Origin of the sequence: Enterobacter sp. BNK-16 (assembly GCF_048684955.1) — a bacterium.
GTDB lineage: Bacteria > Pseudomonadota > Gammaproteobacteria > Enterobacterales > Enterobacteriaceae > Enterobacter > Enterobacter bugandensis.
Map to the genome: position 1 here is coordinate 1,940,074 of NZ_JBLQTQ010000001.1, position 57,671 is coordinate 1,997,744.

The 57,671-nt window shown below is 54.7% G+C and carries 53 protein-coding genes (2 of these 53 only partly in view); 24 read left to right on the forward strand and 29 right to left on the reverse strand.

Going from position 1 to position 57,671, the window contains the following annotated elements; translation table 11 throughout:
• Both ACMGGH_RS09310 and yacL read left to right on the forward strand, forming a co-directional pair.
• A protein-coding gene (locus tag ACMGGH_RS09310; RefSeq protein WP_232948605.1) for a DUF4431 domain-containing protein crosses the window boundary here: on the forward strand, positions 1–901 show its 3' portion. The gene continues 188 nt to the left of window position 1, outside the view; the window shows 901 of its 1,089 coding nt (coding positions 189–1,089); its start codon lies beyond the left edge, outside the window; its stop codon occupies positions 899–901.
• A gap of 170 nt (positions 902–1,071) precedes the next feature.
• A complete protein-coding gene (gene yacL / locus ACMGGH_RS09315) occupies positions 1,072–1,434 on the forward strand; it encodes a protein YacL (RefSeq protein ID WP_041911228.1) in 363 nt (120 codons plus the stop codon).
• A 31-nt stretch (positions 1,435–1,465) separates the two neighbouring features.
• On the opposite strand, the gene speD is transcribed toward yacL, so the two are convergent.
• From speD to ACMGGH_RS09330, 3 genes are all read right to left on the reverse strand, one after another.
• Positions 1,466–2,260 carry an adenosylmethionine decarboxylase gene (gene speD, locus ACMGGH_RS09320; RefSeq protein ID WP_028015535.1) on the reverse strand — a complete coding sequence of 265 codons (795 nt, stop codon included), beginning with the start codon at positions 2,258–2,260 and terminating at the stop codon, positions 1,466–1,468.
• On the reverse strand, positions 2,261–3,130 hold the full coding sequence (speE, locus tag ACMGGH_RS09325; RefSeq protein ID WP_028015536.1) for a polyamine aminopropyltransferase: 870 nt from the start codon (positions 3,128–3,130) through the stop codon (positions 2,261–2,263). It lies immediately after the preceding gene.
• A gap of 115 nt (positions 3,131–3,245) precedes the next feature.
• Positions 3,246–3,593 carry a YacC family pilotin-like protein gene (locus tag ACMGGH_RS09330; protein ID WP_014882582.1) on the reverse strand — a complete coding sequence of 116 codons (348 nt, stop codon included), beginning with the start codon at positions 3,591–3,593 and terminating at the stop codon, positions 3,246–3,248.
• A gap of 145 nt (positions 3,594–3,738) precedes the next feature.
• Between ACMGGH_RS09330 and cueO the strand changes: the two genes are divergently transcribed.
• Complete coding sequence (cueO, locus tag ACMGGH_RS09335) at positions 3,739–5,298, forward strand: multicopper oxidase CueO (protein WP_232948604.1); 1,560 nt, start codon at positions 3,739–3,741, stop codon at positions 5,296–5,298.
• Between the two features lie 74 nt (positions 5,299–5,372).
• Here cueO and ACMGGH_RS09340 read toward each other — a convergent pair whose 3' ends face one another.
• Positions 5,373–7,763, reverse strand: a complete 2,391-nt coding sequence (locus ACMGGH_RS09340) for a glucose/quinate/shikimate family membrane-bound PQQ-dependent dehydrogenase (RefSeq protein WP_126817824.1) — start codon at positions 7,761–7,763, stop codon at positions 5,373–5,375.
• A 208-nt stretch (positions 7,764–7,971) separates the two neighbouring features.
• Here ACMGGH_RS09340 and hpt point away from each other — a divergent pair, with 208 nt between their 5' ends.
• Positions 7,972–8,508, forward strand: a complete 537-nt coding sequence (hpt, locus tag ACMGGH_RS09345; RefSeq protein WP_032644976.1) for a hypoxanthine phosphoribosyltransferase — start codon at positions 7,972–7,974, stop codon at positions 8,506–8,508.
• 61 nt (positions 8,509–8,569) lie between these two features.
• Here the strand turns inward: hpt and can are convergent, their stop codons facing one another.
• Positions 8,570–9,232: a carbonate dehydratase gene (can, locus tag ACMGGH_RS09350; protein ID WP_014882586.1), complete on the reverse strand. Its 663-nt coding sequence runs from the start codon at positions 9,230–9,232 to the stop codon at positions 8,570–8,572.
• 107 nt (positions 9,233–9,339) lie between these two features.
• Between can and ACMGGH_RS09355 the strand changes: the two genes are divergently transcribed.
• The 4 genes from ACMGGH_RS09355 to ACMGGH_RS09370 all read left to right on the forward strand — a co-directional run bounded on the left by ACMGGH_RS09355 (position 9,340) and on the right by ACMGGH_RS09370 (position 12,889).
• Positions 9,340–10,266 (forward strand): ABC transporter ATP-binding protein, encoded by a 927-nt coding sequence (locus ACMGGH_RS09355; RefSeq protein ID WP_028015540.1) that lies wholly within the window; start codon positions 9,340–9,342, stop codon positions 10,264–10,266.
• Positions 10,263–11,033, forward strand: coding sequence for an ABC transporter permease (locus ACMGGH_RS09360; RefSeq protein ID WP_023334536.1), 771 nt, complete (start codon positions 10,263–10,265; stop codon positions 11,031–11,033). Before ACMGGH_RS09355 ends, ACMGGH_RS09360 begins: the two co-directional genes overlap by 4 nt.
• Before the next feature lie 104 nt (positions 11,034–11,137).
• The gene (locus ACMGGH_RS09365; protein ID WP_420299113.1) at positions 11,138–11,578 is read left to right on the forward strand and encodes a PTS sugar transporter subunit IIA; all 441 of its coding nucleotides are present in this window, start codon (positions 11,138–11,140) and stop codon (positions 11,576–11,578) included.
• Positions 11,579–11,641: 63 nt separating this feature from the next.
• Positions 11,642–12,889, forward strand: a complete 1,248-nt coding sequence (locus tag ACMGGH_RS09370) for a polysaccharide deacetylase family protein (protein WP_219260117.1) — start codon at positions 11,642–11,644, stop codon at positions 12,887–12,889.
• Position 12,890: 1 nt separating this feature from the next.
• Here ACMGGH_RS09370 and ACMGGH_RS09375 read toward each other — a convergent pair whose 3' ends face one another.
• From ACMGGH_RS09375 to thpR, 16 genes are all read right to left on the reverse strand, one after another.
• Complete coding sequence (locus ACMGGH_RS09375; RefSeq protein ID WP_232948602.1) at positions 12,891–13,973, reverse strand: fimbrial protein StkG; 1,083 nt, start codon at positions 13,971–13,973, stop codon at positions 12,891–12,893.
• A gap of 34 nt (positions 13,974–14,007) precedes the next feature.
• Entirely contained in the window at positions 14,008–14,640 is a 633-nt protein-coding gene (locus ACMGGH_RS09380) for a fimbrial-like protein (protein ID WP_420299114.1), read from the reverse strand.
• On the reverse strand, positions 14,640–15,197 hold the full coding sequence (locus tag ACMGGH_RS09385) for a fimbrial protein (protein ID WP_028015545.1): 558 nt from the start codon (positions 15,195–15,197) through the stop codon (positions 14,640–14,642). Before ACMGGH_RS09385 ends, ACMGGH_RS09380 begins: the two co-directional genes overlap by 1 nt.
• A 23-nt stretch (positions 15,198–15,220) precedes the next feature.
• Positions 15,221–15,799: a fimbrial protein gene (locus ACMGGH_RS09390; RefSeq protein ID WP_047367345.1), complete on the reverse strand. Its 579-nt coding sequence runs from the start codon at positions 15,797–15,799 to the stop codon at positions 15,221–15,223.
• A 13-nt stretch (positions 15,800–15,812) separates the two neighbouring features.
• Positions 15,813–18,392 carry an outer membrane usher protein gene (locus ACMGGH_RS09395; RefSeq protein WP_028015547.1) on the reverse strand — a complete coding sequence of 860 codons (2,580 nt, stop codon included), beginning with the start codon at positions 18,390–18,392 and terminating at the stop codon, positions 15,813–15,815.
• Positions 18,393–18,457: 65 nt separating this feature from the next.
• Complete coding sequence (locus tag ACMGGH_RS09400) at positions 18,458–19,195, reverse strand: fimbrial chaperone (protein WP_232948600.1); 738 nt, start codon at positions 19,193–19,195, stop codon at positions 18,458–18,460.
• A 62-nt stretch (positions 19,196–19,257) separates the two neighbouring features.
• Complete coding sequence (locus ACMGGH_RS09405; protein ID WP_193066655.1) at positions 19,258–19,845, reverse strand: fimbrial protein; 588 nt, start codon at positions 19,843–19,845, stop codon at positions 19,258–19,260.
• Positions 19,846–20,244: 399 nt separating this feature from the next.
• Positions 20,245–20,625 (reverse strand): aspartate 1-decarboxylase, encoded by a 381-nt coding sequence (gene panD, locus ACMGGH_RS09410; protein WP_232948599.1) that lies wholly within the window; start codon positions 20,623–20,625, stop codon positions 20,245–20,247.
• A gap of 32 nt (positions 20,626–20,657) precedes the next feature.
• A complete protein-coding gene (panC, locus tag ACMGGH_RS09415) occupies positions 20,658–21,509 on the reverse strand; it encodes a pantoate--beta-alanine ligase (RefSeq protein WP_008501942.1) in 852 nt (283 codons plus the stop codon).
• 11 nt (positions 21,510–21,520) lie between these two features.
• On the reverse strand, positions 21,521–22,312 hold the full coding sequence (panB, locus tag ACMGGH_RS09420; protein ID WP_232948598.1) for a 3-methyl-2-oxobutanoate hydroxymethyltransferase: 792 nt from the start codon (positions 22,310–22,312) through the stop codon (positions 21,521–21,523).
• A gap of 123 nt (positions 22,313–22,435) precedes the next feature.
• Entirely contained in the window at positions 22,436–22,915 is a 480-nt protein-coding gene (folK, locus tag ACMGGH_RS09425; RefSeq protein WP_047367349.1) for a 2-amino-4-hydroxy-6-hydroxymethyldihydropteridine diphosphokinase, read from the reverse strand.
• Positions 22,912–24,309, reverse strand: coding sequence for a polynucleotide adenylyltransferase PcnB (gene pcnB / locus ACMGGH_RS09430; protein WP_028015552.1), 1,398 nt, complete (start codon positions 24,307–24,309; stop codon positions 22,912–22,914). The genes folK and pcnB overlap by 4 nt, the downstream gene beginning before the upstream one ends.
• 42 nt (positions 24,310–24,351) lie before the next feature.
• Positions 24,352–25,242, reverse strand: a complete 891-nt coding sequence (gluQRS, locus tag ACMGGH_RS09435; RefSeq protein WP_232948597.1) for a tRNA glutamyl-Q(34) synthetase GluQRS — start codon at positions 25,240–25,242, stop codon at positions 24,352–24,354.
• A gap of 59 nt (positions 25,243–25,301) precedes the next feature.
• Positions 25,302–25,757, reverse strand: a complete 456-nt coding sequence (dksA, locus tag ACMGGH_RS09440) for an RNA polymerase-binding protein DksA (protein ID WP_013095632.1) — start codon at positions 25,755–25,757, stop codon at positions 25,302–25,304.
• Positions 25,758–25,933: 176 nt separating this feature from the next.
• Positions 25,934–26,638 (reverse strand): DNA/RNA nuclease SfsA, encoded by a 705-nt coding sequence (gene sfsA / locus ACMGGH_RS09445; RefSeq protein WP_041911210.1) that lies wholly within the window; start codon positions 26,636–26,638, stop codon positions 25,934–25,936.
• Positions 26,628–27,182 (reverse strand): RNA 2',3'-cyclic phosphodiesterase, encoded by a 555-nt coding sequence (gene thpR / locus ACMGGH_RS09450; protein ID WP_232948596.1) that lies wholly within the window; start codon positions 27,180–27,182, stop codon positions 26,628–26,630. The genes sfsA and thpR overlap by 11 nt, the downstream gene beginning before the upstream one ends.
• Positions 27,183–27,255: 73 nt before the next feature.
• Here thpR and hrpB point away from each other — a divergent pair, with 73 nt between their 5' ends.
• The 10 genes from hrpB (at position 27,256) to fhuB (ending at position 43,707) form a co-directional block, all read left to right on the forward strand.
• Positions 27,256–29,685, forward strand: coding sequence for an ATP-dependent helicase HrpB (hrpB, locus tag ACMGGH_RS09455; RefSeq protein WP_232948595.1), 2,430 nt, complete (start codon positions 27,256–27,258; stop codon positions 29,683–29,685).
• A gap of 145 nt (positions 29,686–29,830) precedes the next feature.
• Positions 29,831–32,356 carry a bifunctional glycosyl transferase/transpeptidase gene (mrcB, locus tag ACMGGH_RS09460; RefSeq protein WP_045631651.1) on the forward strand — a complete coding sequence of 842 codons (2,526 nt, stop codon included), beginning with the start codon at positions 29,831–29,833 and terminating at the stop codon, positions 32,354–32,356.
• 334 nt (positions 32,357–32,690) lie between these two features.
• Positions 32,691–33,263 (forward strand): fimbrial protein, encoded by a 573-nt coding sequence (locus ACMGGH_RS09465; RefSeq protein ID WP_232948594.1) that lies wholly within the window; start codon positions 32,691–32,693, stop codon positions 33,261–33,263.
• A gap of 43 nt (positions 33,264–33,306) precedes the next feature.
• Positions 33,307–34,020, forward strand: a complete 714-nt coding sequence (locus tag ACMGGH_RS09470) for a molecular chaperone (protein WP_248178374.1) — start codon at positions 33,307–33,309, stop codon at positions 34,018–34,020.
• Positions 34,021–34,039: 19 nt separating this feature from the next.
• Positions 34,040–36,520, forward strand: a complete 2,481-nt coding sequence (locus ACMGGH_RS09475; protein ID WP_232948592.1) for a fimbria/pilus outer membrane usher protein — start codon at positions 34,040–34,042, stop codon at positions 36,518–36,520.
• Between the two features lie 8 nt (positions 36,521–36,528).
• On the forward strand, positions 36,529–37,533 hold the full coding sequence (locus tag ACMGGH_RS09480; RefSeq protein ID WP_080351079.1) for a fimbrial protein: 1,005 nt from the start codon (positions 36,529–36,531) through the stop codon (positions 37,531–37,533).
• Positions 37,534–37,734: 201 nt separating this feature from the next.
• Positions 37,735–39,990, forward strand: a complete 2,256-nt coding sequence (fhuA, locus tag ACMGGH_RS09485) for a ferrichrome porin FhuA (protein WP_126326323.1) — start codon at positions 37,735–37,737, stop codon at positions 39,988–39,990.
• Between the two features lie 50 nt (positions 39,991–40,040).
• The gene (gene fhuC / locus ACMGGH_RS09490; RefSeq protein ID WP_028015563.1) at positions 40,041–40,838 is read left to right on the forward strand and encodes a Fe3+-hydroxamate ABC transporter ATP-binding protein FhuC; all 798 of its coding nucleotides are present in this window, start codon (positions 40,041–40,043) and stop codon (positions 40,836–40,838) included.
• Positions 40,838–41,728: a Fe(3+)-hydroxamate ABC transporter substrate-binding protein FhuD gene (fhuD, locus tag ACMGGH_RS09495; RefSeq protein WP_232948591.1), complete on the forward strand. Its 891-nt coding sequence runs from the start codon at positions 40,838–40,840 to the stop codon at positions 41,726–41,728. The genes fhuC and fhuD overlap by 1 nt, the downstream gene beginning before the upstream one ends.
• A complete protein-coding gene (fhuB, locus tag ACMGGH_RS09500) occupies positions 41,725–43,707 on the forward strand; it encodes a Fe(3+)-hydroxamate ABC transporter permease FhuB (RefSeq protein WP_232948590.1) in 1,983 nt (660 codons plus the stop codon). The genes fhuD and fhuB overlap by 4 nt, the downstream gene beginning before the upstream one ends.
• Positions 43,708–43,791: 84 nt before the next feature.
• Here fhuB and hemL read toward each other — a convergent pair whose 3' ends face one another.
• Entirely contained in the window at positions 43,792–45,072 is a 1,281-nt protein-coding gene (gene hemL, locus ACMGGH_RS09505) for a glutamate-1-semialdehyde 2,1-aminomutase (RefSeq protein WP_041911201.1), read from the reverse strand.
• Between the two features lie 177 nt (positions 45,073–45,249).
• On the opposite strand from hemL, the gene clcA reads away from it, so the two are divergent.
• The gene (gene clcA, locus ACMGGH_RS09510) at positions 45,250–46,650 is read left to right on the forward strand and encodes a H(+)/Cl(-) exchange transporter ClcA (RefSeq protein ID WP_048961425.1); all 1,401 of its coding nucleotides are present in this window, start codon (positions 45,250–45,252) and stop codon (positions 46,648–46,650) included.
• 79 nt (positions 46,651–46,729) lie between these two features.
• On the forward strand, positions 46,730–47,074 hold the full coding sequence (erpA, locus tag ACMGGH_RS09515; protein ID WP_008501923.1) for an iron-sulfur cluster insertion protein ErpA: 345 nt from the start codon (positions 46,730–46,732) through the stop codon (positions 47,072–47,074).
• Positions 47,075–47,132: 58 nt separating this feature from the next.
• Here erpA and ACMGGH_RS09520 read toward each other — a convergent pair whose 3' ends face one another.
• From ACMGGH_RS09520 to mtnN, 3 genes are read right to left on the reverse strand one after another with little or no spacing between them, the layout of a single operon-like run.
• Entirely contained in the window at positions 47,133–47,756 is a 624-nt protein-coding gene (locus ACMGGH_RS09520; RefSeq protein WP_193052995.1) for a TRIC cation channel family protein, read from the reverse strand.
• A gap of 21 nt (positions 47,757–47,777) precedes the next feature.
• On the reverse strand, positions 47,778–48,578 hold the full coding sequence (gene btuF, locus ACMGGH_RS09525) for a vitamin B12 ABC transporter substrate-binding protein BtuF (RefSeq protein ID WP_232948589.1): 801 nt from the start codon (positions 48,576–48,578) through the stop codon (positions 47,778–47,780).
• Entirely contained in the window at positions 48,571–49,269 is a 699-nt protein-coding gene (mtnN, locus tag ACMGGH_RS09530) for a 5'-methylthioadenosine/S-adenosylhomocysteine nucleosidase (RefSeq protein ID WP_028015570.1), read from the reverse strand. The genes btuF and mtnN overlap by 8 nt, the downstream gene beginning before the upstream one ends.
• An 82-nt stretch (positions 49,270–49,351) precedes the next feature.
• Here mtnN and dgt point away from each other — a divergent pair, with 82 nt between their 5' ends.
• From dgt to cdaR, 3 genes are all read left to right on the forward strand, one after another.
• The gene (gene dgt, locus ACMGGH_RS09535) at positions 49,352–50,866 is read left to right on the forward strand and encodes a dGTPase (protein WP_028015571.1); all 1,515 of its coding nucleotides are present in this window, start codon (positions 49,352–49,354) and stop codon (positions 50,864–50,866) included.
• 131 nt (positions 50,867–50,997) lie between these two features.
• Positions 50,998–52,434, forward strand: a complete 1,437-nt coding sequence (gene degP / locus ACMGGH_RS09540) for a serine endoprotease DegP (protein ID WP_028015572.1) — start codon at positions 50,998–51,000, stop codon at positions 52,432–52,434.
• A 146-nt stretch (positions 52,435–52,580) separates the two neighbouring features.
• Positions 52,581–53,738 (forward strand): DNA-binding transcriptional regulator CdaR, encoded by a 1,158-nt coding sequence (gene cdaR, locus ACMGGH_RS09545; protein WP_032644978.1) that lies wholly within the window; start codon positions 52,581–52,583, stop codon positions 53,736–53,738.
• Between the two features lie 92 nt (positions 53,739–53,830).
• On the opposite strand, the gene ACMGGH_RS09550 is transcribed toward cdaR, so the two are convergent.
• The 3 genes from ACMGGH_RS09550 to ACMGGH_RS09560 all read right to left on the reverse strand — a co-directional run bounded on the left by ACMGGH_RS09550 (position 53,831) and on the right by ACMGGH_RS09560 (position 56,659).
• The gene (locus tag ACMGGH_RS09550; RefSeq protein ID WP_014168696.1) at positions 53,831–54,217 is read right to left on the reverse strand and encodes a DUF3461 family protein; all 387 of its coding nucleotides are present in this window, start codon (positions 54,215–54,217) and stop codon (positions 53,831–53,833) included.
• Positions 54,218–54,430: 213 nt separating this feature from the next.
• Positions 54,431–56,113: a hypothetical protein gene (locus ACMGGH_RS09555; protein WP_232948588.1), complete on the reverse strand. Its 1,683-nt coding sequence runs from the start codon at positions 56,111–56,113 to the stop codon at positions 54,431–54,433.
• A gap of 9 nt (positions 56,114–56,122) precedes the next feature.
• Positions 56,123–56,659, reverse strand: coding sequence for a hypothetical protein (locus ACMGGH_RS09560; protein WP_232948587.1), 537 nt, complete (start codon positions 56,657–56,659; stop codon positions 56,123–56,125).
• Positions 56,660–56,910: 251 nt separating this feature from the next.
• Between ACMGGH_RS09560 and ACMGGH_RS09565 the strand changes: the two genes are divergently transcribed.
• Entirely contained in the window at positions 56,911–57,543 is a 633-nt protein-coding gene (locus tag ACMGGH_RS09565; RefSeq protein ID WP_041911197.1) for a DNA-binding protein, read from the forward strand.
• On the opposite strand, the gene dapD is transcribed toward ACMGGH_RS09565, so the two are convergent.
• Positions 57,540–57,671: the 3' end of a 2,3,4,5-tetrahydropyridine-2,6-dicarboxylate N-succinyltransferase gene (dapD, locus tag ACMGGH_RS09570; protein WP_008501915.1), read on the reverse strand. It continues 693 nt past the right edge of the window; only the last 132 of its 825 coding nucleotides appear in the window; the start codon falls outside the window, past its right edge — the gene reads right to left on this strand; its stop codon occupies positions 57,540–57,542. The two genes, ACMGGH_RS09565 and dapD, sit on opposite strands and share 4 nt — an antisense overlap.

Sequence of the window (57,671 nt, forward strand, 5' to 3'; positions counted from 1 at the left end):
TGCGCTAATAAAAGATAAGAATAATAATTATATACAGACAGTGAATAATAAATATCATCTATACGATCGTATTATGTTAAGTACCGATAATGGGTGGATTAGCGCTACCAGACTTGACAGCGAAGTGGACACACCGGAAACAGCGCATTGTTTTTATGCACCTGAAGTAATATTACAATCTGAGTCACTCATGAAGAGAGTTGAGCAAGAGGGCCGAAAAGAACTTTGCCAGCCAGTGCATAAAGGTGATCCGTTACGTATGAATATTCTTAATGCTCTGCGCGCCAGTTACATAGGCGACAGCAATATGGCCGTGCTAAACGGCACACGACCTGAAGTGACATGGGTCGTTAAGGAATTATGTGCCAGCGAAAAATATGCATGGTTTTTTGGTCATGCCATCGGAGATCGGCAGAGTGTTTATAGTGAAAATAAGGAAAATATCGAGGTTATTTTACAGGCGGAAAGTAATGGTGAATGGCATACAATACCAGGACATAATGTTCTGACACAGCAGTCCGCTGTGCCCTGGCCTCAGAATAATGGCTATCTTTCTGCCGCAATGCTGGAAAAAATGGCGCAACGCGCACAGCAGCGTTGCGTGCTGGAAGGGGATACCGTCAGGATTTCCGGGACATTGCAGGAAGCAGGCAAGGGGGCTGATGCATACTGGGTGATAATATCTGATGAGCCGTTTGGTTGTGTACGGGATGCGGATACGCATCTGTCAGGGTGGAATTCACGAATGCAGCTTCTGCTCACGGAAGATGAGAAAAACTTAATGAAGGATCTACCCGGTCAAAACGTTCATGTTGGCGGCGATATCCTGTTGGCATTGAGTACGCATCATCACACTGCACTACTGTTAAATAATATTTTTTTATTAAAGGCTATAAAATAAATCCACACCATCGTTTTTTGTACTCGTTGTGGGGAACCTGGTCCGGAAGAGATGACGACACTTTTTTCCATTTCTCCAGCTCTCAGTGCTTTTTTTCTTTAGCCTGGCTGCGATAATTACAGCATGGCGCAATGCGTTGTTGGCGCGTTGCCTGGGCAGAGGAAAACACTATGGATTACGAATTTCTGCGCGACATCACCGGAGTGGTGAAAGTGCGTATGTCGATGGGCCACGAAGCCGTTGGACACTGGTTTAACGAAGAGGTGAAAGAAAATCTCGCCCTTCTTGATGAAGTCGAACAGGCGGCAAATACGGTGAAAGGCAGCGAGCGCTCCTGGCAACGCGCCGGACATGAATACACCTTGTGGATGGATGGCGAAGAGGTGATGGTGCGCGCCAACCAGCTTGAGTTTTCAGGGGATGAGATGGAAGAGGGGATGAGCTACTACGACGAAGAGAGCCTGTCGCTGTGCGGCGTGGAAGACTTCCTGCAGGTAGTGAATGCCTACCGTGAGTTTATGAAACAGAAGTAACTCCCCGAAGCGTCCCTGCTCCGGGCAACACTTACACGGCCGGAATATTGCGGCCGTAGTAGATTTCGCGCATTTCTTTCCAGAGCAGGTCGGTGATGACCTTGCGCTCTTCTTCACTTAAATCTTCCGGCTTCGTGTGGAACATGTAGTGCTTAAGGTCGAACTCCTTAAGCATCATCTTGGTATGGAAGATGTTTTCCTGGTACACGTTCACGTCCATCATGTCATACAGCGATTTCATGTCCTCGGACATAAAGTTCTGAATGGAGTTGATCTCGTGGTCGATGAAGTGCTTCATGCCGTTGATATCACGGGTAAAACCGCGCACGCGATAATCAATCGTGACGATGTCCGATTCCAGCTGGTGGATTAAATAGTTCAGCGCGTTCAGCGGGGAAATCACGCCACAGGTCGACACTTCAATATCCGCGCGGAAAGTGCACAGCCCGCCTTCCGGGTGGCTTTCCGGGTAGGTGTGAACGCAGATATGGCTTTTGTCGAGGTGGGCGACGACCACTTCCGGAAGCGGACCCGGGTGTTCAGTTTTGTCGATAAGCTGCGGGTCGACCGGCTCTTCGCTGACCAGAATGGTGACGCTGGCACCCTGGGGCTCATAATCCTGTCGGGCGATGTTCAGAATATTGGCACCGATGATCGAGCAGGTTTCTGACAGGATCTCGGTCAGACGGTTGGCGTTGTAGAGTTCATCGATATAGGCGATGTAACCATCGCGTTCTTCCGCTGTTTTGGCATAGCAGATATCGTAAATACAAAAACTCAGGCTTTTGGTCAGGTTGTTAAAGCCATGTAGTTTAAGCTTTTTCAATTAGCTCACCCCCTTAGTGGATAATGCGTCTTGCAGGTACTGCGGCAGAGCAAACGCTGCGGTATGAATAGCCGGATTGTAGTAGCGGCACGTGAGCCCGGCCTGATGGAAGCGGGCCTGGATAATTTCGGTAGAGAGATGACGCAGCACGTCGTTATCCGTTGCCCATGCAAAGGTCATGATCCCGCCGTAGTACGTCGGAATGGCCGCCTGATAGAAGCTGACGTCACCGAAATAGGTGCTGAGCTTGCGATGGCTGTCGAGCGCTTCGTCCTGCTGCAGGAAGCAGACGCCATTTTGTGCGACGAAGATCCCGCCAGGGTTCAGGCAGCGCTTGCAGCCTTCGTAGAACGAGGAGGTAAACAGCGACGCGCCAGGGCCGATGGGGTCGGTACAGTCAGAGATAATCACGTCGAAGGTCTGCGTGGTCTGGTTAACAAAGTTAACGCCGTCGTCGATAACCAGATTAAAGCGCGGATCGTCATAGCTGCCGGCATTATGGTTGGGCAGGTACTGGCGGCAGAAAGAGACCACGCCCGCATCGATCTCAACCATGGTGATGGTTTCAATGGAACGATGACGTGAAACCTCGCGCAGCATTGCGCCGTCGCCGCCACCGATAATCAGAACATGCTTCGCGTGTCCGTGGGCCAGCAGCGGAACGTGGGTCATCATCTCATGATAGATAAACTCGTCGCGCTCGGTCGTTTGCACTACGCCATCCAGGGCCATCACGCGGCCAAAGGCGGCGTTTTCGAAGATGATCAGATCCTGGTGATCCGTTTTCTCATGATAGAGCACGTTATCAACGGCAAAGTACTGACCAAACTGGTCATGCAGTGTTTCATGCCACAACGTGTGGTCGGCCATACGCGGACTCCTCCTTTGTTAACATCCGTAACGCTCACAAAAAATGAGCGAAACATGATAGCTAACTATAACCGTGGTTGCACGGGTATAGGTTGAACAGGGGGCGTCGGGAAGGTTATTTCACGTAGGCGAGCAGGCTGAGCGAATCGCGGGCCAGCGCTTTGCATTTTTTAGCCGTGGGAATGCCAATACCGCTCAAGTCACGGTAGCTGTCTTCACCGAGCGCCTTCATGTCAAAGCTGTCGTAATTGCTGAGATCCCACTGGTTCTGCTGGGCGAAAAAGACCAGCGCGCGGCGAATTTGCCCGTTGGGTAAATTCTGGTAGCCACAATCATTTTTCAGGAATACAAAAACCGCCGTTAAATCGGCCATATCTTCCGCTTCATTTTCACTGAGCGCATAGCTGTTCGCACACATTGCCATCAGGCTTCCGAACAAAATTGTCCTGAAAAACGTCTTCATTGCTTCTACCACTTCTTCACGGAAAATTAACGTTAGCACACTTGATGCCAGTGCGACGATCTTTATTATTGCCGCTTTACTTGACCTTCCGGTAAGGGGAGGGTTTATGCTCAAAAGATCGCCTGCTGGAAATAAGGAAATGAACATGCAACGTCGTGATTTTTTAAAATATTCCGCTGTGCTGGGGGTTGCCAGCGCATTACCACTCTGGAGCCGCGCGGTTTTTGCGGCTGAAAGGCCTGCCTTACCCATTCCTGACTTACTGACCGCAGACGCCCGTAGCCGTATTCAGCTCGTTGTTCAGGCCGGTAAAACCTCCTTCGGCGGGCACAGCGCCACAACCTGGGGCTACAACGGCAATCTGCTCGGCCCGGCGCTTCAGTTACGCAAAGGGAAAGCGGTTACGGTGGATATCCGTAATACGCTTGCCGAGGAGACCACGCTGCACTGGCACGGGCTGGAAGTTCCGGGCGAAGTGGATGGTGGTCCCCAGGGTGTTATCAAGCCTGGGGGGAAACGCAGCGTAACCTTTACCCCTGACCAGCGGGCGGCAACCTGCTGGTTCCACCCGCATCAGCACGGTAAAACGGGCCATCAGGTGGCAATGGGGCTGGCCGGACTGGTGTTGATTGAGGATGACGAAAGCCGTCTCCTGCGCCTGCCAAAACAGTGGGGTATCGATGATGTGCCGGTGATTGTGCAGGACAAAAAATTCAGCGCTGACGGGCAGATTGACTACCAGCTGGACGTGATGAGCGCGGCGGTCGGCTGGTTTGGCGATACGCTGCTGGCCAACGGTGCGATCTATCCGCAGCACGCCGCCCCGAAAGGCTGGCTGCGCCTGCGCTTGCTTAACGGCTGTAACGCCCGCTCGTTGAACTTCGCCACCAGCGATAAGCGCCCGCTTTACGTGGTGGCAAGCGACGGCGGCCTGCTGCCGGAACCGGTAAAAGTGAGCGAGCTGCCGATGCTGATGGGCGAACGCTTCGAAGTGCTGGTGGACATCAGCGACGGCAAGCCGTTTGACCTGGTAACGCTGCCTGTCAGCCAGATGGGGATGGCAGTGGCGCCGTTTGATAAACCGCATCCGGTGCTGCGCATTCAGCCGCTACAGGTCACGGCCTCCGGTATGCTGCCGGACACCTTAGCCACGCTGCCAGCTCTCCCGTCGCTGGATGGGCTCACGCAGCGTAAGCTTCAGCTCTCCATGGACCCGATGCTTGACATGATGGGCATGCAGGCGCTGATGAAAAAGTATGGCAATCAGGCCATGGCGGGAATGCACCACGGCCAGATGATGGGCCACATGAATATGGACCACGGCAAAATGGGCGGTATGGATCACGGCGGTCACGGGTTCGATTTCCACAACGCCAACAAGATCAACGGCAAAGCGTTCGATATGAACACGCCGATGTTTGCCGCCACGAAGGGGCAGTTTGAGCGCTGGGTGGTTTCAGGGGAAGGGGACATGATGCTGCACCCGTTCCATATCCACGGCACGCAGTTCCGTATTCTGTCTGAGAACGGCAAAGCGCCTGAAGCGCATCGAGCAGGCTGGAAAGATACGGTGAAAGTGGAAGGCGGCGTCAGCGAGGTGCTGGTGAAGTTCGACCATGAAGCGCCTGAAGAGTTTGCCTATATGGCGCACTGTCATCTGCTGGAGCATGAAGATACGGGGATGATGCTCGGTTTTACCGTATAAAAAAAGCCGGGTGGCGGCTTCGCCTTACCCGGCCTGCATTGCTAAAAACGGCAACTTTCGTTGCCGTTTTGCTTTTATTTGCCTTCGTCCGGCAATGCATACGCGACAATATAGTCGCCCATCTTCGTACCAAACGAACCGTGACCACCCGCAGAAATGACAACGTACTGCTTGCCATTCACTTCATAGGTCATCGGCGTTGCCTGTCCACCGGCCGGCAGACGGCCTTGCCACAGTTTTTCACCGTTGGTCATGTTATACGCGCGCAGGTAGTTATCTGCGGTTGCCGCGATGAACAGCACGTTACCGGCTGTGGAGATTGGACCACCCAGCATTGGCATACCCATATTGAACGGCACCGGAACCGGCATCGGGAACGGCATGCTGTCCTGTGGGGTACCAATACGTTTTTTCCAGACGATCTGGTTGGTTTTCAGATCCAGACCGGAGATGTAACCCCAGGCAGGCTGTTTACACGGCAGACCAAACGGAGACAGGAACGGGTTCAGGGTAACGCCAAACGGTACGCCATACTGCGGCTGGATACCGGCTTCGGTCCCGCTGCCTTTCGCGTCTTTCGGCTGCTCCATCGGGTTACCCGGACCGCGTGGGATCAGACGGGAAACGAACGGCAGCGCCATTGGGTTGGCAATCGCCACCTGACGGTTAGGGTCGACGGAAATACCGCCCCACTCAAACATTCCCAGGTTGCCCGGGAAGACCAGCGTACCCTGCTCAGACGGCGGCGTGAAGATGCCTTCATAGCGCAGCTGATGGAACATCACGCGGCACACCAGCTGGTCAAACATGGTGGCACCCCACATGTCTGCACCGCTGAGGTCTTTCTTCGGACGGAAGCTCAGGTCAGAGAACGGCTGGGTTTTGCTGACGTAGTCGCCTTTGGCCGCACCCTGCGGAACCGGTTTTTCCGGGGCAGGCACAACCAGCTTACCGTTGCTGCGATCCAGCACGAAGATGTTGCCGGTTTTAGCCGGAGCGTAAATGACCGGCACGGTTTTACCGTTAACGGTAATGTCCGCCAGCGTCGGCTGGGACGGCATATCCATATCCCACAGATCGTGGTGAACGGTCTGGTAGCTCCACGCCAGCTTACCGGTGGTTGCGTTCAGCGCCAGGATAGCGCTCGCATAACGTTCCTGCTCCGGCGTGCGGTTACCGCCCCAGATATCCGGCGTGGATACGCCCATCGGCAGGTAGACCAGGTCCAGCTTCGCGTCATACGCGGCTGGTGCCCAGGAGTTCGGCGAGTTGAAGGTAAAGGTGTGCTCGTCAGACGGGATCGCGTTTGGATCTTTCGCGCCCGGGTCGAAAGCCCACAGCAGTTTACCGGTGTTCACGTCGAAACCACGGATAACGCCGGAGGTTTCACGCGTAGAGAAGTTATCCGTTACCGAACCGGCAATCACGATGGTTTTATCGGTGATGATTGGCGGGGAGGTTGGCTCATACAGACCCGGCGTGGTGTCCGGCATGTTGGTCTGCAGGTTCAGAATGCCTTTGTTGGCGAAGGTTTCGCACAGCTTGCCGGTCTCAGCGTTGATGGCAAACAGACGGCCATCGTTCACCGGCAGCATAATGCGGCGAGGACAGTCGGCAATGACTTCCGGGCTGGCATTATCGGCGCGCGCTTCGTGGTAAGAGACGCCACGGCAGGTCACGTGCTGGAACGACGGATTGGAGTTCAGCTGTGGATCAAAGTGCCATTTCTCTTTACCGGTAGCCGCATCGAGCGCGAACAGACGCTGGTGCGCCGTACACAGGTAAAGCATATCACCGACTTTAATCGGGGTCACTTCGTTGGTCAGCTCGCCCGGATCGTTCGGCATTTTCAGGTCGCCGGTACGGAATACCCAGGCTTCCTTCAGGTTCTTAACGTTGTCCGCGTTGATCTGCTTCAGCGGGGAGTAACGTTGACCTTCCTGGTTACGGCCATAAGCTGGCCAGTCACCGTCAGCGACCTGCGAGATAGCTGCCGCAGGCGTGGACTCCGCGTTCAGCGTACCGTTGATCTCCTGCGGGTCGTTAAAGCCAGCCCAGGTGAGAATGCCGCCGCTGATTAACAGCGCCACCAGCAGGGCTGCAACGGCACCGCTGGAAGGGACAATCAGGCGGCGCCAGACAAACGGCAGGATCAGCCAGATACCGAAGAAGACCAGGATGTCGCTGCGCGGCGTCAGGGCCCAGAAATCGAAACCGACTTCCCAGACGCCCCAGATCATGGTGGCAAGAAGGAGGGCGGCATACAGCCACAGTGCGGATTGTTTTCTACGCCAGAGCAGGACGGTTACGCCAAGCATAACCAGGCCCGCAATCGGGTAGTACCAGGAGCCGCCGATCGCGACCAGCCAGACGCCACCGATTAACAGGTACAGGCCGCAGAAGGCGGCGAATAGCGCTGTTAGTGTCACCAGTAGACGCGGCTGTTTAGTGTTTGTTTCAGCCATAGAAAGTGTACTCGTCAGTTTTTGTTAATAATTTGCTAGCAACTAATTATAGGTGTTAACAAGTGTGATCGGAATCACAATATTTGCTTTTTATAACTCATACGCCAGGCTTATCCATTTACTGATATAATGGCTGGCTTGCGTATCGATGCCGGAGCAAGATTCATCCGCATTGAAAGATTTTCATCAAAATCATTTGGTTAGTAATATGAAACATACTGTTGAAGTGATGATCCCGGAAGCCGAGATCAAAGCGCGTATCGCCGAACTGGGTCGTCAAATCACCGAGCATTACAAGGACAGCGGCAGCGAAATGGTGCTGGTTGGTCTGCTGCGCGGTTCTTTCATGTTCATGGCAGACCTGTGCCGTGAAGTGCAGGTACCGCACGAGGTCGATTTTATGACCGCTTCCAGCTACGGCAGCGGCATGTCCACAACCCGTGATGTGAAAATCCTGAAAGATCTGGATGAAGATATTCGTGGCAAAGATGTGTTGATCGTTGAGGACATTATCGACTCCGGCAACACCCTTTCGAAGGTGCGCGAGATCCTGAGCCTGCGCGAGCCGAAATCGCTGGCGATTTGTACGCTGCTGGATAAACCGGAGCGTCGTGAAGTGCAGGTGCCGGTAGAGTTTGTCGGTTTCTCCATCCCGGACGAGTTCGTGGTGGGTTACGGCATTGATTACGCGCAGCGTTATCGTCATCTGCCGTATGTTGGGAAAGTGGTATTGCTGGACGAGTAATTGCGGGCTGATGCCCTCACTCCGACCCTCTCCCACGGGGAGAGGGCGAAAACCCCCGGCTTTATTTATGGTTCACATGCTTAAGCTTGAGGTTGGCAATCCCAGAACGGTAACGCTGCTCCAGCGTTTCGCGGTTGGTGGCGGTGACTTCCAGATTGCGCAGCAGGCCATCGTGAATACCGTACGCCCAGCCGTGGATTGATACCTTCTGCCCGCGTTTCCACGCCGACTGCATGATGGTCGAATGCCCAAGGTTATATACCTGCTCCATCACGTTCAGCTCGCACAGCGTGTCCATGCGTCGCTCCTGCGGCATTTCGCCGAGCAGTGAACTATGTTTGAACCAGATATCGCGGATGTGCAGCAGCCAGTTATCAATTAAACCCAGTTCCGGGTTTTCAACCGCCGCCTGCACGCCGCCGCAGCCGTAGTGGCCGCAAATAATGATGTGCTCGACTTCCAGGACGTCAACGGCATACTGAACCACGGAAAGGCAGTTGAGATCGGTATGAATCACCAGGTTGGCGACGTTGCGGTGAACAAACAGTTCGCCGGGCTCAAGGCCGGTCAGGCGCTCGGCAGGTACGCGGCTGTCTGAACAGCCAATCCAGAGAAAGCGCGGGTTCTGGGCTTGTGCGAGTTTTCCAAAAAATCCGGGGTCTTCCTCCACCAGCATTTTTGACCATAGTGCATTGTTGCTAATGAGTGTATCTATGTCGTTCATGGAGGTTAGCGACCTGTAACCGAGTAATTGCGTTGCGCTACTATAGGGTAACCCGACTTTTAATGAAACCACACAACGTGTGTAAGAACTGAAGGTAAGTTAAATTCATGGCAATTGCACTGGAGCTTGAGCAGCTTAAAAAAACCTATCCGGGTGGCGTTCAGGCGCTACGCGGGATAGACCTAAAAGTAGAGGCCGGGGATTTTTACGCGCTTCTGGGGCCGAACGGGGCGGGGAAATCCACCACCATCGGGATCATCAGCTCGCTGGTGAATAAAACGTCCGGACGGGTGAGCGTCTTTGGTTATGACCTGCAAAAAGATGTGGTAAACGCCAAGCGCCAGCTGGGGCTGGTACCGCAGGAGTTCAACTTCAACCCGTTTGAGACGGTGCAGCAGATTGTCGTTAACCAGGCGGGTTATTACGGCGTTGAGCGTAAAGAGGCGCTTGAGCGTAGCGAAAAGTACCTGAAACAGCTCGACCTGTGGGAAAAGCGTAACGAACGTGCGCGGATGTTGTCCGGGGGGATGAAGCGCCGCCTGATGATTGCCCGCGCGCTGATGCACGAGCCGAAGCTGCTGATCCTTGATGAACCCACCGCAGGCGTGGATATCGAACTGCGTCGTTCTATGTGGGGTTTCCTAAAGGATCTTAATGACAAAGGCACTACCATCATTTTGACCACCCACTACCTTGAAGAAGCAGAGATGCTATGCCGCAACATCGGCATCATTCAGCACGGTGAGCTGGTGGAGAACACCTCGATGAAGGATCTGCTCTCCAAGCTGAAATCCGAAACGTTTATTCTCGATCTGGCGGCAAAAAGCCCGCTACCGAAGCTTGAAGGATACCAGTATCGCCTGGTTGATACCTCAACGCTGGAAGTGGAAGTGCTGCGCGAGCAGGGGATCAACAGCGTGTTCTCCCAGCTGAGCGCGCAGGGGATTCAGGTTTTAAGTATGCGTAACAAAGCGAACCGACTGGAAGAGCTGTTTGTCTCTCTGGTGCAGGATAAACAAGGAGACAAGGCATGACGCATCTTTATTGGGTCGCGCTGAAAAGTATCTGGGCGAAAGAGATTAACCGCTTTATGCGTATCTGGGTGCAAACCCTGGTACCGCCGGTCATCACCATGACGCTCTATTTCATCATCTTCGGCAACCTGATTGGTTCCCGCATTGGTGAGATGCACGGTTTTACCTATATGCAGTTTATCGTGCCGGGCCTGATTATGATGGCGGTGATCACCAACGCCTACGCAAACGTGGCCTCGTCGTTCTTCAGCGCTAAGTTCCAACGCAATATTGAAGAGTTGCTGGTGGCGCCGGTGCCAACGCACGTCATCATAGCCGGTTACGTGGGCGGCGGCGTGGCGCGCGGGCTGTGCGTGGGCATCCTGGTGACGGCGATTTCGCTGTTCTTCGTGCCGTTCCAGGTGCACTCGTGGTTGTTCGTGGCGCTGACTCTGCTGCTGACGGCAATTCTGTTCTCGCTGGCCGGTCTGCTGAATGCGGTGTTCGCTAAAACGTTTGACGACATCAGCCTGATCCCGACCTTTGTGCTGACGCCGCTGACCTATCTCGGCGGGGTGTTCTACTCCCTGACGCTGCTGCCGCCGTTCTGGCAGGCGCTGTCGCATCTGAACCCGATCGTCTACATGATCAGCGGCTTCCGCTTTGGCTTCCTCGGCATTACCGATGTTCCGCTGTTTACCACGGTGGCGGTGCTGGTGGTGTTCATCATCGCCTTCTACCTGCTGTGCTGGTATCTGATCCAGCGCGGGCGCGGTCTGCGTAGTTAACCCTCTGCCCGGCGACGCTCTGGTTGCCGAGCACTTTCTTTGACGGTTATCACCGTAAGCAAACCTTCACTCCGCTAAACTACTTGCCTGCTAAGGAGAGAGTTATGCTGGGATGGGTGATCACCTGCCACGATGAACAGGCACAGGATATGCTGGACACGCTTGAAGCCAAATTTGGCCCGCTTGCGCAATGCCGGGCGGTGAATTACTGGCGCGGGTTGAGCACCAACGTGCTCAGCCGGATGATGTGCGATGCCCTGCATGAAACGGATACCGGTGATGGGGTGATTTTTCTTACCGATAAATCCGGTGCCGCGCCTTACCGGGCCGCGGCGTTGCTTAGCCACAAGCATAATAACTGTGAAGTAATCTCCGGTATCAGCCTGCCTTTACTCCAAGCCCTCTATCCGCTTCGCGCCTCATTGAGCAGCGCAGAGTTTCGGCACGCTATCGTGGCGGAGGGCCAGCCGGAGGTGAGCAGCCTGTGGCACCAGCAGCAGAAAAACCCGCCTTTCGTTCTGCTTCACGATCTGTATAAGCATTAAACATTGGTATTGATGTCGCTTTTGCTACAATGGCGACTGATTTCCCGTGTCGATTTATATCCTATGTTCATGCGCGTGTTCTTTCTCCTTTTGCTGCTGGTTTCCGGCGGGGCGTCTGCCAGCCTGATAAGTCAGCAAGGGCTTCCTGCTCAATATATGCAAACCACTGAGGATGCTGCCATCTGGGCTCAGGTAGGTAACTCCGTGGTTAATGTGGGCAATATTCGCGCAGGGCAGATCATCGCGGTCTTTCCCGCGGCGGCGGATTATTACGAATTTCGCTTCGGGTTCGGTACCGGCTTTATTGATAAAGACCACCTTGAGAAAGTGCAGGGCAAGCAACGCGTTGAGGACAGCCTGGGCGACCTGAACAAGCCGCTCAGTAACCAGAACCTCATCACCTGGAAAGATACGCCCGTCTATAACGCGCCCAATAGCGGAAGCGCGCCCTTTGGCATCCTGAGCGCCAACCTGCGCTATCCCATTCTGAATAAACTCAAAGACCGCCTGAACCAGACCTGGTATCAGATCCGCATCGGCAACCGCCTGGCGTGGATAAGCAGCCTGGACGCGCAGGAAGATAACGGCATTCCGGTTCTGACCTATCACCATATCCTGCGCGATGAGGAGAACACCCGTTTTCGTCATACCTCCACCACCACCAGCGTGCGCGCGTTCAGCAACCAGATGACCTGGCTTCGCGACCAGGGGTACACCACGCTGACGATGTATCAGCTGGAAGGCTACGTGCGCAACAAGATGAACCTGCCCGCGAAGGCGGTGGTGATTACCTTTGACGACGGCCTGAAGTCGGTGAGCCGTTACGCGTATCCTGTGCTGAAAGAGTATGGCTTCAACGCGACGGCGTTTATCATTTCGTCACGTATTAAAGGCCATCCGCAGAAGTGGGATCCTAAATCGCTGCAGTTTATGAGCGTTCAGGAAATTAAGGGCATTCAGGATGTGTTCGACATTCAGTCGCACACTCACTTCCTGCACCGCGTGGACGGGTATAAACACCCGATCTTACTGAGCCGCAGCTATCACGTGATCCTGTTTGATTTTGAGCGTTCTCGTCGCGCGCTGTCACAGTTCAACCCGCGTGTGCTCTACCTTTCTTATCCCTTTGGCGGCTATGACAATAAGGCGATCAAGGCGGCGAATGATGCCGGTTTCCATCTGGCCGTGACCACGGTGAAGGGGAAGGTGAAGCCGGGGGATAATCCGTTTTTACTGAAACGACTCTATATTTTAAGAACGGATTCGCTGGAGACGATGTCGCGGCTGATCAGCAATCAGCCGCAGGGATAAGCTATTCGTAGGTGATCTGCAACGTGCCGATGGCGCTGAACGTTCCTGAAGTGACTTTTTCTGTACCAGATTTAACCAACTGAGCCGTGAGAGACTCGCTAAATGACGGGATGATGGTGTTCCCTTTTGTCGCATAGTTGTTAGTTGAATTAGGCACCGCCAGGCTGTTGTCCGGCCACTTCAGCAACACGCCCACGCCTTTTGCCGCATTCGACGATGCGGTGTTCGCGAGTAAAGAGCCATCAGTCCCGGTTGTTTTGCTGGTGGTCAACTTCATCGTAATTTTGCGTGTGTTGGTGCAATTCCCTGACACGGTAGCAGAGACTTTTTGCGTGTTATCGTTCTCGACATCGGAAACATCATACTCCCCCAGATCTACGGTTTTAGGAGCCGTAAGAGTGCAGGTCGGTTTTTCAACAGGAACATTGAAGGCCATATCGGGTATCGTGATTAACGGACGTGGATGGTCACTTTCATCTGAGCTCCAGGGGTTACCTACGACAATATTGCCAATATTCCCGGCCACTGGACCTATCTGTGTGACGCTTGCGGGCACGCCAGCATATGAGGGTAATTGATAAAATTCCATACGGGCATACCACCATACTGCTTTAACCAGATCTGAATTATCACCCTGATTGGCCGTTTCTACGTAACTTCCTGTAGTCGAAGGGAAAAAGGCGTTAAAAGCGTTGTTGGCCGGGTACATGGCCAGCGTATAGGCGATCCCCGTTACGTTAGTTTTAAAGAGTGCTTTACCGTCCACGCCACCGACGACCAGTGTACTGTCCGTTTTCTGATAGACGCGCTCGCCATCTTTACCCATTGAGCACCAGGAGTAGAGGCCCGGATTCACCTGCAAATCAATAAGGCCGCTTATTTTTGTTGGCGCGCTGACGCTCTCCAGGGGAACGATCTTGGGCTTAGCACCTTTGACATCCGAAATAGGCTGAACACTGTAACCATTAAATTTGCATTCATACAAATCGGCCGATGCAGAAAAACTTATTGCAAGAATTGACAAAGCAAGGCCTGCACCTTTTATGAAGAAATGACTTTTTCCGGCTCCTGCTATATAACACATTCAAAAATTCCTTATATCGGATGCTTGGTATATTTTAATTGTAAATAACGCTGACCAGCACGCTTGTGGTAACTTTCCCCGCGCTGACAATCCCTGTGTCTTGATAACGGGCATAGAAATTATAATTTGTTAAATACTGGCTTTCGGTTTGGTTAGATACATCAAAAATAACATCTGACGTTCCTGACGCATTGACCACATTGGTATTGTCTTTTTCTGAGAAAATCACAACGCCGACGTTTTCTGCTCCCCCCCCAGAGGCGGGAATTTCATTGGCGAACACCTGTTGAGAGCTTCCGATAACTATCCCACTTTGAGGTTTAAACTCAAAATGCAGGGTTTTTGCCAGTCCAGATTCACTTTCCGCACAGCTTTTCAGCTGTATTTCGAAGCGAGTTCCCCCAGCTGCGTCACCGGGTTGTAGCCGTGGGCTGCCGTCGGAGTTATAAAACCAACCTTTGCCAACGATCGGTAAAATAACTTTGCCATCATTCGGAATACTTACCTGACACGTATTGTTGATGATGTTTGCCGTCATATCCATCTCCAGGCTCGAGGCAAAACCTGCTGCGGGAAACCCCAGACAGCAGGCGAGCCATAACATCGCACTTCTAAAGTTTAAGCGGGAGTGGAACATCCTTTTTAAGCTACCAGTCTTAATAAACATTATTGATAGGTCACGATAAAAGTCACAGGGGCGCTGACCGAACCAGTGGTCACGTCAGAAATGGTTTTATCTTTAGCAATAACGATGCGCGCATCCATTTCAAATTTTCCCGCCCCGTCAGACAGGTTGACGATAGAAGTTGGGGCCGTGGCGCAGTTCAGCAGGGAACCTGAGTCGACAGAACCTTTCCAGATTTCAAAACCAACGTTATGCCCGGCTGCATATGAGTTCCCATTTTTGGCATTGCCAGTACAGGACCCGCCAGCACCCGGCGTGGCTTGAACGGAGGCATTTTTGACCCCGGCACAGTTAGTGAACGCGATTTTGAATGCCCCTGTTCGGTTCTGGCTCACCAGATCGGACTTAAATACATCGCCAAACGGCAAAATGCTAATAGGAGCCCCGCTCGCATCCTGAATCTCGGCATTACAGGTTCCTGCTTCAATGGTGGACGTAAAGGTGGCCTGAACGCTCGTCGTACCCGTAATGGCGCTCAAACAAACGGAAGGCAGGATGGCAGTCATCGCAAACACCAGTGATGTCATTTTCTTTTTCATATTAACGCTCCGTATTGCGCCAGTTATTCATAGGTGAAATTAAACGTAGCGATACCGCTAAAGTTGCCAGTCATGCCTTGCCCGCTTGCAGTTTCCACCAGCGTCGCCAGGAGTTGAACTTCGCCAGCACTTATTTCTCCGCTCGACCAGACGAGGCGCTGAGTATCAGTGGATGAATTAATGACAAAAGGGGCATCCGGAGTGGCGGTGCGGGAAATCGCCACGCCAATATTTTCTGCGCTGCCCTCACCGGAGAGTGAATTTTTAATTGCCGTATTCAGTGGGCTGGCACTACCACTAATGGTCGTGTTCAGCTTTGTCAGACTCGAAGGGCATGAGACCATTTTGAGTTTAAAATTTGTTGTTGCTTTGGCATTTTTGAGGATGATGTAATCCAGGCGTACCTTGCCGTCGGTGCCAATGGGAATAACGTTGCTGGAGCCATCACCGCTGCCACCTTCAATTTTCATATCGCAGGTGGTGTCACGGATATTAGCGGTAAAGGTAATATCGAGATTATCGGCGTATGTTCCGAGCGACAGCGCCATCAGACTCGAACTTAATACCCATAATCCTGTTTTTTTCCCAGGTTTAAAAAGCATGCTCTAACTCCTTTTATAATACTGTGATGCGGCAGGTCTGGCCTGTCAGCAGCGTTGTTGGTCCAATCTTTTTCGCATTGGGCGGAATCTGATAGGAGACAGTACAGGATGTGCCGGACTCACTTCCCCAGACGATTTTTAACAACCCTTTATCTTCAATTCCGCGAATCCAGGCTTGCCCGGCCTGGCCTACGCTACCTACGGATACGCCTTGCTCAGTTTGAACATCGGCACCAAGCGGAATAAACCCACCGTCGTCACGCGTCAGTTCCATTAACACTGAACGCCCTTGATCGGTCTCAAAATTAACCAGCACAACGGCACCGCTACGAGGGACAGTAGTGGAACGGGTATTTTTCACTTCAACGTCAGAGCGCATATCGCTGATATCAAGACCGACGTTGTTTTCACGGTAGGCAGACAGATAGGGCATAAGGGCATAGCCTGAAGAGCCAATTTCACCGTTACCGATGGAAACTCGGGCACCTTCTGCTCCCTCAGCTTTAATCAGCGCAAGCGTATCGCTTTCGCTAATGCTGCCAGGGGCGAGTGTTATGCCACCAGAGTGCAGAATCATCCCGCCGCTATAGCTGGCGGAATATTGTCGGCTATCGTCATCGGACGCGGAGACGGAAAGACTTACCGGTCCATGCGGGCCGTTATAACTCCCGTAACCGCTTAGCTGATTTAACGTATCGTCGTTACGCGTGGTGCTTTCAGTGATGCTGTAACTGAACCGGTTATCTTCGGTGTTGCCGTTGGCGCTGGCGTTAAAACTTCCACCGCCTTTTAGATCGCTGCCGATGCCCGTGGTGAGGGATGAGAACCCGCCTGCACGCTTGCCGTTACCCATCAGCGTGTCGAAAGGAATTGTGAGGCTCAGATAGACACTATCATCTTTTTCCCCGAACTCGTTGTAGGTGCGCTGCACGGAGAGGCTGTAACTTCCCCAGCTTAACGATTGACTGTGGCCAACCGAGTACTGCGCTGATGAGCTGCTTTCATTCCAGTAGTCCTGCCAGGTGGAGTTGACATACAGCGATCCCAAATCAAGGCCGTTAAAGGCCAACGGCTGGCTGATGTTCACCTGGATCTGGTTCTTCATGCGCTGGAAAGTCTGGTACACATCGCTGTTATCACGGTCAGGGTTGAGCTCCCTGTCACGGTATTTGATCTCGTTGGTCAAGGAAGCTGCATCGCTCAGGCTGAGATAGTCAGATGTCGAAAACCGGTATGCTGCTACGTTGAAAGAGGTATTCGTGGCTTCCATGAGTTTGCTGTAGGAGATACGATAACTCTCACCCTTAAGATGCCGTAAGCCGTCGATCCGGGCATCTGAATGCGTGACATCAAAGGCGAATGCGCCAATGCGGGTGTTCATAGCCAAACCCACCAATGCGGCGTAAAAATCGCTATCGGTGTACTCCAGACCCGCATAACCTGTGAAGGTATTGGTTAATCCATAATAGCCCGTGGCGTAACCTACTTTTGGCTTGTCACGTAGGTTATCATCACGCAGTTCACCCACGCCGACATCCCATCGGGAGTAGCCCGGGCGCAGCATTTGTGCGACCGAGGAATACGCGACCGAGAAGGAACGTTTGCTGCCATCCGCTTCTTCTACAGTGACGATAAGATCGCTGCCATAACCCGTCGTACTGAGATCTGAGATTTCAAAGGGCCCCGGCGGGACGGAGGTTTCGTAAATCGTGTTTCCGCTCTGGGCGATCGTGACTTTGGCGTTGCTGTTTGCCACACCCCGAATCACCGGCGCATAAGTCGATATGCCATTAGGAAGCATACGATCATCGTTGTATAAACGCGCCCCGCGCAGACTAATGGAATCGAAAGCATCTCCACGGGTGTAGGAATCTCCCGCGATAAACTGTGCTTTCAGCGGCGTGATATCACGCTGGAGATAAATGTCCTGGCTGGCGTAATGGCTACCGGAATCCCGATCCCAGTTCAGATTACCTCGTGCCCGGAGCCGCCACGGGCCCAGGTTTGCTCCATAGCGCAACCCTGCGTATGCCGTATCGGTGCTGTAATCAGACGTGTCCGCGTGCCAGCCGTTAAGATCCCAGGAGAGCATCGCCGCCGGGATCCCGTCTTCCCAAAGTGAAGGATCGACAAATCCCGCCGGGCGCTGAATGACGAAAGCCTGGGGAATAGAAAGGTCCAACTCCTGTGTGGAAGGATCGTAAGCCACGCGTGAGCCGGGATAGGCGTCCGACACGGAGATGCACGTATCCTCGGAATCATCCCCGGCTGGTTTAAGTTGCTCGGTTGCTACATTTGTCTGGGTGAGCAGTTTACGCGTGATGCAGGGCGTAGCGCGCGGTGTACCATTCTCCTTAAACACAAGATCCGTGGTAATGGAAGGTTTTCCGTTAATAACCACCTTCACCTTATACGTCCCGGCAAGAACAGGGTTGCCTTTTGAAAAACGGCTGACATCAATTGATGTACCGGTGTTATAAAGAAACTGATCGTTAAACTGCACGTCTTCTTCTTTATTATTTTCAGCAGCAAATGCACAAAACGGCAATACCGCACTTATCGATAAACATAGTAGTGAACGTTTAAACCGCATGATGTACTCTGTCCCAGAGTTAAGCTAATTATAGTTATTCCGAATGATACGAGGCGGATAAATAATCAATTCTGTATGGATTCATACTTATCAATTCCACCGAAATCATTGATGGCTTGCCAGGTGATTTTGTTATACCCCAAGGTGTTATGATTTTTTACGTTCATAGTCTGGCTTGAGAATGGCTCAATATAATGCGTTTCAATATCGTAGCTTTTAGCACCAGCAATAAGCGTTGCCCCCGCCAGTGATACATAATAAGGTGAATCATTCTTCGCACTTAAAACGATATTTTGACCTTGCCGGGTTTCAGTCCATTTAAGATTTTTAGCCGCATCTGTCGGTTCTCCTTTCAAACCTGTAGGCCGGAAAAAGAGTTTTATGCGGGTACGGAATGCCAGCTGAAGCATGCTTTGCGTATCGCTTTCCTTTGCCTTTGGCGGAACTTCCAGAACGTTAAACCAGAACAGGGATTCTTTATCTTTTGGCAATGAATGACCAAGCCAGGTGATTCTGACCGTTTGCCCTTTTTGCGGTTCTACACGCGATACAGGAGGCGTGACAATAAAGGGAAGTTTCAGCTCTTGAGGATTAGTGGTATCTCTTCCGTCATCGAGCCAGGTTTGTACCAGTAAAGGTCTGGTGCCACGGTTATCCATAGACACCGTTACGTCTTTTGCTGATTCTGGATAAATGACACGGGTGCCGGAAATCACAATATCTGCACTGGCGTTAAGAGCAAAAACGCTCACCGAGGCCAGCAGCAGGGCTTTTAATCCGCTCTTAATATTCAGTAAGTACATGTCTACTCTCAAATAATACGAAAAAATGTGCCCTGCTGGGCACATTAACAGGACGAATAAAATTATTCGTAGCTCATGGTGAAGTAAGCGTTGGCGCTAACTTTACCTGACTGCACAGGGCTAGTATCTTTCACCCAGTTGGAGCCAGGGACATAAGCAACACGGTAGAACAGTTTACCGGAGCCGGCTTTCAGGTCTGTTTTCTGCGTATTATTGTCAGGCTGGCCTACCATAATACGAGATGAAACGGTTGGGGCATTGTTAAACAGGGCAAGTGCAACGTTGGTTGCAGAGCCTTGTACGTTAGCATCGGGTTCAATAGTACCGTTCGCAATAGCGCCCATATTTTTTGACATGAAGCTTGCAGAGGCATTCTTTAATGTCTCAGGGCAATTGGTGAGCAGCAGTTCAAAGTTTTTGGAACCGACGCCAGTATCAATAGTTGTGGATTCAACTTCAGATTTTTTAACGACGGGTAAGGTAATGGTAATATTGTTTTGTGATTCACCATTAGAGGTGGAAATATTACATGTTGTGTCTGTTACCGCACCATCAAAGGTGATTAAACCAAGATCCGTATCTGCGAGTGCTGAAAAAGAACCTACTGCAAACAAAGCTACAGCTGAAGCTAATAACGTTTTTTTTAACATAATTGAAATTCCATTTAAAAAACATTGTAATGATTTAATACAAGCAAAATGATGATAGGGATCTCTGTATACGTTGGGTATTTAGAATTACTAAAAATTATAATTAGAAAAAATTAAAGATTGATAAGTCATTGAAAAAGATCTTGAAAATGATCTCAAAAAAAACACTGGGGGTTATTTTTTATTGCGTTGATATGCTATTGGCAGGCTTGGATTATTAATGGCATTGATTATTTTCCCTTCGTATATAACTGAGGGGAATGTTTATTTAAGAAAGGAGACGCGAAAAGAGAGATGAAAATAAGAGAAATGAGTAAAGAGATGCTATTTACATAATTCACAATGATGTGTTTTTTCCTGTTAAGGAGCGGATCCAGAGGGTTCCGCTCCTTGTTGGAATCAGGCAACCTGAACCGGAATCGCCTTTGCGGTGCGCTTCATTTCATTGTCGCCTTCGAAGTAGGCCACTTTAGGCTGCCAGCGGCGGGCTTCTTCGTCAGACATCATCACGAAGTTGGCGATGATCACAATGTCGCCCACGTCCGCACAGTGCGCCGCAGCGCCGTTAACGGAGATGATTTTAGAACCGCGCTCGGCGGCAATCGCATAAGTAGAGAAGCGTTTACCGTTGTTCACGTTCCAGATATCAATCGCTTCGTTTTCAAGGATACCCGCCGCGTCGAGAAAATCCTGGTCAATGGCGCAGGAGCCTTCATAGTGCAGGTCGGCCTGCGTGACTTTCACACGGTGAAGCTTACCTTGCAGCATTTTGCGAATCATTACGTTTACCTTTAATTATCAAGGGTGAAGAACTACGCCAGCTCAACCACTTTATTATCAATCAGGCGTGCCTGGCCGAGCCATGCCGCCACCAGGATGACTGCGCGCTTGCTGTTCTGAGTTAATTCCAGCAGCGTATCAGCATCACGAATTTGTACGTCGTCAGCACGAAGGCCCTTATCGTTAAGCGCCTGCTCGGCAAGGGCAATAATCTCTTCTGCTGTTAACTCTTTTGCCAGCATCTGCTCTGCCATGGTGTTCATAACCTTGCTCAGGCCCGGCGCGATTTTACGCTGTTCGGCGGTCAGGTAACCATTCCGCGAGCTGAGTGCCAGACCGTCTTTCGCACGCACAATCGGTACGCCGACGATCTCAATATCGTAACCCATGTCAGCAACCATCTTGCGGATCAGCGCCAGCTGCTGGAAATCTTTCTCACCGAAGCAGGCAACGTCCGGCTGCACCAGGTTAAATAGCTTGCTGACGATGGTGGAGACGCCGCGGAAGTGGCCCGGACGGCTTGCTCCTTCCAGCATGGTGGAAATACCCGGGACGTCAACGTAGGTCGCCTCTTCGGTACCCTGCGGGTAAACGTCCGCCGGTGCAGGAGAGAAGACGATATCCGCGTGGCGTTTTTTGAGCTTCTCGCAATCTTCCTGCAGGGTGCGCGGATAGCGTGCCAGATCGTCGGCGCGGTCAAACTGCATGGGGTTCACGAAGATACTGACCACCACGATATCTGCTCGCGCACGGGCTTCGTCGACGAGCTTCATGTGGCCGTCATGCAGATTGCCCATGGTCGGGACCAGTGCGATACGTTTACCTTCCTGACGCGCGCGGCGGATATGCTGGCGAAGCAGCGGCAGGGTTTCAATGATTAGCACAACGAGACTCCTTAATGGAAACTGTGTTCTTCACCCGGGTAAACACCGGATTCAACGTCGGCAATATACTGCCTGACCGCAGCGCGCATGTCGCCCGCTTCAGTGAGGAAATTTTTGGCAAATTTCGGGATATGCCCGCCAGTAATACCAAAGGCGTCGTGCATCACCAGAATCTGACCGTCGGTCACGTTGCCTGCACCAATACCAATCACCGGAATGGACAGCGCGTCGGTGATGCGTTTCGCCAGCTCAACCGGCACGCACTCCAGCACCAGCAGCTGGGCGCCTGCGGCTTCCAGCGCCAGGGCATCCTCAAACAGCGTCTGCGCTGCGTCGCCGCGGCCCTGCACCTTATACCCGCCAAAGATGTTGACGGACTGCGGGGTCAGGCCCAAATGACCACACACCGGCACGGCGCGTTCGGTGAGCATTTTCACCATCTCCACCAGCCAGGCGCCGCCTTCAATTTTGACCATGTTAGCACCAGCGCGCATCACTGCCGCCGCGTTTTCAAATGCCTGCTCTGGCGTGGCATAGGCCATAAACGGCAGGTCGGAAAGCAGAAGGCAGCCTGGCGCACCGCGGCGTACCGCACGGGTGTGATATGCAATATCTTCGACCGTGACCGGCAGGGTGGAATCATGTCCTTGTACCGTCATCCCTAACGAATCTCCGACCAGCATGACGTTGATACCCTCTTCGGCAAACAGTTTGGCGAAGCTGTAGTCATACGCGGTGATGGTGGCGAAGCGTTTTTTTTCCTGTTTGCATTTCTGCAGTAAGGAGATGGTGGTTGGTTTCATACTGTTTCCTGATAGCCCAAAAGCGAATCTTTGCGCATTCTAACAGTAACATTCGAGGGAACAATGATTTTAGGCAACCGATTAACCACAATTATTCTGGGGTCAACCGGTGAGGGAAGAGGATCACCAGCGAGCGGGTCTTTCCGCGTTCAGATTGTCCAGAACGGCCTTGAGCGGGATGCCTTCCGGGAAGGTGAGATCGGGCGCCACTTCAAAGAGCGGCCAGAGCATAAAGCCACGATTTTTCATGTCGTAATGCGGTACGGTGAGGCGTTCAGTGTTAATCACCTCATGGCCGAACAGCATAATATCGAGATCAAGCGTGCGCGGCCCCCAGCGTTCGGCTTTGCGTACGCGCCCCTGCTGCAGTTCGATGCGCTGAGTGTTGTCCAGCAGCGTTTCGGCATCGAGGGATGTTTCCAGCACCACGGCGGCGTTCAAATAATCAGGCTGATCCTGCGGGCCTAGCGGCGGCGTGCGGTAAAAGGAGGAGACCGCCACGATACGGCTTTGCGGGATCTCACCCAGCGCCTGTACGGCAGCATTCACCTGCTCCAGCGGAGAGGCTAAATTGCTGCCGATGGCGATATACGCGAGGGTCATGCTGTCCCTTCACGACGCGGTGCGCGTTTGCGCGGACGACGATGACGGCGACGCGGGGCAGGTTCTTCATCCAGCCCGGTCAGCATATCTTTCTGCTCCGGCGGGGCGGAAACCTGGAATTCGGCCCACCACTGCGCCAGGCGCTGTAGCTCCTGATTGCGTTCAGTTTCCGCACGCAGCGACAGCAGGTCGAAGGCGGCGCGGAACTTTGGATGCTCCATCAGCTTCCAGGCACGTTTGCCCTGACGGCGGGACATGCGCAGCTGAAGCTGCCAGATGTCGCGCACCAGGGTAGTAATACGTTTTGGGATAGCCAGCGTGCGGCACCCTTCGTCCAATACATCGTTCGCGGCCAGCGCGAAGGCATCGTAATAGGCGAGGCCGCTCTCCTGGGTGATTCTTTGAGCCGTTTCCAGCAGCGGGTACCAAAACATTGCCGCAAACAGGAATGCCGGGTTCACGCGCATATCGTTATGGATGCGGGTGTCGGTATTTTTCAGTACCTGCGCAATCATCCGTTCCATTGGGCTGTCGCCGTTCTCGGTGAAGTAACGGGTAATGGTCGGGAACAGTGGCTGGAACAGGTTGTATTCGCGCAGCAGATTGTAGGTTTCGAACCCGTAGCCGGCCTGCAGCAGCTTCAGCGCCTCTTCAAACAGGCGGGCAGGCGGCACGTCGTTAATCAGCGTCGCCAGACGCGGGATCGGCTCTGCGGTTTCCGGACTGATGCGCATGTTCAGCTTGGCGGCAAAACGCACGGCGCGCAGCATGCGCACCGGATCTTCACGATAGCGCGTTTCCGGCGTGCCGATCAGGCGGATCAGACCCTCTTTCAGGTCCTGCATGCCGCCGACGTAATCACGCACGGTGAAATCCGCCACGCTGTAATAAAGGCTGTTGATGGTGAAGTCGCGACGCTGGGCATCTTCTTCGATAGAGCCGAAGATATTGTCGCGCAGCAGCATACCGTTCTGGCCGCGCTGTGACGTGGTGCGGTCGGATGCACCCGCTTCGTGGTGGCCGCGGAAGGTCGCCACTTCAATGATTTCTGGCCCAAACATCACGTGAGCCAGACGGAAACGGCGGCCAACGAGACGGCAGTTGCGGAATAATTTACGCACCTGCTCGGGCGTGGCGCTGGTCGTCACGTCGAAATCTTTCGGTTTTTTGCCCAGCAGTAAATCACGCACCCCACCGCCAACGAGATAGGCCTCGTAGCCCGCTTTATTCAGACGATAGAGTACCTTGAGGGCATTTTCACTGATATCTTTGCGGGAAATATTGTGCTGCTCACGCGGAATAACCGACATGTGTGGCTGTGCAATAGCGTCGTTCGCCATGCTCTCTTCGCGGCTTAGCACTTTACGGCAAAAATTAGCGACTCGGGTAAAAATGGTACACCTCGTAGTGTGTTTTGTTATGAAAAAAGCGGCTAATCATAGCTCAGCGCAACGCATTTGAGAATGCTGGATTTTTGGCACTGCCGCGAGCGTCCAGTTGGCAATGGCTATTTTCAGCAATTCGTCAATGCGCAGATCCTGCCATTCGTTGGTTACATTCTGGTTGAGAAATCGCAGCGCGTCGATCAAAACAGGACGCGGATCGCCGTCTGGCAGGGCCGGGGCGTGGTTCTGCTTGGAGAGCTTAACGCCCTGCGCATTGACCGCCAGCGGCAGATGAATGTAATCCGGCGCCGTCCAGCCAAACTGATGATAAAGCGAGATTTGCCGTACGGTCGGTTCGACCAGGTCCGCCCCGCGCACAATTTCCGTCACGCCCTGGAAATGATCGTCGACGACCACCGCCAGGTTATACGCAAACAGACCATCACGACGGTGAATAATAAAATCTTCACATGCCAGACGTTCATCCGCCCTAATCTTACCGGAGAGCCGATCGTGGAAGCGGGTGACGGGCGCGCGCTGTAGCAAGCGTACGGCGGCATTTTCCGGGGGAAGATTCAGCGTGCGGCAGTGGCCGTCATACACACCTCCCACGCTCTGGATACGCGCGCGGGTGCAGGTGCAGTTATAGGAGAGCCCCTGAGCGCTGAGCCAGGCCAGACGTTCCCGATAAGCCTCATGACGTTGTGACTGCCAAAGAACGTCGCCGTCCCAGTGAAGACCGTAATGTTCCAGCTGACGCAGAATGGTGTCTGCAGCACCGGGAACTTCACGCGGAGGGTCAATATCTTCGATGCGGACGAGCCATTTACCCTGACTGGCGCGAGCCTGCAGGTAGCTGCCAAGCGCGGCAATTAATGAGCCGAAGTGTAATTCACCGGAAGGAGATGGCGCAAAGCGCCCGATATAGTGTGATTCAGACATATCAACAGTAACAAGGCGGGAGAGACTCCCGCCTTTGAAGTGTATAAACAGCGCTGGCGTTAGCCGGCCATCTGTTTTTCGCGGATTTCGGCCAGCGTTTTACAGTCGATGCACAGATCGGCGGTTGGACGCGCTTCCAGGCGACGAATACCGATTTCAACACCGCAGGATTCGCAGTAGCCAAAATCTTCGTCTTCGACTTTTTTCAGCGTTTTCTCGATCTTTTTGATCAGCTTGCGTTCGCGGTCACGGTTACGCAGTTCGAGGCTGAACTCTTCTTCCTGAGCGGCACGGTCTACCGGATCCGGGAAGTTAGCAGCTTCATCCTGCATATGCGAAACGGTGCGATCCACTTCATCCCTGAGTTGATTACGCCATGCTTCAAGAATACGCTTGAAGTGCGACAGCTGGGCTTCGTTCATATACTCTTCGCCCGGCTTCTCTTGATACGGCTCCACCCCAGCGATGGCGAGAATACTCAGGGACGATGTTTTACGGTTTTGCCCTTCTTGCATGTTGCTTCTCCTTAACACGCACTATCGATCCCCGTGTTGGGGGAAAAATCAGGTCGCTATAAATAGCAGATGCTTTTCCGTATGGCAATTATCTAAACGTAACACTTGACAAGCCTGTGAGGAAAAGCGTATTTGCGCACGCGGCCAGAACACTTATTCATCAATCGTCTAATCCCTTATAAGACAATGGGAAGAGACGATCTCAGAGTCATATTATCGGCAGAAAGTTCCGCTTTATAAGCTAAAACCTCTACCCCCTGCTTTTGTGCCTCATTCAACAGTTGTGCGTATTTAGGATCGATATGGCGGGCAGGGGAAAACCGTTCAATCGCTGTATGCAACACCGCAAACAGCAATACGGCGCGTTTGCCCGCCGCCGCAACACTCATTAGCTCTCGCAGATGCTTCTGCCCGCGTAGCGTTACCGCATCCGGAAAGAAGCCGTTTTCCTGTTCCGCTAACGTCACTGATTTTACTTCAATATAGCACTCAGGACGGCCTTCCGCCTGTAACATGAAGTCAATTCTGCTGCCTTCATCGCCGTATTTCACTTCTGTTTTATGCGTACCGTAACCCACCAGTTCGGGAATGGCGCCATTCGTCAGCGCTTCCTTAACCAGCTGATTTGCACGCAGAGTATTAACACAAATAAACGCCCCGTTTTGCGTTTCGGTTATTTCCCAGGTATGGGGATATTTGCGTTTAGTATTTTCTGAAGTGGAATACCAGACCGTGTCACCCGGCGCGGCGCAACCGGTCATGGCGCCGGTGTTGGGGCAGTGCAGGGTGAGCTCTTCGCCTTCCGGCGTCACTACGTCGGCGAGGAAGCGTTTGTAGCGTTGGATCAGCGTGGCGGACTGGAGTGCAGGACTAAACTTCATCGGAATTCCTTGTGGTGTCGCCCAACGTCCAGCGCTGTAGCGGCCTGTAGCGGGTGCGTCCCCGTGCAAAGACGGATTCATAAAGCGCGAATTCATTAACCGGAAAAGCCCAGTGAAAACCCGGCGGCGGAATGGCAACGGCCTGCCCGGCATCGCGCAGGAGCGTGACGTGCGGATGAAACGGCTGCGGGCTCTGGTAACAGCCACTGCGCGCTGCCTGCGCGCGCAACATATTGGCGAGCTGTAACAACCCGCGCGGCGGCTGGCGCGTACCCAGCCAGACTACGCGCGAACGCAGCCACTGACCCGCATCGTCAAGGTGCAGCGTAAACGCCGGCTGGACAATACGCCCGGCCATGGCGGCTAATGCCCGCTGTTTTTCGGCGCTCACGTCACCCAAAAAGGCCAGCGTCAGGTGCAGGTTTGCCGCCGCAACGGGTCGGCCCGCTTCCGGTGGAAAATGTTCCGCGCGCCAGCGAACGATTTGCCGCTGAAGGGGGGGGGGCAATTCAATGGCAAAAAACAGCCGTTTCGAATCAGACATACGGGGGACTCGGTAATGATATGCGCCGATGCTACAATGTACGCCGACTAATGTTAACCCTCTGGAGCTGTTAGTGTCCTCATTGCCGGTCGCCGTCGTTCTTCCTGAGCTTCTCGCTGCCTTACAACATGCCCCGCAGGTTTTGCTTAACGCGCCTACGGGGGCGGGTAAATCTACCTGGCTGCCGCTGCAGATCCTTAAAGAGGGGAAGATTGCCGGGAAAATTATCCTGCTGGAGCCGCGAAGGCTGGCCGCGCGCAACGTGGCGCAGCGCCTGGCGGAACTGCTGAATGAAAAACCGGGCGAAACGGTAGGCTACCGGATGCGCGCCGAAACCTGCGTCGGCCCGTCCACGCGGCTTGAGGTGGTCACCGAGGGCATTCTTACCCGCATGCTGCAAAACGACCCGGAGTTGAACGGCGTCGGGCTGGTGATCCTGGATGAATTCCACGAGCGCAGCCTGCAGGCCGATCTGGCCCTCGCGCTGTTGCTCGACGTTCAGCAGGGGCTGCGCGACGATCTGCGGCTGCTGATTATGTCGGCGACGCTGGATAACGAGCGGCTACGACAGGCATTACCCGATGCGCCGGTCATCAGCTCAGAAGGACGGGCATTTCCTGTTGAGCGTCGCTATCAGCCGCTTCCTGCCCATCAGCGCTTTGACGAAGCGGTAGCAATTGCCACTGCTGACCTGCTTCGCCAGGCGCCCGGCTCGCTGCTGCTATTTTTACCTGGCGTGGGGGAGATTCAGCGCGTGCAGGAGCGGCTGGCCGCCAGGGTGGGCAGTGACGTACTGCTTTGCCCGCTCTATGGCGCCCTGTCGTTGACCGAGCAGCGTAAAGCCATCCTTCCCGCCCCGGCGGGGCAGCGTAAAGTCGTGCTGGCAACCAACATTGCCGAAACCAGTTTGACCATCGAAGGCATTCGCCTGGTGGTGGATAGCGCGCAGGAGAGGGTGGCGAGCTTTGATCCGCGCACCGGGCTGACTAAACTGCTGACACAACGCATCAGCCATGCGTCAATGGTGCAGCGCGCGGGCCGTGCGGGGCGTCTTGAGCCGGGTATTTGCCTGCATTTGACCAGCGCGGAGCAGGCTGAACGCGCGGCACAGCAAAGCACGCCGGAGATTTTACAAAGCGACCTCTCCGGGCTGGTGATGGATCTCCTGCTGTGGGGCTGCCCGGATCCTGAACAGCTCACCTGGCTTAATCCACCGCCTGTCGTGAATCTCGCCGCCGCGCGCAGCCTGCTCACCCAGCTTGGCGCGCTGGAAGGGGAACGTCTGACGGCGCGCGGTCAGAAAATGGCGGCGCTGGGCAACGATCCGCGTCTGGCGGCGATGCTGGTGGCCGCGCAGGGCGAAGATGAAATTGCCACAGCGGCGAAACTGGTGGCTATTCTTGAGGAGCCGCCGCGCGGAGGCAGCAGCGATCTGGGGCAGGCGTTTTCGCGCAATCAGGGAAACTGGCAGCAGCGGGCGCAGCAGCTGTGCAAACGCCTGAACTGCCGGGGCGGTTCACCTGACGGCGATAAGATTGCCTCTCTTCTGGCGCTGGCCTTCCCGGACAGGATTGCGCGCCGCCGCGGGCTGGATGGACGCTACCAGCTGGCAAACGGCATGGGGGCGATGCTGGACAGCGATGATGCCCTGACGCGACATGAATGGCTGATCGCGCCGCTCCTGCTTCAGGGCAGCCAGTCTCCTGATGCCCGTATTTTACAGGCGATTGCCGTGGACATAGATGCCGTGACGCGTACCTGCCCGCAGCTGCTCCAGCAATCGGACATCGTGGAATGGGATGACGCTCAGGGGACGCTAAAGGCGTTTCGGCGTAGTCAGATTGGCAAACTGATCCTCGGGACGAAACCGCTGGCGAAGCCGTCGGAAGAAGAGTTACACCAGGCAATGCTGAACGGCATTCGGGAAAAGGGCCTTAACGTCCTGAACTGGACGCCGGAAGCTGAACAGTATCGCATTCGTCTGCACTGCGCCGCGAAGTGGCTACCGGAATACGGCTGGCCCGCGGTAGATGATGAGACGCTGCTCGCGACGCTTGAGCAGTGGCTGCTGCCGCAAATGAGCGGCGTGCACTCTCTGCGCGCCCTTAAGGCGCTTGATGTTAAGACCGCGTTACAGAATTTACTGGACTGGTCATTACGTCAACGTCTGGATAGTGAGCTTCCTGGGCATTACACTGTGCCCACCGGGAGCCGGATTGCCATTCGTTATCATGAGGATAATCCTCCGGCGCTGGCGGTTCGGATGCAGGAGATGTTTGGTGAGGCAACCACGCCGTCTATTGCGGAAGGGCGGGTGCCGTTGGTGCTTGAGCTGCTCTCGCCTGCGCATCGTCCGTTGCAGATCACCTGCGATCTGGGAGCGTTCTGGGCGGGAAGCTACCGTGAAGTGCAGAAAGAGATGAAAGGGCGCTACCCCAAACACGTATGGCCGGACGATCCGGCGAATACGGCGCCGACGCGGCGGACGAAGAAATATTCGTAGTGGGGAAAGTGCGGCCTGATGCCCTCACCCCGACCCTCTCCCACGGAGAGAGGGAGAAAACCAATTTTGAGAGATTTCTTCTTTCACAGGCCTGTGGAAGAAAAGAAAATCTGGCCTTTGCGCCTGAAAGTTGCGGAGAAAAAGCATGGCGGGGAATGACCGCGAGCCAATAGGACGTAAGGGAAAACCCGCGCGTCCGGCGAAAGAAAAGGTAAGCCGTCGTCGCCTCAGAGATGAGGAGTATGACGATGACTATGAAGACGATTATGAGGATGAAGAACCCATGCCGCGTAAAGGAAAAGGCAAAGGGCGTAAGCCTCGTGGGAAGCGCGGCTGGTTCTGGCTGCTGCTGAAGCTTTTCATTGTTTTTGTTGTGCTGATCGCGATTTACGGCGTTTATCTGGATCAGAAGATCCGCAGCCGTATCGACGGGAAAGTCTGGCAATTGCCGGCGGCAGTGTATGGTCGCATGGTGAACCTTGAGCCGGACATGTCCATCAGCAAGAACGAGATGGTGAAACTGCTGCAAGCTACGCAGTATCGTCAGGTCACGAAAATGACCCGCCCGGGCGAATTTACCGTCCAGGCGAAAAGCATTGAGATGATCCGCCGCCCGTTCGACTTCCCGGACAGCAAAGAGGGGCAGGTGCGCGCGCGTCTGACTTTTGACGGCGATCGGCTGGAAACCATTGAGAACATGGACAATAACCGCCAGTTCGGTTTCTTCCGTCTTGATCCGCGTCTGATCACCATGCTCTCGTCCGCCAATGGCGAACAGCGCCTGTTCGTGGCGCGTAACGGCTTCCCGGATCTGCTGGTGGATACCCTGCTGGCAACCGAAGACCGCCATTTCTACGAGCACGACGGTATCAGTCTCTACTCCATCGGCCGTGCGGTGCTGGCGAACCTGACTGCGGGTCGTACCGTGCAGGGGGCGAGTACGCTTACCCAGCAGCTGGTGAAGAACCTGTTCCTCTCCAGCGAGCGTTCTTACTGGCGTAAAGCCAACGAAGCGTACATGGCCGTGCTGATGGATGCGCGCTACAGCAAGGATCGTATCCTTGAGCTGTACATGAACGAGGTGTACCTCGGCCAGAGCGGCGATAACGAGATCCGCGGCTTCCCGCTGGCGAGCCTGTACTACTTTGGCCGTCCGGTGGAAGAGCTCAGCCTTGACCAGCAGGCGCTGCTGGTGGGCATGGTGAAAGGGGCGTCTATTTATAACCCGTGGCGCAACCCGAAACTGGCGCTGGAGCGTCGTAACCTGGTACTGCGTCTGCTGCAACAGCAGCAGGTGATTGACCAGGAATTATACGACATGCTTAGCGCACGTCCGCTGGGCGTGCAGCCGCGCGGTGGGGTGATCTCTCCGCAGCCTGCTTTCATGCAGATGGTGCGCCAGGAGCTGCAAAGCAAGCTCGGTGATAAAGTCAAAGATCTCTCCGGCGTGAAGATCTTCACAACCTTTGACTCGGTAGCCCAGGACGCGGCAGAAAAAGCGGCGGTGGAAGGGATCCCGGCGCTGAAGAAGCAGCGCAAGCTCTCCGATCTGGAAACCGCGATGGTGGTGGTTGACCGTAACACCGGCGAAGTGCGCGCGATGGTGGGCGGCGCAGAGCCGCAGTATGCGGGCTACAACCGCGCGATGCAGGCGCGTCGTTCGATTGGCTCTCTGGCTAAACCGGCGACCTATCTCACCGCGCTGAGCCAGCCGAATTTGTATCGCCTGAACACCTGGATCGCCGATGCGCCAATCTCCCTGCGTCAGCCTAACGGCCAGGTCTGGTCACCGCAGAACGATGATAAACAGTTCAGCGGCCAGGTGATGCTGGTGGATGCGTTAACCCGCTCCATGAACGTACCTACGGTTAACCTCGGTATGGCGCTGGGCCTGCCGGCCATTGTCGACACCTGGCAGAAGCTGGGCGTACCGAAAGATCAGCTGCACCCTGTTCCGGCGATGATTCTGGGGGCGCTTAACCTGACGCCGATCGAAGTGGCGCAGGCGTTCCAGACCATTGCCAGCGGGGGTAACCGCGCACCGCTCTCTGCCCTGCGTTCGGTGATTGCCGAAGATGGCTCCGTGCTGTATCAGAGCTTCCCGCAGGCTGAACGTGCCGTTCCTGCGCAGGCGGCCTACATGACGCTGTGGACGATGCAGCAGGTTGTGCAGCGCGGTACCGGTCGTCAGCTGGGGGCGAAGTATCCTGGTCTGCATCTGGCGGGTAAAACCGGGACCACCAACAACAACGTCGATACCTGGTTTGCCGGTATTGATGGCCGTGAAGTGGTGATCACCTGGGTAGGCCGTGACAACAACCAGCCGACCAAACTTTACGGGGCGAGCGGGGCGATGTCGATTTACCAGCGCTACCTGGCGAACCAGTCACCTGTGCCGCTGAACCTGGTCGCGCCGGAAGATATCGTCGATATGGGCGTGGATGGTTCCGGGAACTTTATCTGCGGCGGCGGGATGCGTACCCTGCCGGTCTGGACGACCAACCCGGACTCACTGTGCCAGCAGAGCCAGCCTGAACAGCCAACGGGCAACCCGTTCGATCAATCTTCTCAGCCGCAGCAGCCGCAGCAACAACCGGCCCAGCAGCAGAACGAGAAGAAAGACAGTGATGGCGTGGCCGGCTGGATCAAGGATATGTTTGGTGGGAATTAATTAATTCCCTGAATAAAAAGCCGCTTTAATATAAAGCGGCTTTTTTTGTTTTTTACATTCTGCAATTTTTAAAAATATTAAATATCTAATTTAGAATTTTTAAGTTCTCATTTTTTTCATCTAAAACATGCATTTGAAATCTTCTACATGTTGCGTAACTTTATCCTCTCTGGACACAATGAAGAATAATCTGATGTAATCGCCATAAGAAATTCACTGGCTCAAAGGATATTCCTATTTAGTCAGTCATGTGTAACATGCTGGATAACATTTCGACTCAAAATATTTGTAGTGCGAATGGATGCCACAATTGTCAAATATAAGGATATTTTTCATGAACAAAAAAGTTGTCTCTACATTTTTAGCCGGAAGCGTTATGGCCGCGCTGTCTCTGCCTGTATTTGCATCAAACGATTCCGGTACGGTGAACTTCGCCGGAAAAATTGTTGCCGATACCTGTGAAATTAACGTTGATGGCACAGGGACTAACGCTTCCACCGTCACTTTCGCAGATACCTATCCTTCGGATTTTGGTGCTGACGGTACGGTTGGCACCTCAAAAGCCTTTAAGATTGAAGTGAAAAAATGTGACCCGCTGGTCGCTAAACTGAACCTCAAGTTTAGCGGCACGACAACAGACGCCGCTAACAAGCGCTTGAAGAACGATCTGACTGGCGCAGGCAATGCGACCAACGTTGGCATCATCGTCAGCAATGAGAACGGCGCTAAAGGCGATGTTGTTTTCGACGGTTCAGTACCGGATACGGGTACCGATATGAATAACGATGCGACCGGGGCAACGGCTTCTGTCTTTAACTACACCGCGAAAGTGATTCAGGTGGGGGATACCGCGCCAACCGCGGGCCATTACTCCTCCTCTGCAACATTCGAGGTTGTCTATCGCTAAGCAATGACGGGCAGCCTGAACGGCTGCCTTTTTGGAACATTGTATGAAGACTTTATTTAAATTGTTATGTGGTTGTTTAATTATTTCCTGCTGTTCAGTACAGGCAAGTGTTGTTCTCGGTGGTACGCGAATTATTTATCCATCGAATAAATCAGAAGTTCAGATAGCACTTAAAAATAAAGATCCGCATACACGTTATCTGGTGCAAAGCTGGGTCAGTTACCCCAATGATGCGAAAGCGCCATTTATTATTACTCCTCCTGTTTACAAATTGCAGGAAAATCGTCAAACCCTTTTGCACGTTATTTTTACCGGCGATAAAAAAAGCCTGCCCGCAGACCGGGAATCTCTGTTTCTGGCAAACGTTAAATCCGTATCGGCACTCTCGCCGGAGCTGAAAGAGAAAAACACGCTGCAATTTGCGATGAAAACGCGCCTGAAGCTTTTCTGGCGTCCGGCTCAGCTGAAGGAAAGCGATGCCCTGGGAGCCTACGCAAAAATCACATTCCAGCGTCAGGGCGACACGCTAATTGCAAACAACCCGACCCCGTTTTACGTCTCGTTTGGCGAGCTGGCCGTTGGTGGGAAAAGTGTTCCGGTGAAAGAGACCAAAACCACGCCAGGCGCCATTTCAATGATGGTGGCTCCGTTCAGCGAGCAGCGTTTCGCTTTACCGAATTCAGCAAAAGGCGCGGTGACCTGGACAGCAATCAATGATTTCGGTGGGCAAACCCCACAGCGCAAGCAGGCTCTTTAAATCATCATGTTGGTATTTTATGTCGTCATCTCTGCTTCACAAACAGGTACTGTACGGGATCGCGCTGACGCTGCTCGCCGCGATCCAGCCTGCAAGTGCTGATGACGAATTTAACCTGCGGATCCTTGAGCTGGATACGCCCCTCGAAAATACCTCTACATTAAAAAACTTCATTAACGATAACGGGCTACTTGCCGGAAGCTACCTTACGACTGTTATGTGGGATCGGGACGTTGTGGATAAACGTCCCATCGCTTTCGTGCTGTCTGACGATAAACAGCGCCTGCTGCCGGAGCTGACGAAAGCGGATCTGCGCGATTACGGCGTGAAAGTCGACACGATCCCGGACTTAAAAGATCTGGATGACGGCGCTTATGTCCGCGATATCTCCCATTTCATTGAAAATGCCCGTTACGAATACAATCAGGATGACCAGACCCTGAAGCTGGTCATCCCGCAGGCGTATCGCGACCATGCTGCCGCTGGCGCGATACATCCAAAATTCTGGGATGACGGCGCGCCTGCCGCCTGGACAAGCTATCAACTCAGCGGTTCTCAGCAGCACTACAGTTCGGGCAAAACCTCTTCGACCTGGCTTGGCCTGGAGTCGGGGATTAACCTTGGGGCGTGGCGGCTGCGGAATAACAGCACCTGGAGCGACGCTTCTGGCTGGGAGGGCATTGCCAGCACGTTACAACGCGACATCAAAACGCTGAAAAGCCAGCTTGAGATTGGTCAGACATATACCAATGGTGAACTTTTTGACAGCGTCCAGATGACCGGCGTGAAGCTGGAAACGGATACTTCTATGCTGCCTGTTAGTCAGCAGGGCTTTGCCCCCGTCGTGCGCGGTATTGCCAATAGCGATGCGAAAGTCACTATCAAGCAAAACGGCTACACCATCTATCAGACAAACGTCTCGCCGGGGCCGTTCGAGATCCGCGATTTAAGCCAGGTAACATCCGGAGCCGATCTGGAAGTGACCGTCAAAGAGGCGGACGGCAGCGAGCATAGCTTCATCCAGGCCAGCGCATCGGTGCCGGTGCTGCAGCGGGAAGGCGGCTTTAAGTATTCGCTGGCCGCAGGGCGCTATCGCGGTAATGAAGGTGAGGACGAACCCGTCTTTGCGCAGGGCACGGCCATCTATGGTCTGCCTTATGGCGTCACGGCGTATACCGGCGCGCTGGGGGCGTCGCGGTATCATGCGCTGCTGCTGGGGCTCGGTGCCGATCTGGGGCACGTTGGCTCAGCCTCTGTCGATCTCACCGCCGCGCGTACCGCACTTGATGACGGGCGTGACGATGCCAGCGGCTTATCGTGGCGGGCGCAGTATTCAAAAGACATTCCTGACACGGATACGACCGTCACGCTTGCCAGCTATCGCTACTCCACATCGGGCTTTTATACCTTTCAGGAAGCGATCGATCGGCGTGACAGCGAAATCGATGACGGCATTTATACCTACCGCAGAACTAATAACCGCCGTAGCCGCATGCAGCTCAACCTTTCCCAGCGGGTTTCTGACTGGGGCTCGGCCTATCTCAACGGCTATCAGCAGGACTACTGGGATATGGACGGCCATGAGCGTAGCGTCAGCGCGGGGTTCAGCTCCAGCTGGCGCGACATCACCTGGTCGATAAGCTACAACCTGACCCGCACGCCAGATGCCGATACCGACCGGCAAATGGCGTTGACGGTCAACATTCCGTTATCAAAGTGGCTGCCGAATTCCTGGGCAACCTACAGTGCTAATACCTCCAGTGGCGGATTTGTCTCGCATCAGGTTGGGCTTGGCGGTACCGCGCTGGAGGACAATAAGCTGAGCTACAACCTCCAGCAGACCTATGCCAACCAGGATACGGGCTACGGCGGCAGCCTGTCCGGGCGTTATCGCGGGGCTTCCGGTGAGGTAGGGATGGGGTACAGCTACGGTGGTAACAATCGGCAGTGGAACTACAGCGCTCAGGGGTCAATCGTTGCTCACGAGCATGGCGTGACGCTGGGGCAACCCGTACGCGACGCCTTCGCCATTGTGCACATTAAAGATGGTGATAACGTCAAAGTACAAAACGGGCGCGGCATCACGACGGACCGTTTTGGTAACGCGATTGTTCCTTCTCTGACGGCCTACCGGCACAACATCATCACCGTGAATACGCAGGATCGGGAAGATATTGATGTCGACGCGGCAACGCTGGATCTCGTGCCGACGAAAGGGGCGGCAGTGCCGGCCACGTTCGACGCGCGCGTGGGACGACGCGCGCTGGTGACCTTGCTCTACGCGGGTAAGCCCGTGCCGTTTGGTGCCCTGGTGGCGCTGGACAACACCACGGCCATCGTGGGCGATGATGGGGAGGTTTACCTGACCGGGCTGTCCGGCAAAACAACGTTTAGCGTGCAGTGGGGAGAAGAGCGCGATCGGCAGTGTCACGGGACGCTGGATCTTCCCTCGCACAGCGCGGCAGGGATCGTGAAAGCCACGGTCAACTGCCTTAACTGAGGTATCTCATGAACCTACGACGTATCGTTAACACATTCCTGCCACCGGTACTGCTTGTGCTGGCGGGGGCATTTTGCCATTCAGCCCGGGCAGATTGTACCTTCAACGGCAGCGCTGACGCGGATGCCGTGGTGACGTTTCAGCTTCCCCCGGTCATTATTGTCGCCCCCGACACGCCCGTCGGCACCGTGCTTTATGACGCCAGCGTCGAGAGTAAAGCGGTGACGGTGGATTGTAGCGGTGACGCGCAAATTCGACGCGGGTATTTGTACCTCACGGATGCGGATGCGCGCGAAGGTGTGATGAGCGGGGTTTATCAGACCAACGTGCCGGGTATTGGCATCCGCGCGGCGTCGTCGACCGAACGGCTTCCCGGTTACACTGAGCAGGATTTAGTCCGGCCCATGCAATTTCTGGGATCGATCCACGGTTATTCGCAAAGTAGATCTGTATTTCGCGCCGCTGCCCAACTGGTCGTCACGGGCGCGATCCAGGAGGGCGATCTTGATACCTCACGGTTAACCTCAATGGATATCCTGGGCAACGCGCCGATCGGTGAAATGCGCTTCTCTCCCACCACTATTCGCATCACCACAAATACCTGTAACCTGGTCGATCGCAACATCTATGTGCCGCTGAAAACGGTCAATACCCAGGACTTTAGCGGCCAATACTCTGACATCCTCACGGACGGCAGCTTTAAGATTGAGATCACCGACTGCGCGGCAGGCACAAAGGTGGATTATCAGTTTACCAGCGCGGGATCAACGGGCGTCACGAACGGCAATATTTTGGGGATCGCCTCCGGAGATTCCGCCGCTGAAGGCGTCGGCATTCAGATCCTTGACCAGAATGATACGGTACTGCAGTTCGATCGGAACTATACGGCGATAACCGGCACGCAGGACAACGTTCCTGTCGAGATCCCACTCAAGGCTCGCTACGTCAGGACGGGGGAGATAAAAGCCGGCAAAGTCGATTCTGTCGCGACGTTCGAGCTCTTTTACCGTTGATTCATCCTGCCCGCTCTGGCGGGCTAAGGATCATTTCACTAACTTCGTTAACCCTCTCTTTTCATCTGGTTAATTCTTAAACCCTTAAATCTTGTAGGGCCGCTTACTGCTTGCTATGCAACCAGCGTTTCGCATATTATTCTGCGGTCATAATAATAATTCTCGTTTACGTTATCATTCACTTTTCCATCAGAGATAAACATGGCGCTTTCCAATACTGCTCAGCCAATTAACACGTCGCTGCGTAAAGTCGCGGTTGTCGTAGCCACAGCGGTTGCCGGCATGTCTGCATTTGCTCACGCTGCCGAAACCCCGAAAAAAGAAGATACTATTACCGTTACCGCTGCACCTGCTGCACAGGAAAGTGCCTGGGGACCTGCTGCGACTATCGCCGCTCGCCAATCTGCGACCGGTACCAAAACAGACACCCCAATTCAAAAGGTTCCACAGTCTATTTCTGTGGTAACGGCCGAAGAGATGGCGCTGCATCAGCCACGTTCCGTTAAAGAAGCTCTGAGCTATACCCCGGGCGTTGCAGTAGGCACCCGTGGTGCTTCCAATACTTACGACTACCTGGTTATTCGCGGTTTCGCGGCCGATGGCCAGAGCCAGAACAACTACCTCGACGGCATGAAAATGCAGGGGAACTTCTACAACGACGCGGTAATTGACCCGTACATGCTGGAGCGCGCCGAAATCATGCGTGGCCCGGTTTCCGTTCTGTACGGAAAAAGCAGCCCAGGCGGCTTGCTGAACATGGTCAGTAAGCGCCCAACAACCGAGCCGCTGAAAGAGATCCAGTTTAAAGTGGGTACCGACAGCCTGTTCCAGACCGGCTTTGACTTTAGCGATGCGATCGACGATGACGGCGTTTATTCATACCGTCTGACGGGCGTTGCGCGCTCGAACAATTCCCAGCAGGAAGGTAAAGGCGAACAGCGTTACGCTATCGCGCCATCCTTCTCCTGGCGTCCGGATGACAAAACCACCTTCACGTTCCTTTCCTACTTCCAGAACGAGCCTGAAACGGGCTACTACGGCTGGCTGCCAAAAGAGGGGACGGTTGACCCGCTGCCAAACGGCGATCGTCTGCCGACTAACTTCAATGAAGGCGCGAAGAACAACACCTATTCCCGTAACCAGAAAATGGTGGGATACAGCTTCGACCACGAATTCAACGATACTTTCACCGTGCGTCAGAATCTGCGCTTTGCCGAGAACAAAACCTCGCAAAACAGCGTTTACGGCTACGGCATGTGTTCCGATCCGCTCTATTCGAGTAATCCGGCATCCAGCCCTTGCGCGAGCATTCCTCAGTCACAATGGGGGCATACGCTGACTCGCCAGTATGTGATCGATGACGAGAAGCTGCAAAACTTCACCGTTGATACGCAGCTTCAAAGCAAGTTCGCGACGGGGGCTCTCGACCATACTCTGCTGACAGGCGTTGATTTCATGCGCATGCGTAATGACATTAACTCCTGGTTCGGCTACGCCGGCTCCGTTGCGCCATCCGATATTTACGATCTCGATCGTGGCGATTTCGATTTCGGTTCACACCCTGGACCGTCTGGTGCTTACCAGGTGCTGAACAAGCAGAAGCAGACCGGCGTTTACGCTCAGGATCAGATCGAATGGGATAAAGTGCTGGTGACACTGGGCGGCCGTTACGATTGGGCCGATCAGGAGTCCTACAACCGCGTATTAAATACCACCGCCAAGCGTGATGATACTCAGTTCACCTGGCGTGGCGGCGTTAACTACCTGTTCGACAACGGGGTAACTCCTTATTTCAGCTACAGCGAATCCTTTGAACCGGCTTCCCTGACCGACGCTCAAGGTAAACCATTCTCACCGTCTAAAGGCAAACAGTACGAAGCGGGCGTGAAATACGTGCCTAACGATCGTCCGATCGTGATCACCGGTGCAGTGTATCAGCTGACCAAAACCAACAACCTGATGGCTGACCCAACTGGCTCACCCTTCTCCGTTGAAGGCGGCGAGATCCGCGCCCGTGGCGTAGAGCTGGAAGCCAAAGCGGCGTTATCTGCCAGCGTGAACGTTGTCGGTTCTTATACCTATACCGATGCGGAATACACCACCGACACCAACTACAAAGGCAACACGCCGGCGCAGGTGCCAAAACATATGGCATCTCTGTGGGGTGATTACACGATGTTTGACGGCCCACTGTCTGGCCTGACGCTGGGTACCGGCGTGCGTTATACCGGCTCCAGCAAAGGTGACCCGGCGAATAGCTTCACTGTTGGAAGCTATACACTGGTTGATGCACTGGTCAGATACGATCTGGCGCGTGTAGGCATGGCCGGATCAAACGTCGCGCTTCACGTGAACAACCTGTTCGATCGTGAGTACGTTGCCAGCTGCTTCAACACCTACGGTTGCTTCTGGGGTGCTGAACGCCAGGTTGTCGCCACCGCGACCTTCCGCTTCTAACCTCTTTATGGGCACGGTTCGCCGTGCCCTTTTTATTTAAGTTGGCTGACATGCAGGATAATAAAACGCAATCCGACACCACCTTTACGCTCAATAATCTCTCCTTTCGCGTACCCGGGCGCACCCTGCTGCATCCGCTCTCTCTGACGTTTCCTGCCGGTAAAGTGACGGGCCTGATTGGCCACAACGGTTCCGGTAAATCCACGCTGCTCAAGATGCTGGGACGCCACCAGCCACCTTCTGAAGGGGATATTCTGCTGGACGATCGGCCGCTGGAGGGCTGGAGCAGTAAAGCCTTTGCCCGCAAGGTGGCCTACTTGCCGCAGCAGCTGCCGCAGGCGGAAGGGATGACGGTGCGTGAGCTGGTAGCGATTGGCCGCTATCCGTGGCACGGGGCACTTGGCCGCTTCGGCGTCGCCGACAGGGAGAAAGTAGAAGAGGCGATTGCGCTGGTAGGGCTAAAACCGCTGGCGCATCGCCTGGTGGATAGTTTGTCCGGCGGTGAACGTCAGCGGGCGTGGATTGCGATGCTGGTGGCGCAGGACAGCCGCTGCCTGCTGCTGGATGAACCGACCTCTGCGCTGGATATCGCCCATCAGGTCGACGTGCTGGCGCTGGTGCATCGCTTAAGCCAGCAGCGCGGCCTGACGGTGATCGCTGTCCTGCACGATATCAACATGGCGGCGCGCTACTGTGACTACCTCGTCGCGCTGCGCGGCGGTGAAATGATCGCTCAGGGTACGCCGTCTGAGCTGATGCGCAGCGAAACGCTGGAACATATTTACGGTATTCCGATGGGTATTTTGCCTCACCCTGCCGGGGCTGCTCCCGTGAGCTTTGTCTACTGATGCTGGATTCAACATACATTAGCCGCCGTCGCCTGCTGACGGCCATGGCGCTCTCGCCGCTGCTGTTGAAGATGGCCCCGGCCCGCGCCGCCGCTATCGATCCGCACCGCATCGTGGCGCTGGAGTGGTTACCCGTCGAGCTGATGATGGCCCTGGGTATCACGCCCTACGGCGTGGCCGACATTCCCAACTACACCCTGTGGGTGAATGAGCCAAAACTGCCGGACTCGGTCATCGACATCGGTCTGCGCACGGAGCCAAACCTTGAGCTTCTCACGCAGATGAAACCGTCTTATTTATTCTGGTCTGCGGGGTATGGCCCGTCGGAAGAGATCATGGCGAAGATTGCGCCGGGACGAGGCTTTTCCTTTAGCGACGGTAAAAAGCCGCTGACCATGGCAAAAAATTCCATCCATGAGATGGCCCAGTTCCTCAACCGGGAAGCAGAAGCAAAACAGCATCTCGATGAGTTTGACGCGCTGATTGAGTCTTTTAAGCCGCGCTTTGCCCGCCGTGGCGATCGGCCTTTGCTGATGGTGACGCTGCTGGATGCCCGCCATATGCTGGTCTTTGGCAAGAACTGCCTGTTCCAGGAAGTGCTCGACAACTTCGGCATTCGCAACGCCTGGGAAGGCGAGATGACGTTCTGGGGAAGCACCGCCGTGGGCATCGACCGTCTGGCGGCGTTTCGCGACGTCGATGTCCTGTGCTTTGACCACGGCAACGAGCGTGAAATGCAAACCCTGATGGCGACCCCGCTCTGGCAGGCGATGCCGTTCGTGCGCGAGCAGCGCTTCCTGCGCGCCCCTGCGGTATGGTTTTACGGCGCGACGCTGTCGGCAATGCACTTTGCCCGCGTGCTGGACAACGTGATGGGGGGCAAAGCATGAGTACGCGTATTGCCCGTTTCCCGGCGCTGCTGCTGGGGCTGATTTTTCTGGCGGCGCTGGCGCTAACCGGGTTCAACCTCTCCACGGCACTGCCGCGCGAGCAGTGGGCGGCCGCGTTTGCCGCTCCGGATATCGACAATATTCAGCAGATGTTGTTCCACTACAGCCTGCTGCCGCGTCTTAGCATCTCCCTGCTGGTCGGGGCGGGGCTGGGACTGGTGGGCGTGCTGTTCCAGCAGGTGCTACGTAACCCGCTGGCGGAGCCAACCACGTTGGGCGTGGCGACGGGGGCACAGCTGGGGATCACCATCACCACCCTCTGGACGCTGCCGGGGGCATTAACCTCGCAGTTTGCCGCGCTGGCAGGTGCCTGCGTCGTGGGCGCGCTGGTCTTTGGCGTGGCCTGGGGAAAACGTCTCTCGCCGGTCACGCTGATCCTCGCCGGGCTGGTCGTCAGCCTCTACTGCGGCGCGATCAACCAGCTGCTGGTGCTGTTTCACCACGACCAGCTGCAAAGCATGTTTATGTGGAGCACCGGCACGCTCACCCAGACCGACTGGAGTATCGTCCAGCGCCTGTGGCCACAATTGTTTGGCGGCGTGGTGCTCACGCTGCTGCTGCTGCGCCCGCTCACTCTAATGGGGCTGGATGATGGCGTGGCGCGCAACCTGGGGCTGGCGCTGTCGCTGGCTCGTCTGGCGGCGCTCACGCTGGCGATTGTGTTAAGCGCTCTGCTGGTTAACGCGGTTGGCATCATCGGGTTTATCGGCCTCTTTGCGCCGCTGCTGGCGAAAATGCTCGGGGCGCGTCGCCTTCTGGCACGTCTGCTGCTGGCGCCGCTGATCGGGGCGCTGATCCTCTGGCTTTCCGATCAGATCATTATCTGGCTGGCGCGCGCCTGGATGGAAGTGTCTACCGGGTCGGCAACGGCGCTTATTGGGGCGCCGCTGCTGCTGTGGCTGCTCCCGCGTCTGCGCAGCATCAGCGCCCCAGCGATGGACGCGGGCGATAAGGTCTACGCTGAACGTCAGTCGGTGCTGTGGTTCAGCCTTGCCGGTCTGGCGGTGTTGCTTATCGCCTCGTTTGCCGCCCTCGCGTTTGGGCGCGATGCCGCAGGCTGGCACTGGGCAACGGGTGACTTACTCAACGAACTGTTGCAGTGGCGCTGGCCGCGTATTCTCTCCGCGCTGATTGCCGGGGTGATGCTGGCGGTGGCGGGCTGTATTATTCAGCGTCTGACCGGTAACCCGATGGCAAGCCCTGAAGTGCTGGGGATCAGCTCCGGCGCGGCCTTTGGCGTGGTGCTGATGCTCTTCCTGGTGCCGGGCAATGCGTTTGGCTGGCTGATGCCTGCCGGGAGTATCGGTGCTGCGGCCACGCTGATGATTATTCTGGTTGCCTCTGGCCGCGGCGGATTTTCTCCGCACCGCATGCTGCTGGCCGGTATGGCGCTCAGCACCGCCTTTACTATGCTGCTGATGATGCTGCAGGCGAGCGGCGATCCGCGCATGGCGAAGATCCTGACCTGGATTTCCGGCTCAACGTACAACGCCACCGCCAGCCAGGTTGCCTGGTCCGGAAGCGTTATGATCGTGCTGCTGGCGATGGTACCGCTGTGCCGTCGCTGGATGACCATTCTGCCGCTGGGGGGCGAAACCGCGCGTGCGGTTGGCTTAGCGCTGACGCCAACGCGCGTCGCGCTTCTTCTGCTGGCGGCGTGTCTGACGGCAACCGCCACCATGACCATCGGTCCACTAAGCTTTGTAGGGTTGATGGCGCCGCATATCGCCAGAATGATGGGTTTCCGACGGACGATGCCACATATTGTGATGTCGGCCCTGACGGGCGGGGTCATTCTGGTGTTTGCCGACTGGTGTGGAAGGATGGTTCTGTTCCCGTATCAGATCCCGGCGGGCCTGCTGTCGACCTTTATCGGTGCGCCTTACTTTATCTATCTGTTGAGAAAGCAGAGTCGGTAGTCAGGTGCGGCCTGATACCCTCTCCCACGGGGAGAGGGAGAACATCGTAGGCCGGGTAAGCGTTAGCGCCACCCGGCAATGCCCTTAAAGCTTCGCAAACACCTTACGCGCCGCGTCGATGGTGTTATTGATATCTTCTTCGCTGTGCGCCACGGACATAAAGCCCGCTTCGAACGCGGACGGTGCCAGGTACACGCCTTCTTCCAGCATCAGGTGGAAGAACCGCTTGAAGCGCTCAACGTCGCACTTCACCACGTCCTGATAGCGGGTCACGGTTTTCGCATCGGTGAAGAAAATCCCGAACATGCCGCCCACGTGGTTAACAACCAGCGGAATTCCCGCTTCTTCTGCGGCTTCCAGCAGACCGTTTGCCAGCTGCGTGGTACGGTCCGTCAGGGTTTCATGAATACCCGGCTGCGCCACTTCGGTCAGGCAGGCGAAGCCCGCAGCCATGGCAATTGGGTTACCGGAGAGCGTGCCCGCCTGGTAAACCGGGCCGGTTGGTGCCAGGGCTTCCATCACGTCCTTACGACCGCCGAAAGCACCGACCGGCATGCCGCCGCCGATGATTTTGCCGAGGCAGGTCAGGTCCGGCTCAACCTCATAATAAGACTGGGCGCCCGCCAGTGCCACGCGGAAGCCGGTCATCACTTCATCGATGATCAGCAGCGCGCCGAACTCATCGCACAGCGCGCGCAGGCCCGGCAGGAAGTCAGGCTGCGGCGGGATGCAGTTCATATTGCCCGCAACCGGTTCAACGATAATGCAGGCGATCTCCTGCGGATACTGCTCGAACGCCGCGCGAACGGTGTTCAGATCGTTGTAGGTGCAGGTCAGGGTGTGCTTCGCGAAATCAGCAGGTACGCCAGGCGAGTTTGGCTGGCCGAGGGTCAGCGCGCCGGAGCCCGCTTTCACCAGCAGGCAGTCTGCATGGCCGTGGTAGCAGCCTTCGAATTTGATGATTTTGTCGCGACCGGTAAAGCCGCGCGCCAGACGGATGGCGCTCATGGTGGCTTCGGTACCGGAGTTCACCATACGCACCATGTCCATGGTCGGCACCAGTTCGGTAACCAGCTCCGCCATTTTCACTTCCATCTCGGTCGGCGCACCGAAGCTCAGGCCGCGCTGCGCGGCTTCGATGACCGCGTTACGAATGGCGGGATGGTTATGTCCGAGAACCATCGGCCCCCAGGAACCGACGTAATCGATATAGGCTTTGCCATCGACATCATACAGATACGCGCCGTCAGCACGTTCAATAAACAGCGGCGTGCCGCCCACGCCGGTAAAGGCGCGTACTGGCGAGTTCACGCCACCGGGGATTAGCTCGCGGGCTGCACTGTAGAGGTTTTCAGACTTGCTCATGGCGTCGTTCCTGGTTCGTATAAAATGATTAAGCACACTATTCTAAGTGATCCGCAGAAGGTTATGAAATTTTTAGCCTGTTAATGCTTTAAGATTTGTTAAGTATTTTTCAGGCGTCGCAGGGAAGGTCTCTGGTAAAATCTTCGCGGCTTTTTGTATGACGAATAAGAACAGGACATGAAATCAGATTCCCCGTCTTTCGAAGAACAACAGTTTACGCGCGTCCAGCACCGAATCAGCATTCGGCGGCTGCTCAATCGCGATAAAACGCCGCTGGCGATCCTGCTTGCTGCTGCCGTGGTGGGTACCCTTGCAGGGCTGGTTGGCGTGGCGTTTGAAAAAGCGGTTAATGCCGTACTCAACTGGCGAGTGGGAACCGTAGCCGGTTTTGCCGATCGCGAATGGCTGGTCTGGGTAGCGGCATTCGGCCTGTCTGCGCTGTTTGCCATGGTGGGGTATTTTCTGGTGCGTAAATTCGCCCCGGAGGCGGGCGGGTCTGGCATCCCGGAAATTGAAGGCGCGCTGGAGGAGCTGCGCCCGGTGCGCTGGTGGCGGGTGATCCCGGTTAAGTTTATTGGCGGCATGGGAACGCTGGGCGCAGGGATGGTGCTCGGGCGGGAAGGGCCAACGGTGCAGCTGGGGGGGAACGTCGGCCGCATGGTGGGCGATCTGTTCCGCATGCGAAGCGCCGAGGCGCGCCATACGCTGCTGGCCACCGGTGCAGCGGCGGGGCTTTCTGCGGCGTTTAATGCGCCGCTGGCCGGTATTTTGTTCATCATCGAAGAGATGCGCGCGCAGTTCCGCTACAACCTGATCTCCATAAAAGCGGTGTTTACCGGCGTTATTATGTCGAGCATCGTCTTTCGCATCTTTAATGGCGAAGGGGCGGTGATTGAAGTCGGTAAACTGACCAACGCACCGGTTAACACCCTGTGGCTATACCTGATCCTCGGCATGATTTTTGGTGTGGTGGGCCCGCTGTTTAACACCTTTATCTTACGCGCTCAGGATATGTTCCAGCGCGTTCACGGCGGCAATACCACGAAATGGGTGCTGATGGGCGGCCTGCTGGGCGGCATTTGTGGCGTGCTCGGCTTTATCGAACCGAATGCCGCGGGCGGCGGTTTCGGGCTGATTCCCATTGCCGCAGCCGGGAATTTCAGCGTGGGTTTGCTGCTGTTTATGTTTTTCTCCAGGGTCATTACGACGGTACTGTGCTTCTCCTCCGGCGCGCCCGGCGGGATTTTTGCCCCGATGCTGGCGCTGGGAACGCTGCTCGGCACCGCGTTTGGTATGGCGGCTGAGGCAGGTTTCCCCGCTTACCACCTGGACGCCGGCACCTTTGCAGTGGCCGGGATGGGGGCGCTGCTGGCCGCGTCCCTGCGCGCGCCGTTAACCGGCATCGTGCTGGTGCTGGAGATGACGGATAATTACCAGCTCATTTTGCCAATGATCATTACCTGTCTCGGCGCGACACTATTAGCCCAATTCCTGGGTGGAAAACCGCTATACTCCACCATCCTCGCGCGTACCCTGGCAAAACAAGAGGCGGAGCGGGCCGCCACGCAGAATACTTGAATGAATTACCAGGGTATTAGATAATGACGAAAAGAATTGGGTGAATTTTACCCAATAGCAGTATTCATGGGAGCATAAGATGAGTGATGACGTAGCTGTGCCGCTGGAGTTTACCGAAGCAGCAGCCAATAAAGTGAAAACCCTGATTGCCGACGAAGACAATCCGGATCTGAAACTGCGTGTCTATATTACCGGTGGCGGCTGCAGCGGCTTCCAGTACGGTTTTACCTTTGACGATCAGGTGAACGACGGCGATATGACCATCGAGAAGCAGGGCGTCGCGCTGGTCGTTGACCCGATGAGCCTGCAGTATCTGGTGGGCGGTTCGGTGGATTACACCGAAGGTCTGGAAGGTTCGCGTTTTGTGGTGACCAACCCGAACGCAACAAGCACCTGCGGGTGTGGTTCTTCGTTCAGCATTTAAGCCTGAATGCGGATTGTAGGCCCGGTAAGCGAAGCGCCACCGGGCTTATAAACGACGCCTATCTTGAAGTTTCATCCAGCGCAAACGTCGGCAGCTTCAGGTGCCAGCGTATCGCCGCTAAACGTATCACCAGCGTCACGACCATCCCCAGCATCGCGGCGTTTTCCAGCGGAATTGCAAACGTGTAGTACGCGGTCGCGTGGACAATGCCGCCCGCAATACAGGCCGTTGCGTAAATTTCAGTACGCAGGATCATCGGCACCTCACGCGCCAGAATGTCGCGAATGATGCCGCCGCCCACGCCGGTTAACACGCCCATGCAGATCGCCACCATCGGGCCGGTGCCCGCATTAAACGCCTTATTGACGCCAATACCGACAAACACGGCCAGACCGACGGCATCCAGTACCGGCAATATCCACTTTGGCAGTCTGCGAGGCTGGCGAACCAGGATGATAGTCAACAGACAGGTGACCATTGCGACCACAAGATCGGTAGGATCTTTCACCCAAAACACCGGGCCATTTGCCAGCGCCATATCGCGGATTGTCCCGCCGCCAACGGCGGTCACCACGCCAAGCACCAGCACGCCAAACGGATCCATGCGTAGTTTTCCGGCGAGCAGGACGCCGGAGATAGCAAAAACGGCTGTACCAAGAATATCCAGCCAATAAACGAGCATCGTTAAATCCTCGAACAAATGTTAATGACCCTCTGCCAGGGCGGCACAGAGCTGTTTTGCGGCGAGGATAATACGCGGGCTGGCGCGTTCAAACCAGTCACCGTTGAGTGGGATCACCGGAATTTTTAGCTGGCTCTGCCAGAATTGTTTAATTTTAGGAATCTCGCTTGCATTTCCGACCACGACGATAGCCTGTGGCTGGCGCGCCAGGACCTGCTCACGGCTCACCTGAGGCCACGGTACCCGGCTGGCAGCAAAGATATTTTCACCGCCGCAGACTTCCAGCACCTGGTTCTGAATCGAGCCTTTTCCGGTGGTAAACAGCGGCTGGCTGCCGAACTGCAGGAAGATGCGCTTTTTAACAGGCGTATCGTATTGGGCTTTCAGCGCGGCATAGTCGCTGAGCATCTGGTTCGCCGCACTCTCGGCTTTTTGAGGCGCAGGGCTATAAGGGGCCAGGGCGCGCAGAGCCTGAGCGACCTGCTCAATACTTACCGCGTCAACCCACATGACCTTGATGCCAAGCGAGGTGAGCTGGTTAACCTGCCGCTCGGCGTTACCGCCGCGCCAGGCCAGCACGAGATCCGGCTTAAGCGCCACAATGCGCTCAAGGTTCATCCCTTGCCAGGTGGCCACTTGCTCAATGCCGGCCGCCTGTGGAGGGTAATCTGAAAAGCTGCTGACGCCAATGGGGGTGATCCCGGCGGCAAACGCCAGTTCGGTGTTAGCGGGAGAGAGGGTAATCACACGCGGCGCGGCTAACAGCCACGCCGGTGCAAGCAGCAGCAGGGCGGCCAGCGCCCTGATAGACCGTTTAGCCACGCGCCAGGTTCTGCACCAGGCGTTCCACCATCACGGTGGACTGTTTTGCCGCAACGGCCAGGAACTCGTCGAAGCTGATGTGAGACTGCTGGTCTGCCACGTCAGAGATGGCGCGAACCACCACGAACGGTACGCTGAAATTGTGGCAAACGTGCGCAATCGCGGTCGCTTCCATCTCTACGGCAACCGCCTGCGGGAAGTTATGACGAATTTTCGCCAGACCGACGGAGCCATTGATGAACGCATCACCGCTGACAATCAGGCCGCGTACCGCGTTGAGATTGAGCTCAGCAATGCAGGCTTCAGCCGCCGCAATCAGTTTATCGTCAGCTTTAAACCCTGCCGGGCAGCCCGGAAGCTGGCCATACTCGTAGCCGAACGCGGTGACGTCAGCATCGTGGTAACGCGCTTCGTCGGAGACAACGATATCGCCCACTTTCAGCGTCGGTGCCAGACCGCCTGCTGAGCCCGTGTTAATGATGACGTCCGGCTTGCAGCGCTCAAGCAGCAGGGTCGCACCCAGCGCAGCAGCCACTTTACCGATGCCTGATTTCAGCAGAGCCACCTCAACACCGTTCAGCTGCCCGGTGTAGATCTCACAACCCCCGAGAGAGAGGGTCTGACGGTTCTCAATTTTGTCACGCAGGAGCGTAACTTCTTCTTCCATTGCACCAATAATGCCGATTTTCATAGATTTACTCGCGATGTGCCTTGTTAAGAGGCATAGTCTATCATGCGGTTAAGGGGAAACGCATTCTCACGCGGGGGAGCACATGTCACCAATCGATTTTCGTACCAAAATTAACTGGCACCGACGTTTCCGTTCGCCGCAGGGCGAAAAGAGCGAACATGAGATCCTGCGCATCTTCGAAAGCGATCGCGGCAGGATTATTAACTCGCCCGCCATCCGGCGTCTGCAGCAAAAGACCCAGGTATTCCCGCTGGAGCGTAACGCCGCGGTGCGCACGCGCTTAACCCACTCCATGGAAGTGCAGCAGGTCGGGCGTTATATTGCCAAAGAGATTTTAAGCCGCCTCAAAGAGCAGCGTTTACTGGAAACCTATGGCCTGGATGAGCTGACGGGGCCTTTCGAGAGCATCGTTGAGATGGCCTGCCTGATGCATGACATCGGCAACCCGCCTTTTGGCCATTTTGGCGAGGCGGCTATTAATGACTGGTTTAAACAACGGCTTTATCCGTCGGATGCGGCAAGCCAGCCACTCAGCGATGACCGCTGCATCGTGCGCGATTTACGCCTGCGTGAAGGCGAAGAAGGGCTGAACGATCTGCGCCGCAAAGTGCGCCAGGATCTCTGTCACTTTGAGGGCAACGCGCAGGGGATCCGGCTGGTGCACTCCCTGATGCGCATGAACCTGACCTGGGCGCAGGTTGGCTGCATTTTGAAATATACGCGCCCCGCGTGGTGGATGGGGGAGACGCCCGCATCCCACAGCTATTTAATGAAAAAACCGGGCTATTACCTTTCCGAAGAGGCCTATATAGAACGGCTGCGTAAAGAACTTTCCCTGACGCCAAACGGCCGATTCCCATTGACGTGGATTATGGAAGCCGCCGACGATATTTCCTATTGCGTGGCTGACCTGGAAGATGCCGTTGAGAAAAGAATATTCAGCGTCGAGGAGCTTTATCAGCATCTTTATGCGGCATGGGGAACCCATGAAAAAGGATCGCTGTTTGCCCAGGTTGTCGAAAATGCCTGGGAAAAATCGCGCTCAAATACGTTGAGCCGCAGTACGGAAGATCAGTTCTTTATGTATTTGCGGGTCAATACATTAAATAAACTGGTGCCGTATGCCGCCTCGCGCTTTATTGATAATTTGCCGCAAATCTTTAGCGGGGAATTCAATCACGCGCTGCTGGAAGATGACAGCAGTTTCAGCCAACTCCTTGAGCTTTATAAACATGTGGCGATGCGGCATGTGTTCAGCCATCCTGATGTCGAGCAGCTGGAACTGCAGGGATACCGTGTAATCAGTGGATTACTGGAAATTTATTCACCGTTGCTTCAGCTCTCCGTCGAGGAGTTTAGCGAGCTGGTGGAAAAAGAACGCGTGCGGCGAATTCCTATCGAATCCCGGCTTTATCAGAAACTTTCTACCCGCCATCGGCTGGCGTATGTCGAAGCGATGGGTAAGCTGGATCGCCACGCTCTGGAATGGCCGGTGATGGAATATTATTATCGCTGCCGTCTAATCCAGGACTATATCAGCGGCATGACCGATTTGTATGCCTGGGATGAATACCGCAAGCTCATGGCCGTGGAATAATTCCGGAGTTTTGTAAAGAAGGCCAATAAATTTTTACCTTTTCCATAAACTTATGGCCGGAACTAAGCGGTATAAAATGAATCTGAGTTACACAGCAATTTTGCGTTACCTGTAAATCGAGATTGAGAAACATGAAAAAAACCACATTAGCAATGAGTGCACTGGCTCTGAGTTTAGGTTTAGCGCTGTCTCCTCTGACTGCTACTGCAGCCGAGACCGCGTCGTCGGCAGCAACCGCGCAGCAGATGCCAAGCCTGGCACCGATGCTCGAAAAAGTGATGCCATCGGTGGTGAGTATTAACGTTGAGGGCAGCACGACCGTCAATACGCCGCGCATGCCGCGTAACTTCCAGCAGTTCTTCGGTGACAATTCACCGTTCTGCCAGGACGGTTCGCCATTCCAGAGTTCTCCGTTCTGTCAGGGCGGTGGCGCAGGGGATGACGGCCAGGGCGGCGGCCAGCAACAGAAATTCATGGCGCTTGGTTCCGGTGTGATTATTGATGCCGCAAAAGGCTACGTGGTCACCAACAACCACGTTGTGGATAACGCCAGCACCATTAAAGTACAGCTGAGCGATGGTCGTAAATTCGACGCTAAAGTGGTGGGTAAAGATCCGCGCTCCGACATCGCGCTGATCCAGATTCAGGATCCGAAGAACCTGACGGCGATTAAAATTGCCGACTCCGATGCGCTGCGCGTGGGCGATTACACCGTCGCTATCGGTAACCCGTTCGGTCTGGGTGAAACCGTGACCTCCGGTATTGTCTCTGCGCTGGGCCGTAGCGGCCTGAATGCGGAAAACTATGAAAACTTCATCCAGACGGATGCGGCCATTAACCGTGGTAACTCCGGCGGTGCGCTGGTGAACCTGAACGGCGAGCTGATCGGTATCAACACCGCTATTCTGGCACCGGACGGCGGCAACATCGGTATCGGCTTTGCTATTCCGAGCAACATGGTGAAAAACCTGACTGCTCAGATGGTGCAGTATGGCCAGGTGAAACGCGGTGAGCTGGGTATTATGGGTACCGAGCTGAACTCCGAGCTGGCGAAAGCGATGAAGGTGGATGCGCAGCGCGGTGCGTTCGTCAGCCAGGTTATGCCGAACTCCTCTGCAGCGAAGGCGGGCATTAAAGCGGGTGATGTGATCACCTCTCTGAACGGTAAACCGATCAGCAGCTTTGCCGCCCTGCGTGCGGAAGTGGGCTCGATGCCAATTGGCAGCAAAGTGACCCTTGGCCTGCTGCGTGACGGCAAACCGGTTAACGTAAGCCTGGAGCTGCAGCAGAGCAGCCAGAATCAGGTGGACTCCAGCACCATCTTCAGCGGAATTGAAGGCGCAGAGATGAGTAACAAGGGCCAGGACAAAGGCGTGGTGGTGAACAACGTGAAAGCAAATTCACCTGCTGCCCGTATAGGCCTGAAAAAAGGCGATGTGATCATGGGGGCTAACCAGCAACCGGTGAAAAACATCGCTGAACTGCGCAAAATTCTCGACAGCAAACCGTCCGTGCTGGCGCTGAATATCCAGCGCGGTGACACCTCAATTTACCTGCTGATGCAGTAATTCTCTTAAGCCCCTGTACGCAGGGGCTTTCTTGTTTCTGTGATGCCTACCGCAACTCCATACTTCCCCCTCTCACTTTGTGCATTCGCACAATGCAGTCGCTGCTGAACTTCCCTATGCTTGAGCTCTGCTCACAGGAGGGTTACATGGCTGGCTGGCATCTTGATACCAAAATGGCGCAGGATATCGTGGCGCGCACCATGCGCATCATTGATACCAATATCAACGTAATGGATGCCCGCGGGCGCATTATTGGCAGCGGCGATCGCGAGCGTATTGGGGAATTGCACGAAGGAGCCCTGCTGGTGCTCTCTCAGGGCCGCGTGGTTGATATCGATGATGCGGTAGCGAAACACCTGCACGGCGTGCGTCAGGGGATCAACCTGCCGCTGCGTCTGGAAGGGGAAATTGTTGGCGTCATCGGCCTGACGGGCGAACCGGAATCCCTGCGTAAATACGGCGAGCTGGTCTGTATGACGGCGGAAATGATGCTGGAGCAGTCGCGTCTGATGCATCTGCTTGCTCAGGACAGCCGCTTACGTGAAGAGCTGGTGATGAACCTGATTCAGGCGGAAGAACATACGCCTGCACTCAGCGAATGGGCGCAGCGTCTGGGGATCGATCTGAACCAGCCGCGCGTGGTGGCGGTGATTGAGGTCGATAGCGGACAGCTTGGCGTAGACAGCGCGATGGCCGAGCTGCAGCAGCTGCAAAATGCGCTGGCGACGCCGGAGCGCGACAACCTGGTGGCGATAGTCTCGCTGACGGAAATGGTGGTACTCAAACCCGCGCTCAATGCGTTCGGCCGCTGGGATGCGGAAGATCATCGTCGTCGCGTGGAACTGCTGATTTCCCGTATGCAGGAGAACGGCCAGTTGCGTTTTCGCGTTGCCCTGGGCAATTACTTTACCGGGCCGGGCAGCATCGCCCGGTCCTGGCGTACCGCGCGCACCACCATGATGGTGGGCAAGCAGCGGATGCCGGAGAGCCGCAGTTATTTCTATCAGGATCTGATGCTGCCGGTGCTGCTCGACAGCCTGCGCGGCGGCTGGCAGGCCAATGAGCTGGCGCGGCCATTAGCGCGCCTGAAGGCGATGGACAACAATGGGTTGCTGCGCCGGACGCTGCAGGCGTGGTTTCGCCATAACGTGCAACCGCTGGCGACCTCAAAAGCGCTGTTTATTCACCGCAATACGCTTGAGTACCGGCTAAACCGGATCTCGGAGCTGACGGGGCTGGATTTGGGGAACTTTGACGACAGGCTGCTGCTCTATGTCGCGTTGCAGCTGGACGAACAGAGATGACTGAGTGCGGTCTGGTGCCCTCACCCCATCCCTCTCCCACGGGGAGAGGGCGCAAACACTAAAAACGGCAATCAGGGATTGCCGTTTTGCTTTTATTTCCGCGTTAATTTCTCAAGATCTGCTTCAATCTCGCTGATCTTGTTGGTGACAACGCTTTCAAGGTGACGCAGATCGTCGAGGATCTTACGCTTGAGATCGACTTCGGTGCGATCGCGCTGGCAAATCTGATCGAGTTCATCGATCACATAGCGCAGGTTAGGGCTGATTTCCTGCACCTCTTTGTACCCTTGTCCTACGCCGTCAGCGACGACGGTCTTACGCTGGCGTGGATATTTAAACTTCACGCTCTTGGCGAAAAACTCTCCTTTATCCTTGTGAAAATAGATTTTTAAAATGTCGTTGTTGGCTTCCTGGCGAAGGCTGTAACGATCGATTTCATCAGGATTGGTAATGCCCAGACTTTTCAGATTATCGTACATAGCGGTACCCTTATCTCAACATAACCTTTGAATAATTAATGAAAAAATTCCTTTTTGCCACCCTCATATATAAAAAAAGCGGGGTCGATCCTGATTACATTTCACTGAAATTACCGGGCAGGGAAGGTGCATTGCCCCCACTCGTTTATTGTTGTTTTTAACGACTACGTCAAGTGGAAATCATTTTAATACCAAAACCTGACGATCTGAGCGCTAGCGCAGTAAGGCGATGGAGGCCAGCATTTCGCTTTCCGTGGTGGTAATTTCCTGTTCCAACAGTTCGTCGATCCGCTGTTTTTTGATTGCCTGGTTGACGCCGAACAGATCGAGCTTATCCAGCAGGAACATCACCAGCGCCGTAATCACGGCGGTCAGGAGCGATGAGAGTAAAATGGGGAGCGGTCCTGGTAGACCAAGGCTGCTGAGCCATGACTCAAGGCCAATAGCCGCAAAGACGGAAAGAGAACCTGCTACAAGCTTAAGAATGGCATCGCCTTTTTGGGCCATACTGCTGTGTTTATCCCTGAGGATCGGTACCGTCTGCATCAGGACCTTAAAGCCTTCTTTTACCATCCGCATGATGTTTTTAAACACGCCAACGAAGCAGTTAACAATCCCTTCCAGCAGCATCGACACGAAATTTTTAATAAAGCCGACGGCAACATCTTTTAATAAAACAACAGCGTTTTTGAGAATGTGATCTTTCATGCGACCAAGACGAATCGACAGAGCCTGCGAAAAATCGCTCGCACCTACGCCAGCTTCAATACCGTGCGTTAAACAGCTGCGCAGCTCATAGTAAAGAGGCTTGATAATGAAGAGAATGAGATCGCCCAGCGACTGATGACCTGATGCCTGGGCCGCATCTTTCGCCAGAACTTTTTGGACGTCGCGATCCTTGCGGATATTATCAAATACGGTTTCATTGGTTTTGGTATCCATCGTTTGCTGCGCGATGTCCATTTTCTCGACCATCACCTGCCGCGTTTTGATTTCCTCTTCTGTCAGCGGATGCGCGACATCTTTTTTCCCTTTTTTGACAACTACAAAGCCCTGATCGATCTCCTGCTGGAGTTCTTCGCGGGTTTTAGCGAACTTACCGGTTTTCTCGCCACGGTTGTTTTGCATGCTGGTAACAGCATAATTTTCGTCAATATTGAGAATATTTTTGATGTCATCAAGCTTCAGAGCCTTGTTGCTTTTGAGGTTGTTGCATACTTCGGCGCAGGAGACGACATGATCGACTTCGGCAGCCTGCTTCTGCTCTCCCTCGCTTTTCGCATGTTTTTTGTACTGGTAGATCGTGCCGTTACCATATTCATCCTCAGCGCGCAGATTACCGGAGAAATGGTTCTCTTTACGGGCCTCCATTTTTGCACCATCGCGCATGTTCAGAGAGTCGTTGTTGCACGTCATTTCGCCGCCGTTAAACGACGATTGTTCAGAAAAACGGTCAATGTTTTGACGCTCGTTCAAGTGCTCGCTGTAGCTATCCAGCATAAAGGCATTTCTTTCGGGCGCTTCGTAACTGAACGCCCGGCACTCCTGGTACAGGCGGGACGGGGTAACACCTTGTCGGGTGCCGATATTGCAGGCGCGCATTGTGCCGTCGAGCAGGCTGAGAAACACGGGTTCGAGGATATTGTCGATGGCGCTGCCCGTTGAGATTACGTCCAGGCGGGCCATAACGTCGTCGTTGCTGACCGTCAGGTTGGCCCCCATGATCGCTTCGCGGTAAATGCTGCCGGTATCGCACCCCTTTATAAATGCAGCATCGACTTCTCCGGTCAGATGAGCTTCGATGGCGGACGCCGTCGCCACGGATTTTAGCGCAGGGGCATTCCGCACCTGTTGCAGCTTTTTCATTCTGGCGAGATGTGCATTAAGATTTGTCATCCGTCGTCCTCAGGCCGCAACCAGTAAGTTCCAGGAGGCCATAAAATCACTTTCGCTTTGTGTTCTTAGCTCATCCTGACTTGCCATCATGCCAACAATGAGGCTAAACCTCTCCAGGCTTTTCGCATCGTTAAGCTGATATTCATTTATAAGTGACCAAACCGTTGGCAGATTGGGCGGTGTTTCGACCATCTCGACGATCTTCTGCTGAACGGCTTGAGGTAACTTTTCCCGCGGAACAAGACCAGACACTGCATCATCCAGCAGGGCAATATTTTCCGCTGGGGTCTTGCCATTAGCCTTGATGCAGCATGTCCCCAGCGCATACGCCGCGAGGACAAAGTCATCCCGTTTACTGATATCGCGCATCTTGTCCGCCAGTTCAGTCTGGAGTTTTTTGATCTTTTCGGCGTATTCAGCTTTTGCGATCTGCTGCCCTTCGGCAATCCCTTCGTCTTTGCCGTTATTTTTTCCCCATAAATACGTCCCGGCCAGAGTGACCAGACCTGCGATCCCCGCACCAATTATTTTGCCGTAATGACTCATTGCACGATTCCCGTTTATTGCCCTCAAGGCCAGATTATTATTTGCTGTTCACGAATAATATCGTTAATCCTGTTTTTCAACAAAGCTATGTTTTAAAAGAAAAAATTTGCATTAAGTAACGAGGTGAACTTGCTTGTAAAGAGATTCATCATTGTTACTTCAGCTGACAAAAGGCGAGCGAGACGGGTATTCAAAAGCGGGGAAATGAGGCAAAGTTATCGCACAAAAGCGTAGCCCGCGGGGATAATGACATGTCAGGACGCATTGATTATCAGATCGAAAAATACAGCTTTGGCGCCGCAGATGAGAGCCCAAGGCTCACGCACCAGTGGGCAGAAGTTGCCGCAGAGTGCCGCCAGCTAAAGGCGGGTGCGGAAGAGCGTTTACGTATTGCCTTACTGAACGTGGATTATGTCACCAGCTTCGAACTGCCGTTCCGACTGGTGCTGACCCGCGCCCCTCAGCTTATCGCCGGGCTGCGCGATGAGTTTCAGCTAAGCCAGAAGAACGTCATCTTTAACGGCAAGCGCTTTGGCTGCGTCTACAGCCTGAAAGCCGATCTCAATGCGATTCCTGAGGCTTTTCAGTACCGCATGAGCACCCGCATTCGGCGGATCGATCCCACCGGGCTTACTGCAGAGCCCTTCCGGCAGATCGCCAAAGAGGTAAAAGCGCCACGTGAGCGACTGAAGCTGGCGCTGGAGTCGGGACTGGCCGTGACGGCTCTCGACGGGCTTTTCTGGCTGGGGAGCCAGCGTATGGCGGCGGATATCGCAGGGTTGAGAAAAAAGGGAATGGCAATCGCGACTGCGGAAACGGACGTTTTTGATGATTATACCGGGACGCACAGGCGCGTCCCGGTTTATCAACGCGTCGGGGATTAGTCGATGGTGCGCAGCAGTTCGTTGATGCCCACTTTACCGCGGGTTTTCGCATCCACTTTCTTCACGATAACGGCACAGTACAGGCTGTATTTACCGTCTTTTGACGGCAGGTTACCGGAAACAACCAC

Excerpts from the sequence above, each read along its gene's own strand:
- fhuA (WP_126326323.1), top strand. The coding sequence starts at position 37,735 with ATGGCGCTTTCCAATACTGCTCAGCCAATTAACACGTCGCTGCGTAAA.
- ACMGGH_RS09555 (WP_232948588.1), bottom strand. The coding sequence starts at position 56,113 with ATGACAAATCTTAATGCACATCTCGCCAGAATGAAAAAGCTGCAACAG.
- ACMGGH_RS09550 (WP_014168696.1), bottom strand. The coding sequence starts at position 54,217 with ATGTACGATAATCTGAAAAGTCTGGGCATTACCAATCCTGATGAAATC.
- fhuD (WP_232948591.1), top strand. The coding sequence starts at position 40,838 with ATGCTGGATTCAACATACATTAGCCGCCGTCGCCTGCTGACGGCCATG.
- ACMGGH_RS09405 (WP_193066655.1), bottom strand. The coding sequence starts at position 19,845 with ATGTTAAAAAAAACGTTATTAGCTTCAGCTGTAGCTTTGTTTGCAGTA.
- ACMGGH_RS09390 (WP_047367345.1), bottom strand. The coding sequence starts at position 15,799 with ATGCTTTTTAAACCTGGGAAAAAAACAGGATTATGGGTATTAAGTTCG.
- hemL (WP_041911201.1), bottom strand. The coding sequence starts at position 45,072 with ATGAGCAAGTCTGAAAACCTCTACAGTGCAGCCCGCGAGCTAATCCCC.
- clcA (WP_048961425.1), top strand. The coding sequence starts at position 45,250 with ATGAAATCAGATTCCCCGTCTTTCGAAGAACAACAGTTTACGCGCGTC.
- sfsA (WP_041911210.1), bottom strand. The coding sequence starts at position 26,638 with ATGAAGTTTAGTCCTGCACTCCAGTCCGCCACGCTGATCCAACGCTAC.
- fhuC (WP_028015563.1), top strand. The coding sequence starts at position 40,041 with ATGCAGGATAATAAAACGCAATCCGACACCACCTTTACGCTCAATAAT.
- ACMGGH_RS09340 (WP_126817824.1), bottom strand. The coding sequence starts at position 7,763 with ATGGCTGAAACAAACACTAAACAGCCGCGTCTACTGGTGACACTAACA.
- erpA (WP_008501923.1), top strand. The coding sequence starts at position 46,730 with ATGAGTGATGACGTAGCTGTGCCGCTGGAGTTTACCGAAGCAGCAGCC.
- hpt (WP_032644976.1), top strand. The coding sequence starts at position 7,972 with ATGAAACATACTGTTGAAGTGATGATCCCGGAAGCCGAGATCAAAGCG.
- ACMGGH_RS09375 (WP_232948602.1), bottom strand. The coding sequence starts at position 13,973 with ATGTGTTATATAGCAGGAGCCGGAAAAAGTCATTTCTTCATAAAAGGT.
- dgt (WP_028015571.1), top strand. The coding sequence starts at position 49,352 with ATGTCACCAATCGATTTTCGTACCAAAATTAACTGGCACCGACGTTTC.
- ACMGGH_RS09400 (WP_232948600.1), bottom strand. The coding sequence starts at position 19,195 with ATGTACTTACTGAATATTAAGAGCGGATTAAAAGCCCTGCTGCTGGCC.
- yacL (WP_041911228.1), top strand. The coding sequence starts at position 1,072 with ATGGATTACGAATTTCTGCGCGACATCACCGGAGTGGTGAAAGTGCGT.
- dksA (WP_013095632.1), bottom strand. The coding sequence starts at position 25,757 with ATGCAAGAAGGGCAAAACCGTAAAACATCGTCCCTGAGTATTCTCGCC.
- ACMGGH_RS09470 (WP_248178374.1), top strand. The coding sequence starts at position 33,307 with ATGAAGACTTTATTTAAATTGTTATGTGGTTGTTTAATTATTTCCTGC.
- ACMGGH_RS09560 (WP_232948587.1), bottom strand. The coding sequence starts at position 56,659 with ATGAGTCATTACGGCAAAATAATTGGTGCGGGGATCGCAGGTCTGGTC.
- can (WP_014882586.1), bottom strand. The coding sequence starts at position 9,232 with ATGAACGACATAGATACACTCATTAGCAACAATGCACTATGGTCAAAA.
- cdaR (WP_032644978.1), top strand. The coding sequence starts at position 52,581 with ATGGCTGGCTGGCATCTTGATACCAAAATGGCGCAGGATATCGTGGCG.
- gluQRS (WP_232948597.1), bottom strand. The coding sequence starts at position 25,242 with ATGTCTGAATCACACTATATCGGGCGCTTTGCGCCATCTCCTTCCGGT.
- ACMGGH_RS09380 (WP_420299114.1), bottom strand. The coding sequence starts at position 14,640 with ATGTTTATTAAGACTGGTAGCTTAAAAAGGATGTTCCACTCCCGCTTA.
- mtnN (WP_028015570.1), bottom strand. The coding sequence starts at position 49,269 with ATGAAAATCGGCATTATTGGTGCAATGGAAGAAGAAGTTACGCTCCTG.
- panD (WP_232948599.1), bottom strand. The coding sequence starts at position 20,625 with ATGATTCGCAAAATGCTGCAAGGTAAGCTTCACCGTGTGAAAGTCACG.
- speE (WP_028015536.1), bottom strand. The coding sequence starts at position 3,130 with ATGGCCGACCACACGTTGTGGCATGAAACACTGCATGACCAGTTTGGT.
- ACMGGH_RS09385 (WP_028015545.1), bottom strand. The coding sequence starts at position 15,197 with ATGAAAAAGAAAATGACATCACTGGTGTTTGCGATGACTGCCATCCTG.
- mrcB (WP_045631651.1), top strand. The coding sequence starts at position 29,831 with ATGGCGGGGAATGACCGCGAGCCAATAGGACGTAAGGGAAAACCCGCG.
- folK (WP_047367349.1), bottom strand. The coding sequence starts at position 22,915 with ATGACCCTCGCGTATATCGCCATCGGCAGCAATTTAGCCTCTCCGCTG.
- panB (WP_232948598.1), bottom strand. The coding sequence starts at position 22,312 with ATGAAACCAACCACCATCTCCTTACTGCAGAAATGCAAACAGGAAAAA.
- ACMGGH_RS09520 (WP_193052995.1), bottom strand. The coding sequence starts at position 47,756 with ATGCTCGTTTATTGGCTGGATATTCTTGGTACAGCCGTTTTTGCTATC.
- degP (WP_028015572.1), top strand. The coding sequence starts at position 50,998 with ATGAAAAAAACCACATTAGCAATGAGTGCACTGGCTCTGAGTTTAGGT.
- ACMGGH_RS09365 (WP_420299113.1), top strand. The coding sequence starts at position 11,138 with ATGCTGGGATGGGTGATCACCTGCCACGATGAACAGGCACAGGATATG.
- ACMGGH_RS09475 (WP_232948592.1), top strand. The coding sequence starts at position 34,040 with ATGTCGTCATCTCTGCTTCACAAACAGGTACTGTACGGGATCGCGCTG.
- ACMGGH_RS09370 (WP_219260117.1), top strand. The coding sequence starts at position 11,642 with ATGTTCATGCGCGTGTTCTTTCTCCTTTTGCTGCTGGTTTCCGGCGGG.
- ACMGGH_RS09480 (WP_080351079.1), top strand. The coding sequence starts at position 36,529 with ATGAACCTACGACGTATCGTTAACACATTCCTGCCACCGGTACTGCTT.
- ACMGGH_RS09395 (WP_028015547.1), bottom strand. The coding sequence starts at position 18,392 with ATGCGGTTTAAACGTTCACTACTATGTTTATCGATAAGTGCGGTATTG.
- ACMGGH_RS09355 (WP_028015540.1), top strand. The coding sequence starts at position 9,340 with ATGGCAATTGCACTGGAGCTTGAGCAGCTTAAAAAAACCTATCCGGGT.
- ACMGGH_RS09465 (WP_232948594.1), top strand. The coding sequence starts at position 32,691 with ATGAACAAAAAAGTTGTCTCTACATTTTTAGCCGGAAGCGTTATGGCC.
- ACMGGH_RS09330 (WP_014882582.1), bottom strand. The coding sequence starts at position 3,593 with ATGAAGACGTTTTTCAGGACAATTTTGTTCGGAAGCCTGATGGCAATG.
- ACMGGH_RS09565 (WP_041911197.1), top strand. The coding sequence starts at position 56,911 with ATGTCAGGACGCATTGATTATCAGATCGAAAAATACAGCTTTGGCGCC.
- cueO (WP_232948604.1), top strand. The coding sequence starts at position 3,739 with ATGCAACGTCGTGATTTTTTAAAATATTCCGCTGTGCTGGGGGTTGCC.
- fhuB (WP_232948590.1), top strand. The coding sequence starts at position 41,725 with ATGAGTACGCGTATTGCCCGTTTCCCGGCGCTGCTGCTGGGGCTGATT.
- thpR (WP_232948596.1), bottom strand. The coding sequence starts at position 27,182 with ATGTCTGATTCGAAACGGCTGTTTTTTGCCATTGAATTGCCCCCCCCC.
- ACMGGH_RS09360 (WP_023334536.1), top strand. The coding sequence starts at position 10,263 with ATGACGCATCTTTATTGGGTCGCGCTGAAAAGTATCTGGGCGAAAGAG.